This window comes from Kribbella sp. NPDC050820, assembly GCF_040653975.1.
Lineage (GTDB): Bacteria > Actinomycetota > Actinomycetes > Propionibacteriales > Kribbellaceae > Kribbella.
In genome coordinates, this window is sequence record NZ_JBFAHB010000075.1 from 1 (window position 1) to 45,925 (window position 45,925).

Here is a 45,925-nt window from a genome sequence, read left to right on the forward strand (position 1 = left end):
GGCACCCCGGGCCCGGCGCGACTTGTTTGTCCTTGCTAGCGCTTCTTGGCGTCCGACTGTTCCGGCTCGCGCAGGGACTCGAGCTCCGACTTGGTCTTGTCGTCGAGCTCGGGCTCGGTCTTGCCGTTGGGGGTCTCGACCGGGGTGGACTCGTCGAGCTCGCCGCCGCCGGCTGAGTCGCTGTGCCAGTGCGGCGGGGTCTTGGCGGAATGGCGCAGGCTGGCGACCGTGGTGATGGCGAGCGTGATGATGATGAAGCCCAGCGAGAACCAGATCGGGATCTCCGGAGCCCACTCGATGTGGTGACCACCGTTGATGAACGGCAGCTCGTTCACGTGCATCGCGTGCAGCACCAGCTTCACGCCGATGAAGGCGAGCACCACGGACAGCCCGATCGACAGGTACACCAGCCGCTTCAGCAGGTCGCCGAGCAGGAAGTACAGCTGCCGCAGACCCATCAGGGCGAACACGTTCGCGGTGAAGACCAGGAACGGCTCCTGGGTGAGGCCGTAGATCGCCGGGATCGAGTCCAGCGCGAACAGCAGGTCGGTGGTGCCGAGCGCGATGATCACGATCGCCATCGGGGTGACGAGCCGCTTGCCGTTCTGCACGACGGTCAGCTTGACGCCGTTGTATTCGTGGGTCGCGTTCAGCCGCTTCTTGGCGAACCGGATGACCGCGTTCTCCTTGTAGTCGTCATCGTCGTTCTCACCCTGCCGGGCCAGGTGGATCGCGGTGTAGACCAGGAACGCGCCGAACAGGTAGAAGACCCAGGAGAACTGGTTGATCGCGGCCGCGCCGACGGCGATGAAGATGCCGCGGAACACCAGCGCCAGGATGATGCCGATCAGCAGCGCGGTCTGCTGGTACTTCCTGGGCACGCCGAACCTGGACATGATGATCAGGAAGATGAAGAGGTTGTCGACGCTGAGGCTGTACTCGGTCAGCCAGCCGGCGAAGAACTCTCCCGCGTACTGACCACCCGAGAACACCCAGACCCCGAGGCCGAAGACGATCGCCAGACCGACGTAGAACGCGATCGCGGTCGCCGACTCCCGGGTGGTCGGTTCGTGCGGGCGCCGCCCGATGATGAACACATCGAACGCGAGCAGCGCGAGCAGCACACCGACGGTGATGTACCAAACGTAGTCAGCAACGTGCACAGGAAACCTCCGGAGCGCAGACGGAACAGGACTCCGAAGGTCTCTTCCGCCTGACTCGCTGGACGAGCCTGGCCGGCGGCACCGGGCGCGGGAAGCGAGTCCCTTGACCGTGATGACGATACCGCCGCGAAGGAATACTCCCCTTCTCCACCCCTATTCTGACCGGTCGATGTCCAAGTCACCAAATCCGGAGCGCCGTATCCAGTTGTCGGAATGATCACGGCCCGCAGTGGGAATATCCCGGTTCGGTCACCGGTTGTGAGCAACTGTCGCCCTCATCACACTCGGTCAGATTGTGTACGGCGTACTGTATACCCTGCGTACCGAGTCAGCGATGACCCGGTGTGACGGGCGTCACGGCCGCTTCGACTTCGGAAGTTTGGCCACGATCGTCTCGTACGACATGTCGATCAGCTCGAGGATCTCGTCGTCGGGCACGGCGCCGCCGAGCCGGACCGTGTTCCAGCTCGAGCGGCCGATGTACGCCATCTTCGCGACGTCCGCCGGATAGGTGTCGACCAGCTCGTCGGCCTCCTCCCGGTTGCTCCCGCACTTGATCCCGACCCCGTCACCGCCGAGGAACGCGAAGATCTTGTCGCCGACCTTCGCCACCACGTCCCCCTCCCACGGCTCGTCCTGCCACGCCCCCGCCTTCCCCAGGCAGTGCTCCAGTACGTCGTGACCGGTGAGTCTCGACATCCCACTCCCCTCTCGTCCCGCTACTCCCCTCTCGTACCACGACGAACCGTACGCTGCGGGACATGACTTCTGTTGTGGTTGCCGCCGTACAGGCCGGCTCGACGCTGTTCGACACGCCCGCGACACTGGTGACGGCGGAGCGATACGTGCGGGAGGCTGCGGCGGGTGGCGCGCGGGTGATCGTGCTGCCGGAGGCGTTTCTGGGCGGGTATCCGAAGGGGCTCGACTTCGGGATCACGGTTGGTGCGCGGTCGCCGGAGGGGAGGGACGTCTTTCGGCGGTATCGCGAGGCTGCGGTTGAGGTGCCGGGACCGGAGATCGCGCGGCTGGCGGAACTCGCGGCCGAGCTGGACGTCCACCTGGTCGCCGGGGTGATCGAGCGGGCCGGTGGAACGCTGTACTGCACGGCGGTCTTCCTCGATCCGCGGCGCGGGCTCGTCGCGACGCATCGCAAGCTGATGCCGACCGCGGCGGAGCGCTACCTCTGGGGACAGGGCGATGGGTCGACCATGCCGGCCGTGCACACCGAGGTCGGCGTACTGGGCGCGGCCATCTGCTGGGAGAACTACATGCCGCTGTTCCGGCAGTCGATGTACTCCAAGGGCGTCCAGCTGTGGTGTGCGCCGACGGTCGACGACCGCGACCAGTGGCAGGCGACCATGCGGCACATCGCGCTCGAGGGCCGGTGCTTCGTGATCAGCGCGAACCAGTACCTCACCCGGGCCGACCTGCCGGACGACGTACACCCGATCCAGGGCGACGCACCGGAGACCGTACTCATCGACGGCGGCAGCGTGATCGTGTCCCCCCTCGGCGAGATCCTCGCCGGCCCCCTCCGCGGCCGCCCCGGCGTCCTGCTCGCTGAGCTCGACCTCAGCGACCTGGACCGCGCCAACTTCGACTTCGACCCCAACGGCCACTACGCCCGCCCTGACCTCTTCACCCTAGCCGTCAACGAATCCCCCCAACCCACCGTCATCCGCCACCCCTAACCCCACCCCCACACAACACCCCAAGCTCCCGGTCGCACGCGACACCACAACCCACCGCCGTACGCCACCCCAGACCCCACCGCCGCCCAACACATGAGAACCCACCGCCACACAGAACCCCACAGCCCACCGCCGTACGCCCCCGAGCCGGCGTCATACGGCACCCCAGACCCGACCGCCGTACGGCGCTCCAGGCCGACCGCCGTACGACCACCCCAGAGCCACCACCGCAGGACCACCCAGCACCCACCGCCGCACGCCACCCCACAGCCCACCGCCGTACGACCACCCCACGCCCCGACCGCCCGTACGACCGCCCGGACCCCAACGTCGTACGCCTCACCTGAATCGGTGCTCGACGTCAGGCGTGTCGTTGAAGAATGCGTTTTGCGTTCTGCCTGATCCAGCTGTCGGGGTGCTCCGCGGCGATCCGATCGAAGACCTCCGCGTCGGCTGACGCCCACGACTTCGCAGCGACCCGCATCGCGCCAATCAACCTGAAGTCGGACCACGATACGAGGTCGTCCTGAACGAGCTTGCGGCTGAAGGCGCCGACCCTCGGATCTTTGAGCTTGGCCAGCGAGTCGAACCAGTAGGCACGGAGGTCTTCGCCATCGTCCGGGTCCTGTGGACCGAAGGCTGGGTCGCTACACATCTCCAGCACGAAGTCGAGGTCCGCCGGCTGCACGCCGTAGCGGTACGCCTGACTCACGCGACGCACGAGGTCGCGCTGTGCATACCCGCGATCGCCATTTCGCCAGTCGGCGGCCGCCGCTGTGGCGATCTGCGTCAGCATCCCGTGCACTCGCCGCAGGTGGTACGACGCCCGCAGCGCGTCCACCAGAACTTCGAGAACAGCCGGGCCAGGCGAGGAGTCGATGATCCGCTGACACCCGGCGAGGATCGTCTCGTCAGGCGCGAGCACCCAGTCATGTCCAAGGTGCTCACGCTCCTCGAGCTCGAGGTGAAGTTCCGTCACCACATAGGACTCGGCCGCCTCCCACTGCGGACCATAGTCGAGGTTCGCCAGGAACTCGTCGGTCTCCCGTGACCACGACACCCGACTGGCCCGGCTACTTGGCGCCGGCGGCGGTCATTTGGCGGAGTTCTTTCTTCAGTTCGGAGATTTCGTCGCGGTAGCGGGCTGCTACCTCGAACTGGAGCTCGGCGGCGGCGTTGTGCATCTGGTCGGTCAGCTGCTGGATCAGGTCGGCCAGGTCCGACGACGGGAGGCCGCCGGCCAGTTCCTTCGCCTTCTCGCCCGCCTTCGCCTTGCCGCCACCCGGGACCGGCGCCTTGCCGCGCGACTGCGTCCGGCCGGAGCCAAGCAGCTCGGCGGTGTCCGCGTCCTCGCGGGCCAGCATGTCGGTGATATCGGCGATCTTCTTCCGCAGCGGCTGCGGGTCGATCCCGGCTTCCTTGTTGTAAGCCATCTGCTTGGCGCGGCGCCGGTTCGTCTCGTCGATCGCCTGCTCCATCGACGGAGTGATCTTGTCGGCGTACATGAACACCTGGCCGGACACGTTACGCGCCGCACGGCCGATGGTCTGGATCAGCGACCGGCCGGATCGCAGGAAGCCCTCCTTGTCGGCGTCCAGGATCGCGACCAGCGACACCTCCGGCAGGTCGAGGCCCTCCCGGAGCAGGTTGATGCCGACGAGTACGTCGTACTCCCCCATGCGGAGCTCGCGGAGCAGCTCGACGCGGCGGAGCGTGTCGACCTCGGAGTGCAGGTACCTGGTCCGGATGCCCATCTCGAGCAGGTAGTCGGTCAGGTCCTCGGACATCTTCTTGGTCAGCGTGGTGACCAGGACCCGCTCGTTCCGCTCGACCCGGATCCGGATCTCGTGGATCAGGTCGTCGATCTGGCCCTTGGTCGGCTTCACGATCACCTCGGGGTCGACCAGGCCGGTCGGCCGGATGATCTGCTCGACGAACCCGTCGGACTTGTCCTGCTCGTACTGCCCAGGGGTGGCGGACAGGTAGACGGTCTGGCCGATCCGCTCCAGGAACTCCTCCCAGCGCAGCGGCCGGTTGTCCATCGCCGACGGCAGCCGGAACCCGTGCTCGACCAGCGTCCGCTTCCGGGACATGTCGCCCTCGTACATCCCGCCGATCTGAGGGACGGTCACGTGCGACTCGTCGATGACGAGCAGGAAGTCCTCCGGGAAGTAGTCCAGCAGGCAGTGCGGCGCCGTACCCGGCTCGCGGCCGTCGGTGTGGCGGGAGTAGTTCTCGATGCCCGAGCAGGTGCCGATCTGGCGCATCATCTCGATGTCGTACGTCGTCCGCATCCGCAGCCGCTGAGCCTCCAGCAACTGTCCGCCGCGCTCGAGCTCCGCCAGCCGGTCGGCCAGCTCCGCCTCGATCGAGGTGATCGCGCGCTCCATTCGCTCCGGCGCGGTCACGTAGTGCGTCGCGGCGCCGATGTAGACCTCGTCCTCTTCGCTCAGCACCTCGCCGGTCAGCGGGTGCAGCGTCATCACGCGCTCGATCTCGTCACCGAAGAACTCCACCCGGACGGCGAGCTCCTGGTACACCGGGAACACCTCGAGCGTGTCGCCGCGGACCCGGAACGTGCCGCGGGTGCCGGCCAGGTCGTTGCGTGCGTACTGCACGCCGACGAGCTTGCGCAGGAGCCCGTCGCGGTCCATCTCGGTGCCGACCTTCACGTGGATCATCCGGTTCAGGTACTCGTCGGCGGAGCCCAGGCCGTAGATACAGGAGACGGTCGCGACCACGACCACGTCGCGGCGGGTGAGCAGCGACCAGGTCGCCGAGTGCCGCAGTCGCTCGACCTCCTCGTTGATCGAGGAGTCCTTCTCGATGTAGGTGTCCGTCTGCGGGACGTACGCCTCCGGCTGGTAGTAGTCGTAGTAGGAGACGAAGTACTCGACGGCGTTGGCCGGGAAGAAGTGCCGAAGCTCGTTCGCGAACTGGGCGGCGAGGGTCTTGTTCGGCTGCAGGATCAGCATCGGCCGCTGGATCCGCTCGGCCAGCCAGGCGATGGTGGCCGTCTTGCCGGTGCCGGTGGCGCCCAGCAGGACGACGTCCTGCTCGCCGGAGTTGATCCGGCGCTCGAGGTCCGCGATCGCGGTCGGCTGGTCGCCCGCCGGCTCGAAATCCGACACGACCTTGAGCGGCGCGACCATCCGCTGGAGATCCGAGACCTGTCTCATGCCCCCCACCGTACGGCGCGCCGCCGACAGTTTCTAAGAACCCCAGGTCAGGCGCCGGTCAGAAGCTCTTGACCAGGGTGTTGTTCATGTAGATGAGTTCGTTGACCCGGCGCTTGTAGACAGTGGCCTCGAGGCCGGCGTCGGTGGCGGTGACGCGGTCGAACTTGTCCTGGTAGGCGGTGACGAAGCCCTTGAAGGGGATCAGTTTGCCGCTCGACGTCGGCACGTAGGCGGAGTACGACAGCGCGTAGCACGCCTTGATCGCCTCGTTGGCGGGCTTGCAGACGACCCCCGCGCCGATCCGGACGTTCTTCATGTTGTTCGACTCGATGTCGACCAGGTGCTCGGCGAACCCCTTGGCGTCGTACAGCTCTGTCTGCCGGACCCAGTAGTACCCGTCGATCAGGCCGCGCCGGTTGAACTGCTGCAGGATGTAGTTCTTTCCACTCTTCGACTTGTCCCAGTCCGGCAGCCAGCCCTTGGCCGGGGTGAACCACACGCCCCAACCGACCTGCACGCCCTTGTCGTTCGGACCGGGCGTGTCGACCGGCTTGGTCGGCGTCGGGGGCGTGTACATGGTGCCGACCGGGTTCGGCGTCTGCTCCGCGACCGGCGTCTCGTCGTCCCCGCCGGTCACCAGCAGGACCACGCCGACCGCGACCAGGACGACGGCCAGCACCGCGCCGCCGATGATGATCAGCTGCGACCGGTTCGACTTCCGCTGCTGCGGCCGCTGCGGCCCGGTCCCCCACCCGCCGGCCGGAGGTCCACCGGGACCGCCGGCGTTGGGGGCCTGGCCCCAGCCGCCGGCCGAGGGGGCGGGTGGCGGTCCCGGGGGCGGCCCGTACTGCTGACTCATAGATCGTCCTCGCGGTGTGTCATCGATGTGGTCATCAGAGGCTGTCGAGCACCGACTTCTTCATGGTTTCGGCGTCTGCCTCGGCCTTCTGGGCGAAGTCGACCCTGGTGCGGAAGTCCAGGGCGGTGGCCACGTTGTCCTTGCGCCGGTACACCTCGACGTAGCCCTGCACCTTGACGTCCGCGCCGGTCTTGTCCTTGGCGGTGGAGGTGTAGCTCATCGCGACGCACTCCTCCAAGACGTCCTTCGGGCACGGCAGGTTCCGGGTGTTCCCGAGCTGGGCGATCTCGTTCTCGGTCTCGCCCTCGACGATCGCCAGCAGGTACGCCTGCGCCGTCACGTTCTGCTTCTGCCGGACCCAGAAGAACGCCCGCGGCTCGCCGTTCGGCGCGTACGTGACGAGCTCCTTGCCCTGCGTCTCCTTCGCCAGCAGGCTCCAGCCCTCCACCGGTACGACGGACACGCCGAAGCCGACCTGGAGCGCATTGGCCGGCGGCGCGTACGACGTCACCGGCGTGCTGACCGTCGGAGCCGGCGTCGGCGGCTGCTCGGCGGTGTCGTCACCACCACCGGACAGCAGCACCAGCGCAACCGCGACCAGCACGACGACGATCAGTCCAGCGCCGATCGGGAGCAGCAGCGGCGGGATCCGCGTGCCCTTCTTCTCTGGCGGCGGCCGGCGCAGCGAGGGCGGTCCGACCTTCTCGCCCCACGCGGAGCTGGTCTCCGTGGCCGGGCCGGGCCCAGGCCCCGACGCATCCGTCCACGGACTGGGTGGCGGAGGTACTTCGAGGTCCCACGGCGAGGGCGGCAGCTCCGGCTCCGTCGCAGCTGCCGCCTCGTCCGTGTCGGGTCCCGGCTGGTTGACCCAGGGGTTGCCCCCGCCGGAACCCCTGTCGCGCTTGCCGTTCACTGGCTCTTGACCACCGACTGCAGCATCTTGGTGGTGTCGGCCTCGGCGGTCGCGACCTTGTCCTTGCGCGCGTACACCCGGATCAGGGTGATCACGCCGTCCTCGCGCTCGACGACGCCGACGAACCCGACCACCTGCAGGCTGCCGTTCTGGGTGGTCGACACCGCCGAGTAGCTCTGCGTGGTGACGACCTTGACCGGGGTCTTGTCGTTCTCGCCCGGCTTGGTCTCCCGCGGCGAGTTCGTCTTGACGTTCGACAGGCCCTTGGTCTCGGCCTTCAGCAACTGCGGCAGCACCGTCGCCGTGGTCTCACCCTCGGCCTTGATCACGTTCACCATGAAGTACGCCTCGCCCTGCTTGAGCAGGTAGACGCCCTTGAAGTTGTCCAGGCTCTTGCGGATGTAGCCCGGCTGCGGCTTCACGTAGACGCCCTCGCCGACCTCGAGGCCCTCGTCGGTGTTGGTCGGCTCGGGCGATGGCGACGGGTTCTCGGTGTTGGTGGTGGTCGGCTCCGGGTTCGGGGCCGCCTCCTCCTTGTCGCCGCCGCCGAAGATCAGCGCCAGGACGACACCGATCACCGCGACGACGGCGAGTGCGCCGCCGGCCAGGTACAGGATCTTGTTGCCACCACCCTTGCCACGCGGAGGCTGACCGCCGTACTGACCCCATTGCTGCTGTTGCTGGCCGTACCCCTGCTGCTGCGGGTAGCCCTGCTGGCCCGGGTACTGCTGTTGCTGCCCCGGGTACTGCTGTTGCTGCCCCGGGTACTGCTGCTGGCCGGGGTACTGCGGACCACCAGGCTGCCCACCGGGCTGCTGCCCCGGCTGCTGGCCCTGGTACGGCGGCTGACCCGGCTGACCGTAGCCCGGCGGAGCCTGCTGCGGCCGCCCGTACCCAGGCTGCTGCTGACCGGGCTGCTGGTGCCCAGGCTGCTGCCCCGGCTGACCGTAACCAGGCTGCTGACCCGGCTGACCGTAGCCAGGCTGCGGCTGCCCGGGCTGTCCGTAGCCCGGCTGCCCGCCATACGGCTGCTGCCCCTGGCCGCCCTGCCCGTAGGGCGGTTGCTGGTTGCTCATGCCTGCGTCTCCCCGGTCGTCGCCTCGTACCCACCTGCTGCAGCCGGCGCTGCCACTCCGCGGGCGGACTTCGGCACGGATCGCACCGAGTTGCCACAGGCGGAGCAGAAGTCGGAGTGCGGCAGCAGCGGCATCTCACAGCGCGAGCAGAACGCCAGGTCGCCCGACGCGTGGTTGGAACCACCGCGCGCGGCCGCCTCCAGCGCCGCCTCGAGCAGGCCCTTGTGCAGCACCGAGCGAACCCGGATGATCAGCGCGCCGAGCAGCAGCAGGCCCCAGAGCACGCCGAGGATCGAGCCGACCGTCGAGCCGTGGCCGCCGACGAACCCGAGCAGGTAGACCCCGCCCTGGAACAGCGCGTTGACCAGGATCGCCTGGATGACTCCGGCCACCCAGCGCGGCGTGAACCCGTCGTACCCCTCGCCCAGGCCGGAGAACTCGGCGGCGGCGAGGCCGGTCGCGGACCCGTAGATCAGCGGCTTGATGAACCCGTGCAGCACCACGATCGAGATCCAGGTGCCGGCGCTGCTGCCCGGCCCGGCGAACCCGCCGCTGATCCAGCCCCAGTGCAGCACCAGGGTCTCGAAGCAGGCGAACCCGACACCGGCCACCACGCCGAACGTGAAGCCGTCCATCAGGTCGTCGTACCGCGGCCGCGAGGCCAGGTAGAGCGGGCCGACCTGCCGGATGAGCTCCGACACGACCGGCACCAGCAGGAGCAGGATCAGCAGGTCCCGCGCGGCCGGGCCGGCCTCGGTGCCGCCGATCGTGTCGATCGACAGCACGAGCTTGTCCGACCACAGCCACGTGAAGACCGCGGCCAGCACACCGGTCAACACGAACGCGGCCGCGACGACCGGGATCGGCTCGTCCTCCCAGAGGTTCACGTCGTACAGGTAGAGGATGTAGACGATCGGGATGGAGAAGGCGGCCACCATGATCGCGACCGGCAGCGCACCGAGCGCGGCCGTGATCACGGTCAGCAGCAGCGCGATGCCCAGCGCGACCTTGTAGGTGTAGGGCTGTTTGCCCGAGCCCTGCGGCATGATCGTGGAGACCAGCCGGAACGACGCCACCGGCTCATCCGGCCTGGCGGCGTACGCCTTCTTCCGCTCGGCGTCCCCGGAGCGCACGTCGTTGCCACAGTGGTGGCAGAAGTGCGACACCTCGGGGACGTCTGAGTTGCAGCGCGGACAGACCACGCCATCCTCCCAACCTCGGACGTCCGCACCGGCGCGGGGCGCGCCGGCGGTGCTCGCGGCCCAGTCACCTGGGCCGGACCGGGACAGATTCTCGTACAGGCCGGCCAGGATTCATCATTTACCGCGCAGGGGTCACGGTTTCGTGTCCGGACCGTGCCCTGAATCAGTTCGCGCGGCTCTGTAACTCTTCCCACACCTCGCCGACCCGCCGGTCCAGGTCCTCGAGAGTGCCTGAGTTGTCAACGACGACGTCGGCCACGGCCAGCCGCTGCTCCCGCGAAGCCTGGCTGGCGATCCGCTGCTTCGCTTCCGCTTCAGTCATCCCGCGCTGCGCGGTGAGCCGCTCGACCTGCACCTCGACCGGCACGTCGACGATCAGCAGTACGTCGAACTTGCCGGCCTGACCGGTCTCGACCAGCAGCGGGATGTCGTGCACCACCACGGCACCAGCCGGCGCGGCCGCCTCGATCTCGGCCGCCCGGGATCGGACCCGCGGGTGGATGATCGCCTCCAGCTTCCGCCGGGCCGCCTCGTCGCCGAACACGATCCGCCCCACCGCCGGCCGGTCCAGCTCAGCTTCCGGAGTGAGTACGCCGTCGCCGAACACCTCGACCACCTCGGTCAGCCCGTCGGTGCCCTTGGCGACCACCTCGCGCGCCAGTACGTCGGAGTCGATCACCACCGCCCCACGCGCCGCCAACCGCGCCGACACCGCACTCTTCCCGGACCCGATCCCACCGGTCAGTCCCACTCTCAGCACAGGCAACACCCTATCGACGTGCGAGACCCCCGCACCCAGTACGGGGGTGCGGGGGTCTCGGGCCTTGCGATGACCTGGTCAGCCTGTCGTCAGGCTCAGCCCTGGCCGGTCAGCTTCTCGCGGAGCGCCTGCAGCGCCTCGTCGGAAGCGAGCGCACCCTCGACGGGAGCGTCGTCCTTCGGAGCCGCAGCGGAGGAGTACGTCGACGCCTCGCCGGCCTCGACGTCGGCCGTCTTGGCCTCCTCGATCTGCTTCTTGTGGGCCTCCCAGCGCGCGTGGGCCTCGGCGTACTGCCGCTCCCACTCCTCACGCTGCTTGTCGAAGCCCTCGAGCCACTCGCCGGTCTCCGGGTCGAAGCCCTCGGGGTAGACGTAGTTGCCCTGCTCGTCGTACGTCGCCGTCATGCCGTACAGCGTCGGGTCGAAGTCGTCCGAGACCGGGTCGACACCCTCGTTGGCCTGCTTGAGCGACAGCGAGATCCGGCGCCGCTCCAGGTCGATGTCGATGATCTTGACCATGACGTCGTCGTTGACCTGGACGACCTGCTCCGGGATCTCGACGTGCCGCTCGGCCAGCTCGGAGATGTGCACCAGACCCTCGATGCCCTCCTCCACGCGGACGAACGCACCGAACGGAACCAGCTTGGTGACCTTGCCGGGCACGATCTGGCCCATCTGGTGGGTCCGGGCGAACTGCTGCCACGGGTCTTCCTGGGTCGCCTTCAGCGACAGCGAGACGCGCTCGCGGTCCATGTCGACGTCCAGCACCTCGACGGTGACCTCCTGGCCGACCTCGACGACCTCGGTCGGGTGGTCGATGTGCTTCCAGGACAGCTCCGACACGTGCACCAGGCCGTCGACGCCGCCGAGGTCCACGAACGCGCCGAAGTTGACGATCGAGGACACGACACCCTTGCGGATCTGGCCCTTCTGCAGCTGGGTGAGGAAGTTCATCCGCACCTCGGACTGCGTCTGCTCCAGCCACGCCCGGCGGGACAGGACCACGTTGTTGCGGTTCTTGTCCAGCTCGATGATCTTGGCCTCGATCTCCTGGCCGACGTACGGCTGGAGGTCGCGGACCCGGCGCATCTCGACGAGCGACGCCGGCAGGAAGCCGCGCAGGCCGATGTCCAGGATGAGACCACCCTTGACGACCTCGATGACGGTTCCGGTGACGACGCCGTCCTCTTCCTTGATCTTCTCGATCGTGCCCCAGGCCTTCTCGTACTGGGCGCGCTTCTTGGAGAGGATCAGACGGCCTTCCTTGTCCTCCTTCTGGAGAACGAGGGCCTCGACGTGGTCGCCGACGTTGACGACCTCGTTCGGGTCGACGTCGTGCTTGATCGACAGCTCGCGGGAGGGGATGACGCCTTCGGTCTTGTAACCGATGTCGAGCAGGACCTCGTCCCGGTCGACCTTGACGATGGTGCCCTCGACGATGTCGCCGTCGTTGAAGTACTTGATGGTCTGATCGATCGCCGCGAGGAAGTCTTCCTCCGACCCGATGTCATTGACCGCTACCTGCGGGGTGTTGCGCACTGCGGGGTCGAGAGGTGCCTCGATGCTGGCCGTCATGTGGTGGGTTGCTCCGTGGACTGGTGGTGTCGTGCGGTTGCGTCATGAACCGTTGGATCGCACCAAACCGCTGGATTGCCTGAAGAGCACAGATTCACCACCGAGCTGCTGCGAGCACGAGCCTGCTCCGTCCGAGGTCGCGCGGGCCCATAGCGCACATCACAGAATACCGGTCTTGACGAAGGCAGCACAACCTGGGGCACCCGGTCCTACCGGCCGCCCGCCGAGGTGTCCCGACGTGCCACTCATCTCAATGTACGTCGTCCAGGGCGGGTCGTCCTCCGGCGAGCGTACCCGTGTCCGCCATCCGAGCAACCAGCTCGTGCGCAGCCGCTGCGATCTCGTGCTCCGTCGACCGCCCGGCGAGCTCCAGCAGCGCCCACAGATCTGCCGCCCGGCCGAGGTCCACCAGCGGCTCACCCAGATCCAGCCCACTCCCCCGGACCACGCTCAGCACGGCCCCCGCCAGCACCGGGTCCTGACAGAACCGGAAAAGGTTTCCCAGATCCGTGTACGGCGACCCGGCGTGCGCGAACTCCCAGTCGATCAGCCCGGTGATCCGCGTGGTCGCCGGGTCGACCAGCAGGTTCTTCGGGTTGAAGTCACTGTGCACCAGACACACTCGATCGACCCCGTCGGCCAGCACGTCACCGGCGTACTCGAGGACCTTCCGGAAGCCGGCGACCTGCTCCTGGCTGAACCCAAGATCGAAGCTCTCGAAGTACGCGTCCAGGTCGCCGGACCCGAACGGCTCCACGGCCAGCTCGCCGCCGCGGAACATCCCGAAGGTCAGAAACGGCATCCCGCTCAGCCGGACCAGCAGCTCGCCCAGTTGCTCGCCGACCCGCGCCCGGTCCTCGGCGTCCGCCGTCTCGAGGAAGAGCTGCAGGTTGACCCCCGGCAGCCGCTCGGTCAGCACGTACGGCGGATCCTCCGGCGACCCCTCCCGCTTCGCGTCCAGAATCCGCGGCACGGGCAGCAGCCCCCGCACGAGCTGAAGCAGCGCCGCGTCGACAGCCGCTCGCTCCGGGTCCTTCACGTACAGCTTCAGTACGGCGTCCTCCCCCGCCGCGCTGACCGCATACGTCTGGCCGCCATACCCACCCGTCAACGGCACCGCACTGGCCACGAACTCACTCATGCCAGAGATCCTGCCAAATACACTCGGCTGGACGCGTAACCTAGCCGGGTGGCCGAGCCGCGCAGAGTAGAGCTGACCGAGTCCCAGACCTCACGAGCCAGCCGCACCTACTGGGACTCCGCGGCGAAGGAGTATCTCGCGGAGCATGGCGAGTTCCTCGGCGACGACCGCTTCGTCTGGTGCCCGGAGGGTGTCGACGAGGAGCACGCCCGGCTGCTCGGCCCGGTGCGGAACAAGCGGATCCTCGAAGTCGGCTGCGGCGGCGCCCAGTGTTCGCGCTGGCTCGTCGGGCAGGGCGCCGACGTGGTCGCCTTCGACATCTCGCTCGAGCAACTCCGGATTGCCCGGCAACTCGATGCCCGGACCGGCACCGCCGTACGGACCGTCGCCGCGGACGCGATCGCACTGCCTTACAAGAACGAGACCTTCGACATCGTCTGCTCGGCCTTCGGAGCCCTGCCGTTCGTGGCCGACGCGACCACCGCGCTGCGCGAGATCGCCAGGACGCTCAAGCCCGGCGGGCTGCTGGTGTTCTCGGTGACCCACCCGTTCCGCTGGACCATGCCGGACGACCCGTCGCCGTCCGGCCTGCGCATCACCCACTCCTACTTCGACCGCACGCCGTACGTCGAGGTCGACGACGCCGGTACGCCGATCTACGCCGAGCACCACCGGACGACCGGCGACTGGATCCGCGCGCTGACGACCGCCGGCTTCGTCGTCGACGACCTGCTGGAGCCGGAGTGGCCCGCCGGCCACGACCTGGTCTGGGGTGGCTGGGGGCCCGACCGCGGCCCGTTAGTCCCCGGCACCGCCATCTGGTCCGCCCACCGGCTCTGAGCGCGGCCGCAGCTGGAAGAACGCGACTGCCGCGAGCAGCAGCAGTCCGAGGATCAGCGACACCAGCGGCACCCAGAAGCCGATCAGATTCAGCTGGAACGCCTTCGACTGGTAGCCGCCCTCGGAGACGCCGTTCTCGACTGCGCCCTCCACGTTCTTCGTCACGGTCGCGTCGTCGTACTCGATCGACACCTGGGTCGCGGTCAGCTTGTCCTCGCCGTTGTAGGCGATGGTGGCCTGCTGCTGCTCGCGGCCCTTGATGATCGCGCCGGTGATCGGCTCGACCCACAGCGTCCGGGTGTTCTTGTACGTGCGCTGCACCTCGACCGAGTCGCGGCCCGGCTCGTCGACCAGGTTGCCCGGCACCAGCAGCGGCTTCGCCAGCGCGACCTCCTGCTTGGGCACGTCCTGCTCGAAGACGTACACCTTCAGGCCCTTGAGCGTGTCCGTCTTCTTGTAGTGGATCGGGAACGCCTTGCGCAGCGTGCTGTCCCAGAACTGGTAGGTCGCCTTCTCGGTGCCGAACGGGAACTTCAGCACCAGCCCCTCGTGCCCCTTGAACAGCGGGCTGTTCGGGTCCGGCCGGAGCCGGTCGGCCTTCTCGATCGTGGTGGCGATGTACTCGCCGCTGTTGTCGTCACCCGACGGGTTCCAGCGCACCGCCTCACCGGTGTGCGCGTCCAGCACGACCCGCTCCTGCACGAAGCTCAGCGGCAGCTCCGCGGTCTTCGAGGCGTCGTCGGGGAACTGGTAGTCCTTGGAGTCGTCCGTCACCACGGCGGTGTCGAACACGACGACCTTGCGGTCCAGCGCCTTGCTGATCTTGTCGGCCGCGACCACGTCACCGCGGACGGTCCGGCGGGCCTCCAGCTCGACGCCCGACTTCTCCTTCAGCTCCGCGATGCTGAAGATGGTCGCGTCCGGCCCGGCCGACACGGTGTGCGCGACCTGGTCCGCCGGCGCCACCGCGAGCGCCGGATACGCGTAGAACCTGGCCAGCGCGGCCACGCCCACGAAGAACACCCCGAGCCCGATCAACGTCGCTCGACTACGAGTCCCCACTGCTTCCCCTCCCGGTCTGTCCGCGGGACGCTACCAGCGGGTAGCCAACTTGAACAGATGGTGCGCGAGGGAATTTCGAACTGTCATATAGTCGCGCCGCATGAGGGGGATCACCGGCCTGCCGACAGCGCCCGAGACATCGGTGCTCAAGGCCGTCGTCGTCGCGATCGCCGTCGTCCAGGCGGCGGTCCTCGGGCTGCTCGCGCGCCGGGGTTCGTGGCTGAGCGACGACCTCGAGTTCCTGGTCCAGGGCAGCCGCGGGTTCGCGCCGGCCGAGTTGCTCACGCCGGTCAACGACCACATCGCCCCCGGCCTGCGCTTCGTCTACGCGGTCTTCGCCGAGGTCGCGCCGCTCAACCACGACCTGACCGTCGCCTGGCGGGTGCTCATGCAGGCCGTCGCGATCTTCCTGATCGGCCGCCTGCTGCTCCGCATCCTCGGCCCGACCTGGTGGGTCGTCGCCGGCACCCTGATCTACGCGCTCACGCCACTGAGCATGCCGTCGTTCATGTCGCTGTCGAGCGGTGTGAACAACCTGTCCGCGCACGTCTTCGGCTTGCTGTTGCTGCACGCAACCATCGACTGGTACGACGGCCGCCGCCGGGCGCTCGTCTACGGCCCGCTGGCCCTGCTCATCTCCCTTGCCTGCTGGGAGAAATCCGCGCTGATCCTGCTCACGGTGGTCGCCATCGCGCTCTATCTCCGCGAGGAGCCGATCCGTGGCTGGCTCCGCCGTACCTGGCCGTTCGCAGCCGCGCTCACCGCAGCCGTGGTTGCCTTCGGCACCCTCTACCTCACCCACGGCAATCCGTCCCGTGGCCGGATCCCCGCCGGGCAGTTGCTGGAGCTCACCGCACGCGGCTTCAAGGTGCCGTTGTCCGCACTGGCCGGTGGGCCCTGGACGTGGGCCGAGAGCGGGCAGCCGTTCAGCTTCGCCGATCCGGGCGTCGGGGCGCTCGTGGTTGGCGGGCTGATGGCCGCCGTACTCCTGCTGGCTGCCTGGCGGCACGACCGGCGAGCGCTGCTGCTGTGGGCGGCCGTTCTCGGCTATGTGCTCGTCACTGTGGTGCTCGTGTCCTACGGGCGGTTCTCGGTCTTCGGGACTGTCTTCACGGTGCACTACCACTACTGGTCCGATCTCTCGATCCCGTTGACGCTGGCCGTCGTCCTGAGCGCCAAGGCACTGCGACTCCCCCGTCTCGTGCCGGTCCTGGCGTTGGGCGCGTTGCTGGTCGGAGTCGTGGTGTCCGATGCCGGCTTTGCCAGGACATGGGCGGCGAATCCGGCGAAGCCGTACTTTGCGAACGTCACCGCCGACCTCGACCGGGCCGGCCCGAACGTGAACCTGTGGGACACACCCATGCCGCATCCGATCGGCACCGCGCTCATGAAGGACAACCGGTTGTCGCAGGTGCTGCGGATGGCGCGGATCCCGTTCCGGTTGCAGCAGCCGGGCAGCGAGCCATTGCTGGTGGATGACACCGGGAAGCTTCGGCCTGCCCAGTTCGTGGTGTGGTCGCGCGCCGACCCGGCATCGCGCAGCAACCCGTTCTGCAACCTGCTGGTCCGCGGCACCGAACCGCTCACCATCCCGTTGACGCCGACGCAGAACGAGATCGCGACCGCGAGCTGGTTCGTCAAGGCGGCGTACTTCTCGAACCGGGAGAACGCCGTGACCGTCGAGCTGATCGACGCCACGGGCACCGTAGCGGCGCTGCCGGCCGCGCAGTGGACCGCGGGGGTCGGCAGCATGTACTTCGGTCCGTCGCGGCGGATCACCGCCACGGAGGTTCGGCTACGCTCCTCCGATCCCGCGACGAACCTGTGCGTGGAGAACCTCGAGATCGGACTGCCCAGATGAGACAGAGATTCCCGGCGCTGGACGGGCTGCGTGCGATCGGGGCGCTCGCGGTGCTGACGACGCACGTCGGGTTTCACAGCGGCGCCTCGCTGAACGGCCCGTTCGCCGGGCTGGTCGCGCGACTCGATGTCGGGGTCGCGATCTTCTTCGCGATCTCCGGGTTCCTGCTCTACCGGCCGCACGTGGTGGCGTGGTTCGAGGGCACGCTGCCGCCGCTGACCTTGCCGTACCTGCGCAACCGCGCACTCCGGATCCTGCCGGCGCTCTGGGTCGCCGTGCTGCTCGCTGCACTCGTCGTACCGCACAAGGACGGCGTGGCGTGGACGACGTACCTCCAGCACGCCACGCTCACCCAGATCTACTTCGACGGCATCGCGGCCGACGGGCTCACGCAGATGTGGAGCCTGGCGACCGAGGTCGCGTTCTACCTGCTGCTGCCGGTGCTGGCGAAGTTCCTGACCGGGTACGAGCGTCCCACTCGACGCAGTGTCCGCTGGCGACTCGCCGTACTGGGTGCGTTCACCCTGCTCGGTCCGGTGTGGATGGCCGGCGTCAACACGACCGACCACGCGCGTGCGGGCCTCTGGCTGCCCGGGTACGTCGGCTGGTTCGCAGTCGGCATGGGGTTCGCGCTGTGGCAGGTGGCCCGTAGCAGCGGGCGGCTGGGGCCGTCCGCACTGGACACGCTCACCAAGATCCCCGGCACGGTCTGGGGCGTCGCTGTCGCGCTACTGGTGATCGCAGCGTCCCCGATGGCCGGCCCGTACAACCTGTCGGCCCCGACACCCGGCCAAGCCTTCGTGAAGAGCATCCTCTACACAGGGATCGCGGCCTGCGTCCTGTTCCCGGCACTGAACCCGACAGCGCGGACTGCCCGGGTTCTGGGTGGCCGGGTCGGTCACATCGCCGGCGACATCTCGTACGGCGTCTTCGCGTACCACGTGATCGTGCTGAGCGTCGTGGAGCAGGTCAGCGACTACACCTTGTTCAGCGGGAAGTTCGCGCTGCTGTTCTTCCCGACGCTGGTGGTGTCGGCCGCCGTCGCGGCCGCGAGCTACTACGGGATGGAACGCCCGATCATGCGACTCGGCCGGCGGGACAAGGGCTACGACGTCTCACCGGTCGGCCGGGACAACAGCACCAGCGCACAGCCGACCAAGACCGACGCTTGGACGACTCCGGAAGTGATTCCCGCTCCCCCGTCCGGCCAGGGCTGAACCGCAGCGATCACCGTCCCGACCAGGACCACACCGGCAGCGACAACGATTACTCGCCGGCCGGACAGGAACCACGTGCAGGCTGCTGCGACGAGGACAGCCACCACGCCGATCCAGCCGGAGATGAACGCTCCTGCGACGAGCCCGACCGCGCCAGCCGCCCACGGCCCGATGTAGCGACCTTCACGCAGCCGGTGCCCGGAGTGCCGAGACCGGCGCCGGAAGAATGCCGCCATCGCGAGCACCGACAGCAGTGCGAGCAGTCCGACCAGCAGGCCGGCCCGGTAGGTGCGGTCGGGCATGAACCGTGCAGTGACGACCTGCTCGAGTCCCTCGGGCAACACCCAGCCCTGCTGCCAGCCGCCGACCCGGATCGGCGTGAGCTTGCGCCCACTGCCGTCGTACGCCACCCAGCCCTCGTTGTAGTTCTGCGCGATGGTCAGCACCGACGGCTCCTCGGCAGCCGGCACCTCGACGGTCAGCTCGGCCGGGTCGGCTCGCCACACGTCCACGGACTGCACGGTCGACTTCGACACGTTGCCGAAGCCCGCCCTGGACCAGGTTGTCTCGATCGGCACGAAGCCACCGCCGGCGAGCACGTCGACGTCGTGCCGTCCGGCCTGTAGTGAGACCGTGCTGTCCTTGCCGCACGTCGTGAAAGTCACCGGCCGCTGTTGCAGCACGTCCCGCACGGTCGCCTTCACCTGCGTGTCCGCAGGTACGCCGTCCACTCGCACACCAGGCCCGTAACCGCAGAACGCGCCGGTCTGGGCGTCGAGGTCGAGCTCCTTCCGCAGGTCGTCGGCGCCCAGCACCCGGACCTCTGCCACGCCCACCGGTGCGTTGTTCGCAAAGCCGGTCGCGGAGTCGAAGTCGACCAGCGGTCTGGTGCTGGTGAAGGTCAGCTGGATGGTCCGAGCGGTCCGAGCGGCGAACCGCAGATAGCCCTCCCCGTCGACCTTGGCCAGGGCCGACGGGCCGCCGTCCACCCGGATCATCACCTCGGAAGGCTGCGACGCGGTCAGGTAGGGATCGGTGAGGAACTGCAGACCGCTCAGCTTCCGTGCCACCGGCAACTTCAAGGTCAGCGACGGCCGAGCGTCCGAAGCGTCCGCGACCCAACCCGTGCCGAGGTCACGGTCCACTGCGGCACCTGGCCTCCCCTCCGGCGCCGTGACGGCACGCGACGAGGCAGAGGCCATGATGGCTCCTGGAACGGCCAGCAGGCCTTCCAGCGCCGCACCATCCTTGGGCAGTGCGGTCCCGCGCAGCTGGTACGACGCGCCCTTCGGCAGCTCCACGCTCCGCTGGATACCTGTCGGCTCCTCGGAGTCCTTGGCGACGCTCTGCCGGCACAGCGGGCGCGTGGCCACGTGCAGACAGGCGGACCGGCCGATCTGCTGGTTCCTGAACACCAGAGCGCTCGGCTGACGGCTCTCGGACGGCACCTCCAGCCGGCTGACCGGGAGCATCCCGGGCAGGCTCACCTCCGCGATGGAGACCCCGTTCGGGTTCTTGCCGTCTGTGATGCCGACACTGAGCCGCAGTCGCTGGGTCTTGCCTTGCGGCACCGGGATGTTCTGCGGTTCACGCGACCCGGTCACCACCGAAGTCAGCGAGCCCGCGTCGGTCTCCACCTGGAGTGTCCGGACCGGCTCGGTGGTCGGCGGTGCCAGCGAGAACTGGACCTTCAGCCCGTCCACCTCCCGCGGCGACGCGAACGTCAGCTCCAGCCACTCCCCACTGCTGCGCCCGAAGGTGCCGGAGATCCAGCGACTCGACGGATCCCCGTCGACGGCCGCGGCAGGTCCGTTGCCGGGCCCGGTGCGCAGCGTGGCGGTCGCGTCTGCCGCCGACGACGATGCCCGTACGTCGACCAAGCCGCCGGCCCACGTGCGCGTCGTACTCGGTGCTGCCGGGCTGACGTCGTACCCGAGGGTGCGGCGACCTTGGCGACCGGCCTCCGACGCGGTGAGGACAGGCGAGTAGTTCTCCGCCGGACGACCGACAGACACCTCGCGGCGCTGCATGCCGTCGGTCTGGATCAGCGGCAGTCCAGTCAGCTTCCCAGCCGCGTCGGACGTGGTCACGGCGTCGCGGTCGCCACCAAGCGCGGTCAGTGCGGTGGGCACGTCTTCGGCGGCGCCACGGACCTCCACGAGCTGCGACTGCGGGATCAGCCGGGCTGCACTCGTGTCGCCGACGTCGTAGATCTCCACAGCCGGATATGGCAGTCGGGTGTGTCCGTCCAGCGTCACGCCGGGCTGCTCGATGGTGCTGCCCGTCGCCGGGCCGAAGTGCGCCACCCGTTTGAGGCCGGACTCGTCCAGGCTCTCGTGGACGGCGACAGTCGGCGTCACCTGGGCGTCGTACCGGAGATCGTTGCGTACGACGACGTACCGAACCCCGGCACGGGTCAGTGCCTGCCGCAGGGTCTGGTCGCCGACGCCCGTGCCGAGTCGCCGCTCCACCTCGTCCAGCCACCGCGTCGCACCGGCAGACCCCAGCGGTACGGCGTCCCGCACGGCCATCGGTCGCTTCAGCAACGCCTGGAACGGCTCGTCCTTGGTCGACCCCCAGGTGAAGTCGGCAAACGACGCCGCCGGTACGACGAGGACGCTGCCGCTCGTCGTCTGGCTGTCGAGCCAGGTCGCGGCTTGACGCCAGTGTGCGGGGATCGCGTCGTACCCCTCGCGTCTGGGCAGCTGACCGAAGATCGCCGGCGCTGCGACCGACACGATCACGCATCCGACCAACACCGGCACGACCCGGCGGTGCAGTCCGCGAGCGGTCGCCCACACCGCCAGCTTGCTCATCGCGTGTGCGGCTGCGAGGGCCAGCGGCAGCCGGACGACGAGCTCGAACTTGTGCGTGTTGCGGAGTGCGGCGAGCGGTCCGTCGAGGAGATCGTGCAGCTGCGGCGCCAGTGGCGAGCCGGCGGCGCCGGCGTGGCCGAGTGTCACCAGCACGAGTCCGACGACGAACGAGAGCTTCAGGAAGCCGCGGTGCTTCAGCGACCCCATCGCCAGGCCGACGAGGCCCAGCAGCGCGATGATCGCGGTCGTGAGGATCAGCATCGGCTGGGTGACGTAGAGCCAGCCGGCCGGCCAGCTCGGTCCACCCGAGCCGGTCAGGAAGTTGAGCCACTGCGACGTACCGCGGAAGGACTCGAAGACGCTCGCCGTGTCGGTCGTCACGGCGGCGTCCTCGATCCAGTCCAGGAACGGCGGGCTGTACCGGCCGAGCAGCACGAGCGGAACGAGCCACCAGACCGACACGGCGGCCACACAGCCCAGCCAGCCGACCGCGACCTTCAACGTCGACCGATCCAGGCGCCGGGTGATCAACCAGAGCGCAGGCAGTACGAGCGTCGCACCTGTCGCGACCGCGTTCACTCCGCCGACCAGCGCGAACGCCACTGCGGACCAGCCGACCCGCCACCAGCCCGAGCGCGCCCGCGGTGTCACCAGCGGCAGCAGCACCCATGGCGCCATCGCCATCGGCCACACCTCGATCGAGGTGATCGAGACTTCGCCGAGCATGCGCGGGCTCAGTGCGTACAGCAGCGCGGCGGCGAAGCGAGTCCAGGGCACGCCGTACTCGAAGGCGTTGCAGAGCTTCCACACGCCGAGGAACGCGACGCAGAGAACGACGGACCACCACAGTCGCTGCGTCACCCAGTCGGGCACCGACAGCGAGTCCAGCAGCCAGTGGAACGGCCCCATCGGCAGCAGGTAGCCGTACGCCTGGTTCTGCAGCTGTCCGAAGGCGCCCTGCGGGTCCCACAGGTGCAGCGAGCGAGCCAGGAAGCCGCCAGGACCGGCGGTGAGGTCGAGCTTGGTGTCCGGGACGATCTTGCCGGGCGCCTGGTGGAAGCACAGGGCAATCAGAACCAGGCAGCCCAGGACGAGTCGCGCCCGCCAGACCACCTGCTCAGTGCTGCCTGCCTTCAGCCTCTTCATCGCCGCCGGAGCACCAGGACGAGGTTCCAGGTCACTACTTCACGCACTCCGGGCAGCTTCAGGACGCCGTACGCCCAGCGCGGGTGGTACCGCGGCACTGCGGCGACCAGGTCCGCTTCCCTGCAGGCGCGGGCCCAGCGCAGGCCGCCGGCGACGGTGATCGGGTAGAGCGACTCACCGAAGCGGTTCTTCGGCGGGTGGCCCTGGATCCGCTCGTAGCGACGGGCGGCTCGATGTCCGCCGAGGAAGTGCCACGGCGCGGTCTCGTGGCCGCCGTGCGGTCCCCACCAGCCGGTGTACGACAGGAAGACCGTGCCGCCCGGCTTGGTGACCCGGACCATCTCGTCGGCCATCAGCCACGGGTCGGGCACGTGCTCCAGCACGTTCGACGAGAAGCAGACGTCGACCGACCCGTCGGCGACCGGCAATGCCATACCGCTGCCGAGCACAGTGCCCGGCTCGGGCTCACCACGCCCGCTCAGCTCACCCAGGTCGGAGTCGACCGCGTAGTACGTCGCTCCAGCCTTCCGGAACGCGTCGGCGAAGTACCCGGGACCACCACCGACGTCCAGCATCAGCGAGTCGCGCAGGTCGACGTACTGGCTGAGCTGCCCGACGGAATCTGCGGCCAGCGTTCCGTAGAAGAGATCCGGATCCGTCTGCTCGACCCCGAACGCCCGGAACAGCCGGACGGCGCGACCGAGGTCGGCTGTCCACGCGCTGCTCGCTGTGGGGTTCGTCATCACTGGCACAGGCGGGACATTAACGGATCTCACGAGGTCTGGCGGACATCGTTACTCCTTGGTAACGTCCCGGCCCATTACCTCGGGGGAGGTTGACGGTGAGGGCAAAGGCCGGAGGGTGGGGCTATCAGAGTGCGTGCACAGAGCGTGCTGTTGCTGAACTGGCGGGACACGACCAACCCGGAGGGTGGGGGTTCCGAGAGGTACGTCGAGGAGGTGGCGAGAGGCCTTGCGGCATTGGGCTGGCGAGTGACCGTGCTGTGCGCGGCCTACCCGGGCAGTCCACGGGAGTCGCGACGCCACGATGTGCGGTACCTGTACCGCGGCACCAAGGTCACGGTGTACCTCCGGGGCATGCTGCACACCTGGCTGCGCCGCCCGGACCACGTGATCGACGTGCAGAACGGACTCCCATTCTTTACCCGTCTCGTACGTCGTACCGGCGTCGTCGTCCTCGTCCACCACGTCCACCAGGAGCAGTGGCAGGTCGTGTACCCGGGCTGGCGTGGTCGGCTGGGCTGGTGGCTCGAGTCGGTCGCCGCACCCCGCCTGTACGACGACTGCCGCTACGTCACCGTGTCGTCGGCCTCCCGCGACGAGCTGGCGGGCCTTGGCGTGCAGAGCATCGACGTGATCCACAACGGCACCGATCCGGCGCCACCACGGCAGCGACCCAAGGCCGCAGTACCGACGGTGGTGTGCGTCGGCCGGCTGGTGCCGCACAAGCAGGTCGAGCACGCCGTCGACGCCATCGCGGAAGCCCGCAAGGTGCTGCCCGATGCACGACTGGTCGTGGTCGGCTCGGGCTGGTGGGAGGACTCGCTGAAGGCGTACGTCGCCGAGCGCGGACTGCAGGACGCCGTCGAATTCCTCGGTCACGTCAGCGAGGACGACAAGCACGCGGCGTACGACGAGGCGTGGGTCCAGGCGCTGCCAAGCCTCAAGGAGGGCTGGGGCCTGGTGGTCGGCGAGGCCGCCGGGCACGGCGTGCCGACGGTGGCCTACCGGAGTGCGGGTGGTCCGACCGAGTCGGTGCACGACGGAGAGTCGGGTGTGCTGGTGGACGAGCCCAATGAGTTCACCGCGGCGATCATCGAGCTGCTGCAGAACGCGCAGCTCCGGCAGCGGCTGTCGGAGGGAGCGGCAGCCAGTGCGGGCAACTTCACCTGGAGTGCGACCGCACTGGCCTTCGATCGGCTGCTGACTACTTCGAGCCGTACCCCACGACCGGAACGTCAGCCTGCCCCTGCGTCTGTCCCGCCGGCGGCTGCGGGTCTTCCTGCACCGACTGCACGACCCCGACAACCGTGGTCGTAGCCACGGCCAGGCCCGCGAAGACGGCGATGGCCGCACCGATCAGTGATCCCATGAAGCGTGTCCCCTCCTCGATAAGTGAACCGAAGAGTAACAACCGCTCAGCGACTCCGCCAGACCATGGAGCGACGGTTCACCAGACCGGCCAGTGCGGCCGCCAGGGTGGCTCCGGCGATCGCCCAGGCGGCCAGTACGACGGCTGTGCGCCACGGCGGATCGTGTTGTGGGACGTGCGTTCCGGCCAGCTGGTAAACGCTCACGGTCATCGCCGAGTAGACCTCGGTCAGTCCGGGGATCGAATCGCGCGGCGGCGCCCCGCCGGCGTCCCGGTCGTAGACGAGCCAGCCGACGCCCTGCTGCAGGAGCGCCGGAGTCGGGTCGGTCCCGTCGCGCATCGCCGTACGGACTGCTGTCGCCACAGCGGCAGCGCGGGCGTCCTCACCGGCCAGGCGGTGGCCGGAGACGATGAGCTCGTCCGGGACGACCGCGGGTTGGTCGAAGTACCGGGGCATCGGGTCCAGCACCGGACGGCGGTCGTTCCAGAGCGGTGCCCGGTAGGACTCGAACGGCCACGGGATGAACGGTCCGTCCAGCGCCTGCTGCGCCCGCGCCCACTCCGCCGGGTAGTGCGACACCTTGAGCCCGCCCCCGCCGGCCAGCGCGGGCAGCGCCGCGATCGGCAGCAGTACGGCGGTCACTCCGACAACTCGGCTCAGTGGGACGCGCTGCAGCAAAGCATGAATCGCCACGCCGAAGCCGATCGACTCGAGCAACACCAGCGGACCGAGGTGGCGCTGGCCGTCGCGGAAGAGACCGGCACCAGGGACGTTGGCAACGACGTCTGCAAAGGCACCCGGCGCGACGACGCCGGCCATGCCCACCAGCAAGGAGACGACTGCAGCCACGACCAGTGCGCCGACAATGCGGTCCTGTCGCCACCAGAGCACGACGCCTGCGATCGACAGGAGCAGCATGATGAACGCGAAGATGACCGGCAGCAGGTCGCCTCTGTTGCCAGGGACAACGTCTGCGTTCCAGACGCCGCCCAGTGTGAGCAGCGTTGGCAGCGCTCCCCCGTAGCCCTCGTTGCGAGCCGCAAAGGCTGTCACCGAGGCAGGGTCGGCTGTGGCACTACCGCCGTGCGCCAGACCTGCCACCAGCCAGGGAGCGTTCAGCAAGACCGCCGCGCCGAGCGGCCAGACCACGCGACGCCCCGGCCACAGCAGGATGAGCCCGGCGACCAGCAAGCCGACGATGCCCCCAGATGCGGTCAGCGCGCAGCCGGCGGAGGCGAGGAGGAAGCCCGGCCACCCCTTCCCCTTCCGCAGTCGCAGTGCGGACCGCACGAGCCACGGCAAGGCGGCGTACCCGAGGAGGAGGGCCCAGGCGCCGAGGCGGAGGCGCTCGGCGACGAACGGGTTCCAGACGAAGAGGGTCACGGCCGCGGCACCGGGCAACGCGGCGCCGAGCCGGAGCTCCCGCCACAGCGCGGTCATGCCAAGCCCGGACAGGAGTGGAATCGCGACCAGCACGATCTTGTTCAGCACCTGCCCACCGACCACCTCGTCCAGTACGGCGACGAGCACGTCCGACGGGACCGCGCGGGGCATGGCCGTTGTGACACCGAACAGGTCTAGTCGTACCGTGAGGTCCGGTACGAACACCATGTCGTAGCCGACCACGTAGCCCGGAGCGAGTAGCGGAGCAGTGATCAACAGGGTGAGCAGGACAGGCCACAACCAGGACAGAACGCGCACGGCACGTTCTGACATGACCACCTCTCCCCTCTGTAGCTCTCTCACAAGGCAGTAGAGCATGAGCGCTGAGACCACCCCTGAGCAAGAGCCCAAGGCACCGCGACTCGCTTTCCTGCGCAGCGCGACGGTCGTCGCCGTCGGCATGGCCATCATGAACGTCGCGGCCTACGGTTTCACCCTGATTTGCGTCCACCGGCTGGTGCCGGAGCAGTTCGGTGCCATCACCGCACTGCTCGGACTGCTGCTGATCGGCAACGTCGCGTCACTCGGGCTGCAGGCCACCGGCGCCCGCCAGCTGGCCACACACACCGGGGCGGGTGCCGAGGCACTGGCCAACGCGATGCTGAAGGCAGGCCGGCGGGCCGCGCTCGGACTGACGATCGTCTGCCTGCTCGCGACGCCGCTGTTCGTCTGGCTGCTGCACATCGACTCCGTGGTCGCGATCATGCTGCTCGCTCCCACTCTCGGCTGTCTCACGCTGATGGGTTCGCAGCTCGGCGTACTCCAAGGCAGTCAACGCTGGACCGAGCTCGCGGGCGTCTACACGTCGGTCGGCGTCGGGCGGCTGCTGCTGGGTGGCGGTGCGCTCCTCGTCCACCCGTCCCTCGACGCAGCCATGATCGGTCTTGCGCTTGGGGCCGCCGTACCGGCTCTGCTGGGTGGCTTCCTGCTGCGTGGGTCCCATGGCGGTACGTCGGCGCTGGTCAAGGACGTACTGCGGGAGACGGTGCACGGCACGCACACGCTGCTCGCGTTCTTCGCCATCGCCAACGCGGACGTGCTGTTTGCCCGTGCACTGCTGGACGGCCGGCACAGCGGGTACTACGCGGCCGGTGTGATCGTGGCGAAGGCGTGCCTGTTCCTGCCGCAGTTCGTGATCGTCATCGTGTTCCCGTCACTCGCCAGCTCCCCCGGCGACACGGTCCGCCTGCGCCGGGCGATCCAAGCCGTTGCCGGGCTCGGTGTGTGCACGGTTGTCGGCGCGCTGCTGTTGCCGGACCTGGTCGTGACCGTGATCGGCGGCAAGGAGGACTACGCGTCACTCGGTCCGTACACCTGGCTGTTCGCGATCTCCGGCTCGGCGTACGCCGTACTGCAGCTGGTCGTCTACGCCGCGATCGCACAGCAGGAGAAGCGAGCCGCTCTGGTGATCTGGATCGGCCTGGTCGTGCTCGCGATCGGCGCCGGGATCGTCCTCGGCACCGACCTCGCCACCGGCATGGCCGGTGTGAAGGCGCTGGTCGCGATGACCAGCGCCTGCGCCGTACTGCTGTCGGTGGTGCTGGCGGCCGGACTGCACCGCCAGACCACCGACGGCAAATAGCTCACCAAAGGCTCACCATCACCAAAGGCTCGACTTGGCGAAGCGGCGGGCGAAGGTGTTCGCCAGCACCAGCAGCACCAGCCCGATCACCGATCGGAACAACCCGATCGCGGTCGCGTAGCTGAACTGCGGCACCGCCGAGGCCAGACCGATCTTGTACACGTAGGTGTCGATCACTTCGGCGGTGTCGAGGTTCAGGCTGTTCTGCATCAGCAGCACCTTCTCGAACCCGACCGACAGGATCGAGCCGATGTTCAGGATCAGCAGGATGACCGCGACCGGCACGATCGCCGGCAGGTCGATGTGCCACACCCGCCGCAACCGCGAGGCGCCGTCCACGATCGCCGCCTCGTGCAGCTCCGGCGGCACACTGGTCAGCGCGGCCAGGTAGATGATCGCCGAGAACCCCATCGTCTGCCAGGCGCCCGACCACACGTACAGGTGCCGGAACATCCCGGAGTCACCCATCAGGTCGACCGGCCCGATGCCGAACAGGCCGAGCAGCTGGTTGCTCACGCCGGTGTTCGGGTTCGTCAGTACGACGATCAGGCCGACGACCACCACCGTCGAGATGAAGTGCGGCGCGTAGGTGATCAGCTGCGCCGACCGGCTGAACCACTTCTTCCGGACCGTGTTCAGGCAGAGCGCGAGGATGATCGGCAACGGGAACGTCGCGACCAGCTCGTACACGTGCAGGAACACGGTGTTCTTGATCAGCTTCCAGAACTGGTACGACTCGATGAACCGGTCGAAGTACTTGAACCCGGCCCACGGGCTGCCCCAGATCCCGGACACCACGTTGTAGTCCTTGAACGCGATGATCACGCCGTACATCGGCCAGTAGGCGAAGATCGCCAGCCAGATCAGCGGCAGCGCCAGCATCGCGTACAGCTGCCAGTTCCGGCGCATCCGGATGCCGAGCCGGACCGAGGGTTTCGGCTCCTTGATCCGGCCGTGCCGGCGGCCGCCGGCAACCTGCCGCCGGGCCGGCGACTTGGCGGCGGGACGCGTTTCGGTCGTCGTCATCTCGTCACCCCTTCAGCGAGCCGATCATGGCCCCCTTGACGAAGTGCTTCTGCACGAAGGGGTAGACCAGCAACGGCGGAATCATGCCGATCACGATCAGCGAGTACTTCAGCTGCTGCTGCAACTCCTTCAGCTGCGCCAGCTTGCTGGTGTCGGGCATCTGGGCCGGGTCGACCTTGGTCTGGATCAGGATCTGCCGCAGCACCACCTGCAACGGGAACAGGTGCTCGTTGGTCAGGTAGATCAGCGCGTTGAAGAACGAGTTCCACTGCCCGACCGCGTAGAACAGCAGGTTCACCGCGATGATGGGCTTGCTCAGCGGCAGCACGACGCGCCAGAAGAACCCGAAGTCGCTGCAGCCGTCCACCTTGCCGGCCTCGACCAGCTCCTCCGGAATCGTCACCATGAAATAGGTCCTGGTGATGATCACGTTCCAGACCGCGAGCGCGGTCGGCAGGATCATCGCCCACCGGGTGTTCAGCAGGCCCAGCTGGTCCACCACCAGGTACGTCGGGATCATGCCGCCGCTGAACATCATCGTGAAAACGAACGCGGCCATGACGAACCCCTTGCCCGGCAGGCCTTTCCGGGACAGCGGGTACGCCGCCAGCAGTGTGAGGACCGTGGCCACGACGGCTCCGACCACCGCGTAGTACACGGAGTTGCCGAAGCTGCTGACGATCGCGTCGTAGTCGAAGATCGCCTTGTAGGCATCGAGGGTGAAGCCGACCGGCCACAGCCAGACCTCGCCGGCGGCCACCCGCTTGGTGTTGCTGACCGAGGCGCTGAGGACGTAGACGATCGGGTACAGCACGGCCAGGCAGAACAGGCCGAGCGCGGTGTAGATGCAGGCCAGGGCGATCTTGTCGCCCCGGGTGTCCTGGATCGGCGCCCCGACCGCCCTCCGCGTCTCGTCCGGCGGCAGCGTGGGGGTGGCGGTCATGAGTTGTAGGCCTCGTAGGCGGCCTGCTGCAGCTCGAGGTACGGCTTCACGCCGATCTTCTCGACCCGGTCCTTGTAGTCGTTCCACGCGGCGTCGTCGTTCGGGTCGAGCTGCCCGGTGAGGAACTTGGCGAACGACTGCTCGACCTCACCCTTCAGGTTGGTCTTCAGCTCCGCCTCCTGCGCGGCCTGGTCCTGGTCCAGGGTGACCGGCGGGAACTGCAGGTCCTGCGGCTGCTTGTACGGGAAGTAGCTCTGCTTGGTCTGCTCGTAGAGCGGCTTCTCGAAGGTGAGGTCCTTCGGGTCCACGCGCTCGCTCAGCCGGAAGTCCTGGGAGCGGTACATCGGGTTGTCCTGGCTCCAGCTGATGTTCTTCGAGGTGTTCCAGGTGGCGGCGTAGCCGTAGACGGCCTGCTTGCCGTTGATGCCCAGCTCACCCTTCTTCGCCCAGGCGAACTGCGGGCCGGCGTACCCGCGCAGGATCGCCTCGAGCTCCAACTGCGCGTCCGCCCACTGGACCAGGAGCTCCGGCTTGGCGCACTTCTTGGTGATCACCAGCTGGGACACCTCGACGCCGATGTTCAGGTAGTCCCAGGCCGCGTACCGGACCTTGTTCGGTCCCTCCAGCGGCGGGCACGCCTCGTACTCGCGCCACCGGGCGTTCGGGTCCTTCTGGTCGATGTCGACGAAGTTGCCCCAGTAGTTCACCCGGGCGCCCCCGATCAGCGGCTTGCCCGGGGCGTTGCCGTACCGCTGCAACTGGTCCTCGTCGGCGGTGAACACGTCGCGGTTGATCAGGCCCTCGCCGTACAGGGTGTTCATGTACTTCAGGCCCTCGCGCCACTCGTCCTTGTTGAAGGTCACGTCGACCTTGCCGTCGTTCAGGACCAGCCACGGGTCGCCCGGGTTGTAGAGGAACGCGTTCACGAAGTACGGATCGATCTTGGCGTCCTTGTAGCCGGCGAACGGGATGGTCCGGCCGTTGCCGGCCAGGTCCGCCTTCTTGAACGCGCGCATCACCTCGAGGAACTCGTCGGTGGTCTTCGGCATCGCCAGGCCGACCTGCTTGATCCACTGGGTGTTCAGGAACGACCGGCCGGCACTGGCCCGGCAGTGGTAGCAGTCGTTGAAGTTCGGGAACGAGTAGATCTTCTTGTCCGGCGCCTGCACCAGCTTGCGCGCGTCCGGGTAGTCCTTCATCGCCTGCTGCAGGTTCAGCGCGTACCCGTCGATGTACTGGTTGACGTCGGCGAACAGGCCCTGCGAGCCGTACAGGAACAGCTGCGAACGGCTGAAGTCGATGCCCATGAAGGCGTCCGGGATGTCGCCGGCCGCGATCATCGCGTTCACCTTGGTCATCACGTCGTCGTCGGTGCCGCCGACCTGGTTCCACTCGATGTGGATTCCTGTCTTCTGCTCCAGCCACTTGGTGAACGCGTTGGTCTTCCAGTCGCCGATGGTGACGTCCTGCTTGACGACGATCTTGAACGTGACCTTCTCGGTGGTGATCGGCTTGTGCTCACGGGCCACCGGGCCGACGTACCCGTCCGGGTACAGCACCCCCGCCAGTTTCGGGCCGAGCGTGACGCTGGGAGCGGCAGCCGGGCCGGTGGCAGCGCCGGCGGCGCCACTCGCGTTCCCCGAACTGCTGCAGCCACTGAGCAGACCTCCGCCGGCGGTCGCGGCAGTCAGGCCGAGAGCTCCGGCGATGAGTGATCGACGGCTGAGTCCGGTCGGCCCGGCAGCGTTCTTCGGCATGGGTCCTCCAAGGCGGTCTAGATGGCGGTCTAGGACGGAAGAGACGAAATATCCGATAGGATCTCGGATCTTTGGCGGGAGAATGGCACAGATCGGATGACTTCGGAAGAGTTCACTCTTTACTGACCGGGACCAGATCGGCACTGTCCGTGTCTTGCGTGGAAACCGCTTGCCCTTGCTGCCTGGTGGTCAACTTTCTTGCGGAAACTAAAGGGTTGTCGCGGCTTCTCTAGGATTCACACCATGGCGACCCCGAAGTTCATCCTCGAACTCCGCGAGAAGATCGGCCACGACCTGCTGTGGCTCACCGGCATCAGCGGAGTGGTCCTCGACGACGCCGGCCAGGTCCTGCTGGTACGGCGCGTGGACACCGGCCACTGGGCCTTGGTCGCCGGCATCCTCGAACCCGGTGAGCAGCCGGCGGTCGCGCTGGTCCGGGAGATCCAGGAAGAGACCGCGGTCACCGTCGAGGTGGAACGCCTGATCAGCGTGGAGTCGCTGCCGCCGTCCAGCTACCCGAACGGCGATCAGGTGCAGTTCCTCGACCTCTGCTTCCGTTGCCGCCCACTGCACGGCACCCCTCGCGTCAACGACGACGAGTCCCTCGAGGTCGCCTGGTTCCCGCTGTCGGACCTCCCGCCCCTGTCTCCCCACGAACAGCAGGCGATCGCCGGCGCCCTCTCCCCCGACCCAACCCCGACCTTCGTCCGCGGCTAACGCCGTAAGGCGAGTTGCAAGTCGCGCAACCACCGTTCGTTAATGGCAGGTTCGCGGCCCAGGCGCTCCGCCAGCTGACGTCGGACCTCTGGGGTGCGTGCCTTCTCGACCAGCCGGACAGCCTGTGCCAGCGCGAACCTGGTCCGGTCGTCCCGGCGCGGATCCGTCACCCCGGGATCGGACCAGGCCTGCCGACGGAACGACGCCGCCGTCTTCGGCTGGTAGTCGCCGAAGTACGACCACAGCCGGCCGTCGATCGACACGTTCCGGATCGCCGACGGCGGCAGTTCCGCGGCGAACTCGGCGTGCTGCTGCCAGCGCCAGATGTTCGGACTGGTCTTCCTGCGGGCCGTGATCCCGATGAACCGCAGCTGCCGCCGGATCACGTCCCACTGGGCCCGGTCGTCGTCGATCCACCGGCGCAGCACGTCGTACAGGTTCTCGAAGGTGGAGCCCTCGTAGACCAGGTCGACGAAGACAGTCGGGCGGCCGCGCATGAGCTCGGCCGGTGCGAGGCCGTCGGCGGCCAGGTTGGTCCGGAGCTGCCGCAGCTCCGCGCCGGTGAGGTCCTGGCCTGCACCCCGGAACAGCGACAGCGGCAGCGGGTGCAGCCGGGAGCTCCAGGCGGTGTCCGCGAGGGCGCCGCTGAGCAGGTCGAAGAGGCTGTCGACGGACCGGCCCACGAAGTACAGATCGCCGTCGCCGCACTGCGCCAGCACTCGCGCGGCGCACTCGACCAGGTCGTCGAGGAAGAACAGGTCCGGCTCCTCGACACCGTCCAGCAGAGAGCCGAGCTGGTCCGGCCGCACCAGGTCCCACCGGAACGGCCGGTTCGGCTCCACCATCAGCTCAGTGAGCGGCCTCGTGCCAGGTGCGGCCGACGCCGACCGACACGTCGAGGGGGACGGCCATGTCGACGGCGTGGCCCATGTCGCGGCGGACCAGCTCCTCGAGCGGCTCGCGCTCGCCCGGGGCGATCTCGAAGACGAGCTCGTCGTGCACCTGGAGCAGCATCCGCGACTTCAGGCCGGACTCGCGCAGCGACGCGTCGACCTTCAGCATCGCCATCTTGATCACGTCCGCGGCCGAACCCTGGATCGGCGCGTTCAGCGCCATCCGCTCGGCCATCTCCCGGCGCTGCCGGTTGTCGCTGGTCAGGTCCGGCAGGTAGCGGCGGCGGCCCAGGATGGTCTCGGTGTACCCGCTCTTGCCCGCGTCGATCACGATCGACCGCAGGTAGTCCCGGACGCCACCGAAGCCCTCGAAGTACTCGTCCATCAGCCCGCGGGCCTCGTCCACGCCGATCTTCAGCTGCTGGCTCAGCCCGAACGCCGACAGACCGTACGCCAGGCCGTAGTTCATCGCCTTGATCTTGGCCCGCTGCTCCTGCGTGACCTCCGACGGCTCCACCGAGAACACCCGCGACGCGGTCACCGAGTGGAAGTCCATGCCCGAGTTGAACGCGGAGATCAGCCCGTCGTCGGCGGACACGTGCGCCATGATCCGCATCTCGATCTGGCTGTAGTCGGCCGACATCAGCGACTCGTTGCCCTCGCCCACGATGAACGCCTGCCGGATCCGGCGGCCTTCCTCGGTCCGGATCGGGATGTTCTGCAGGTTCGGATCGGTCGAGCTGAGCCGCCCGGTCGCCGCGATGGTCTGGTTGAACGTGGTGTGGATCCGGCCGTCCTTCGGGCTGATCGTCTTCAGCAGCCCCTCGACCGTCTGCCGCAGCCGGGTCGCGTCCCGGTGCGCCAGCAGGTACGCCAGGAACGGGTGCTCGGTCTTCTCGAACAGCGCCTGCAGCGAGTCCGCGTCGGTGGTGTACCCGGTCTTGGTGCGCTTCGTCTTCGGCATCTGCAGCTCGTCGAACAGCACCACCTGCAGCTGCTTCGGCGACCCGAGGTTGATCTCCTTGCCGATCACCTCGTACGCCGAGGTCGCGGCCTCCCGGACCCCGGTGGCGAACCGTGCCTCGAGCTCCTCCAGGTACGGCCGGTCGACGGCGATTCCGTCCCGCTCCATGCCGGCGATGACGTCGATCAGCGGCAGCTCGACGTCGGCCAGCAGCGACGTCCCCGCCTGCTTCTCCAGCTCCGCGTCCAGCGTGTCGGCCAGGTCGGCGATCGCCCGGGCGCGCAGCATCGTGTGGTCTGCGGCCGGGCCGCCCTCGACGTCGTCGAAGCTGAGCTGGCCGTTGTCGGCCTCCTCGTTGCGCAGCTCCCGCTTGAGGTAGCGGACGGTCAGGTCGGCCAGGTCGTACGACCGCTGGTCGGGGCGGGCCAGGTACGCGCTGAGCTGGGTGTCCGAGCTCAGCCCGGCCAGCGTCCAGCCGCGCTCCAGGAAGCCGAGCAGCGGGCCCTTCGCGTCGTGCAACGCCTTCGGCTGCTTCGGGTCGGCGAGCCAGGCCTGCCAGGCCGCGTCGTCGTCCGGCGTCAGGGTCGTCGGGTCGAACCAGGCGGCCGCGCCCGAGGTGTTGGCCAGCGCCAGGCCGGTGATCTCACCGGTGCCACGACCCCAGCTGCCCTGGACCGCGACGCCGACCCGCTCGCCGCCGCTCACGTGCTCCTTGAGCCAGCCGGCCACCTCGCCGGGCTTCAGCTGGACGCCTTCCAGCTCGAATCCGTGGTCGACGGTCGCGTCGACCTCCTCGTGCTCGGCGACCAGCCGCTCGCGCAGCACCCGGAACTCCAGGCTGTCGAACAGCGTGTGCACCTTCTCCCGGTCCCACGGCGTGCGGACCAGGTCGTCCACGGTGACGTCCAGGGTCAGGTCGCGGACCAGCTCGTTGATCTGCCGGTTCCGGATCACGTCGGCCAGGTGCTCGCGCAGCGACTCACCGGCCTTGCCCTTGATCTCGTTCACCCGGTCGACCACGTCGTTCAGCGAGCCGAACTGGTTCAGCCACTTGGCCGCCGTCTTCGGGCCGACGCCGGGCACCCCCGGCAGGTTGTCACTCGACTCCCCCACCAGCGCCGCGAGATCCGGGTACAGCCGCGGGGTCACGCCGTACTTCTCCTCGACCGCGGCCGGGTCCATCCGGGCGATCTCGGACACGCCGCGCTTCGGGTACAGCACCGTGACGTCCTCGCTGACCAGCTGGAACGCGTCCCGGTCGCCGCTGCTGATCAGCACCTCGAAACCCTGCTCGGACGCCTGCGTGGCGAGCGTCGCGATGATGTCGTCGGCCTCCCAGCCGTCGATCTCGGTGGTCGGGATCCGGAGCGCCTCCAGCACCTCCTTGACCAGCGAGACCTGCCCCTTGAACTCGTCCGGCGACTTCGACCGGCCGGCCTTGTACTCCGCGTACTGCTCGGAGCGGAAGGTCTTGCGGGACACGTCGAACGCGACGCAGACATGGGTGGGCTGCTCGTCGCGGAGCATGTTGATCAGCATCGAGGTGAACCCGTACACCGCGTTGGTGTGCTGCCCGGTGGTGGTGGAGAAGTTCTCCACCGGGAGCGCGTAGAACGCCCGGTACGCCAGCGAGTGCCCGTCCAGCAGCAGGATCCGCGGCCGGCCGGCACCTGGCTGCGCGGAGTCCTTGGTCATCGTCGAGGTGTTCGTTTCTGGAGCCACAACCCGACTCTAGTGGTTCCCTCCGACAGTTCCGTCACAGCCGCGTAGTCTGCTTCCGTGACTGATCAAATGAACCTCGGACCGGGCATGGGCATGGAGGGCACTCTCCTCCAGCTCATGGGCATCGTGGTCAAGGAGGCGGCCCCGGAGCGGATCGTCGCCACCATGCCGGTCAAGGGCAACACCCAGCCGTACGGCCTGCTGCACGGCGGCGCGTCCTGCGTGCTGGCCGAGAGCCTCGGCTCGATCGGCTCGGCATTGCACGCGGCGGCCTACGACAAGGTCGCGGTGGGGGTAGACATCAATGCCACCCACCACCGCGCGGTCCGCGACGGCGTGGTCACCGGCGTCGCCACCCCGATCTACCTCGGCCGTACGACGACGTCGTACGAGGTGGTCATCACCGACGAGCGGGACAAGCGGGTGTGCACCGCGCGGATCACGTGCCAGCTGATTCCGGCGCCGCCGGGTAGCTGACGTCGGCAGGGTCGACCGGCAGCGGCCGCGCCAGCTGGGCGCGGCGGGCGATCACGGAGCGTCGTGACGACAGCAGGGCCAGCAGATTCGGCGCGTGCTCCGCGGCCAACCGGCGGCGCACGGTGTGCGTGGTCGCGAACCGCAGCACGCCGGCCTGTCCGAGCCCCAGCCGGGCCAGGAACCGATTCGCCTCCCGGGCGATCGCGGGAGCCACAGCGGCCAGGTGGGCGCAGTTCTCGTGCTCGGCCCAGGCGGCCGCCTCCGCGATCAGCGCCTTGCCCAGGCCATGCCGGCGGGCGTCGTCGCTGACATGCAGGTACTCCACCGTGACGGTGTAGTCGTCGTGCAGGGGGCTGATCGCCGTACGGCGCAGGTAGGCCATCCCGTGCACGGCGCCGTCCAGCTCGCCGACCAGCAGCCGGCCGAACGGGTTGTCGAGATGTTTGCCGACAGCAACCTCGACCGCAGCCGGCGCCGGCGGCGCGGGCAGCCGCAGCGGATGGCCGGAACCGGTGGTCATCTCACGCCACAACGCAACCAAGGCGTCGGCGTCACCGCGTTGGGCGTCCCTCACCTCGATGGCTGCTGCCACAGCGACCTCCTGGTCTGGTCCACCCCCGAGGTGAACGGGACGGCGGATACGCTCGTCCTCGCGCAACAGTAGGCCCTCGGGGGTCACTTGCAAAGCTGCCTCCCGGGGCTGATCGGAGACCAGGTTTGTTCATCGGAATCGGTACTGTCGTGAACGTCGCGACAGTGCTCGTCGGATCGGTACTCGGCGTGCTCATCGGCCATCGCCTGAGTCACCGGACTCGCGACCTCGTGACGGACGCGCTCGGCCTGGTCACGCTGCTGATCGCGATCACCTCGGCACTCACGGTCGGCGACCAGGTGCTCAGCGACGCGGTCGGTGACAGCGCTCCGGTGCTGATCGTGCTCGGCGCGATGCTGATCGGCGGGATCGCCGGCTCGCTGCTGCGGATCGAGGAGCGGCTGGAGGAGTTCGGCGCCTGGATGCAGCGCCGGTTCGATCGCGGCGAAGGCGAGAGCACCTTCGTCGAAGGCTTCGTGACCGCGTCGATGGTGTTCTGTGTCGGGCCGCTGACGTTCCTGGGCGCGTTGTCCGACGGGCTCGGCCGAGGCGCGGACCAGTTGTTCCTCAAGGCGGTGCTGGACGGCTTCGCCGCAATCGCCTTCGCTGCGTCCTTCGGCTGGGGCGTGATGGCCTCGGCGCTCGTCGTACTGGTCGTGCAGGGCCTGATGACTGCGGTCGGCGCGGTGCTGGGCGACGTGCTGCCCGACGCGCATGTGACCGCGCTCGGCGCGACCGGTGGCGTGATGCTGATCGGTGTCGCGCTGCGGTTGCTGAAGCTGAAGCAGATCGCGGTGGCGGACCTGTTGCCTGCCCTGATCGTCGCGCCGCTGCTGGTGCAGCTGCTCGTCGTGATCCGCAACTGAGACGAGAGCCCCGGTCCTAGCGGACCGGGGCTCTCAGCAACTACTGGTTGATCAGTCCTCGCCGAGGTAGGCCTTGCGGACGTCCTCGTTGACCAGCAGGTCGCGTCCGGTGCCGGACAGGACGATCTTGCCGACCTCGAGCACGTAGCCGTAGTCGGCCCGCTTCAGCGCTGCCTGCGCGTTCTGCTCCACCAGCAGGATCGTCGTGCCCTGCCGCTGGAGCTCGGTCACCGTCGACATGATCCGCTGCATCATGATCGGCGACAGACCCATCGACGGCTCGTCCAGCATCAGCAGCTTCGGCCGGCTCATCATCGCCCGGCCCATCGCCAGCATCTGCTGCTCACCGCCGGAGAACGTCCCGGCCGGCTGCTTGCGCCGCTCCCCCAGGATCGGGAACAGCTCGTACGCCGCGTTCAGGTCGGCACGGATGCCGGCCTGGTCCCGGCGGGCGAACGCGCCGAGCGTCAGGTTCTCCTCGACCGACAGCCTTGGAAAGATCCGCCGGCCCTCCGGCGAGTGTGCCAGCCCGCGCGCGACGATGTCGTGCGCGGCGACGGTGTCGATCCGCTCGCCCTGGAACAGGATCTCGCCGGACACCGGCCGGAGCAGACCCGAGATCGTCCGCAGCGTAGTGGTCTTGCCGGCGCCGTTGGTGCCGATCAGCGACACCACCTGCCCCTGCTCCACGCTGAAGCTGATCTTCTTCACCGCAACGATCTTGCCGTAGGCAACTTCCAGGTCGCGGACCTCGAGCATCGCGGTCACGGGGCCTCCTCCTCGCCGTCGACGGCATCCTGCAGACGCTGCGCTTCCTGCTCGTCGTCTTCCTCGCCGGTGCCGATGTAGGCCTCGATCACGCGCGGGTCCGACTGCACCTCGGCCGGCGAGCCCTCGATCAGCGCCTCGCCGCGGACCAGGCAGAGCACCCGGTCGCAGAGGTTGAAGATGAACCGCATGTCGTGCTCGATCACCACGACCGACAGGCCGGAGTCCCGGATCTTGAAGATCAGGTCACTGGCCTGCTTGGTCTCCAGCGGGTTCATACCGGCCGTCGGCTCGTCCAGCAGGATGAGCTTCGGGTCGGTGGCCAGCGCCCGCGCGATCTCGAGCCGGCGCTGGTCGCCGTACGGCATGTTCCGGGCCAGGTGCTCGGTGGACTTGCCGAGGCCGACGAAGTCGAGCAGCTCCTGGGCCCGGGCCCGGGTGGCCACCTCCTCGCGACGGAACTTCGGCCCGCGCAGCACCGAGGTGAGCGCGCCCGAGCTGGTCCGGCAGTAGCGCCCGACCATCACGTTCTCCAGCGCGGTCATGTTGGCGAACAGCCGGATGTTCTGGAACGTCCGCGCCATTCCGGCCCGGACCACGGCGCGTGGCTTCGGCGGCAGCGGGGTCAGCGGCGCGAGCTCCTGGACCGCCACCGCCTCGTCCGCCTCCTGCACCTGGCGCTTGGCCGCCTCCGGCTTGCGCGGCGTGCCGGCGAACCGGACCACCCCGGAGGTGGGCTTGTAAAGGCCGGTCAGGCAGTTGAAGAACGTCGTCTTGCCGGCCCCGTTCGGGCCGATCAGGCCGACGATCTCACCTTCCCGCACGGTCAGGTTCACGTCGTTTACCGCCAGCAGACCACCGAACCGCATGGTCACGCCGGAGGCCTCCAGCACCGGCTGGCCGACCGGCCGGCCGGTCGTGGGCTGAGTCTCGGTGACGGTCATTTCGCCTCCTCCACGGCCAGATACTCTTCCTCGACCGCGACGGCCAACTGCTCGTCCTCCTCGTGGAACTCCAGCTGCCGGCGTCTGCTCGCCACCAGGCCCTCCGGCCGGAACCGCATCATCAGCACCAGCAGCAGGCCGAACAGCAGCAGCCGGTACTCCGAGAAGAAACGCAGCTTCTCCGGCAGCAGCTTCAGGATCGTTGCTCCCAGCAAGACACCGGCGATGGTGCCCATACCGCCCAGCACGACGGCCGCGAGCAGGAACGCCGACTCGAGGAAGATGAACTGGTCGGGGCTGACGGCAACGTCCTGGTGTGCCTTGATGGTGCCGGCCAGACCGGCCAGGAAGGCCCCGATCACGAAGGCCAGCACCTTCAGGCCGAAGACGTTCACGCCCATCGCCTCGGCGGCCTTCTCGTCCTCCCGGATCGCGACCCAGCCCCGGCCGATCCGGCTGTCGTTCAGCCGGGCGAAGACCAGGATGACGAACGCGATCAAAAGCAGCAGCAGGAAGTAGTAGTTCGAGAAGCGACCCAGCTCCAGCCCGGCGATCGTGTGCTCGTCGCCGAAGTTGAAGTTGCCGATCTGCAGGTCCGGGATGCCGGGGATACCGTTCGGGCCATTGGTCAGCAGCGGACCGTTGATGCCGTCCAGGTTGAACATCGCCAGCCGGAAGATCTCACCGAAGCCCAAGGTCACGATGGCCAGGTAGTCACCGGAGACGCGGAGTGTCGGTGACCCGATGATCAGGCCGAGCGTCGCCGCCACACTGGCGCCGATCAGCATCACCACCACGAACGGCGGGTGCCAGTCGATCGTCGAGAACGCGGAGTTCGACAACATCGCGGCCACGTAGGCGCCGGAACCGAGGAAGGCGATGTAGCCGAGGTCCAGCAGGCCGGCCAGACCGACCACGATGTTCAGGCCCATCGCGGTGGCCGCGAAGATCAGCACCTGGCACGCGATCGACATGTTCGCGTCCGACCCGCGCTGGGTGAAGGGGAACAAGAACGCGACCACGAAGGCCGCCAGCGTCAGCACTTTCCTGTGCCGCTGGGCGACGTGGCCGAACCAGGTCATCACGCCGGTCCGGAACAGCGCCAGGATCACCGTGCCGATGAAGAGCAGGCAGAGGATGAACGACCACGCGTCCGTGAGGCCCAGCGCGTACGCCGCACCGAACAGGATCGCCGCCATCATCACGGAGATGGCGAGGATCTCCGCCCAGCCCGGCAGCCTCGCCTTGCTCAAGTCGTGAAGCTGCCGCAACGGGAGCATCCGCGAGCTGACCAGGATCAGAACGGCACCGGCCAGGGAGACGTAGGCACCCGGGTTGACGTTGATCAGGCCGTCCGACTCCACCGTGATCGCCACGATGACGCCCACCATGTACAGCGTCAGGCCAAGGCCCAGGGCCCGCAGGCCGAGGGTCGCGTCCAACCAGGACCCCAGCGCCGTCAGCGGACCGCGCTCGGCGAGCAGCAGGATCAGCGCGAGCAAGGCCCCGATGATCGCGAGGACCTGCAGGCCGCCCGGATAGAAGTTGATCGACAGATCGTTGAGGATCGATCCGTCGTAACTCCACGACAGGAAGGAGCCCACGATCACCAGCACCACGCCGGCGACACCGGCCGGCCACGCGATCGGGTTCACCGGCTGCTGAGCCGTCGCCTCCGGCTCCGCCGGAGTGCTTGTCCGTACCTCGCTCACGCCCGATCCACCACCCTCGCTCCGAGCAGGCCCTGCGGCCTGAACACCAGTACCAGGATCAGGATGACGAACGCCCAGACATCCTTCCAGGAGCCGCCACCGAACTGACCTGGGATGTACTGGGTGGCCAAGGCCTCGACGACACCCAGCACCAGGCCACCGACGACGGCGCCGTACACGTTGCCGATACCACCGAGAACCGCGGCGGTGAACGCCTTCAGACCGGCCAGGAAGCCCATCCGGAAGTCGATGTTGTTGTTCTGGAAGCCCTGTGAGATCCCGGCGATCGCGGCCAGCACGGCACCTAGGGCGAAAGCCACCACGATGATCCGGTCGACGTTGATACCCATCAAGCGGGCGGTGTCCGGGTCCTGCGACACGGCCTGCATACCACGGCCCAGCCGGGTCCGGTTGATGAAGACCCAGAGCAGCACCGCGCACACCGCCAGCGCCGCGACAGTGAAGATCGCGGACCGCTGGATGGTCACCCCGCCGACCTCCAGCGCGGGGCCGGTCACCACGTCGATCTGCGGGAACGGGATGCGCTGCTTGGCGCTCGGCCAGGTAATGCTGGTGATGACCTGCTTGTAGAACACCCAGAACAACTCTGCGAACACGACCGCCCCGGCGGCCGCTTCCGCGACCGTCAGGAGCTTGACTTCGCTCTGTGCCCGCCCCCGCGCGACGAGACCGGCCAACCAGCCGACCGCCGTACCGACGGCAGTGCCGAGGACGACGACACCGACGGCCAGGACCGCACTCAGGTCCGGCTCGATCAGCCGGGCCACAACCCACAGCGCGACGGCGCCGAACGCGGCGCCGATCAGCGGAGCACGGTCGTACCACTTGGTCGTGTGGTGGTTCAGATCAGCCTTCGTCAGCACCGAGCCGACGTAGTACCCGACTCCGACCGCGATGACGGCGAACGCCACCACGGTCCAGCCCGGCCGCTCGTAGAAGAGCCGGACGAACTCCTGCAAGAACACCGAGATGCCGATCGCGGTGATCAGTGGTGCGAGTCGTGGCGCGTTCCGCAGGGGACGGTACGCGACACGTTCCATCGCCACGGCGGTGCCGACCGACGCGAAGATGGCGCCGATGATCATGATCGGCAGGATCCACACCGAGGTCTGACCGTCGAAGAACAACAAGTAGGTGGTCAGTGCGCCGAACGCACCGATCATGAAGACCTCGCCATGGGCGAAGTTGATGAGCTGCACGATGCCGTAGACGACGGTGTACCCGACGGCGATCAGGGCGTACAGCGATCCCAGCGTCAGCCCGTTGACGAGCTGCTGGAAGAACTGGTCCACGTCGACCTCCCAACTGCCTCAGTTCCGAACATGCCGCGGGGGTGGGAGGATCCGCTCCCACCCCCGAGGCATGAGGTCGACTCGATTACTTGGTCTCGAAGTCCTTGGTCTCGACGGTGGCCCACTTGCCGCCGTCAACCTTGTAGACGGTGAGCACCTTCGAGGTGGTGTCGCCGTACTGGTCGAAGGCGACCTTGCCGGTCACGCCGTCGAAGGAGACCTTGCCCAGCGCCTCGACCGTCTTCTGCCGCGCGGACTCGACGTCGGACGCGTCCTTCAGCGACTCCTTGAGCGCGTTGATGATCGCGTTCGCCGCGTCGTAGGAGTAGCCGCCGTACGCCGCGTACGGGTCCTTGAACCCGGCCGCGTTGTAGTCCTCGACGAACTTCTTCGCCGACTCCAGCTGGTCGATCGGCGCACCGACCGAGGTGGCCAGGTCGCCGTTGCTCGTCGCGCCGCCCAGGCTGATGAACTTCGGGTCGTAGATGCCGTCGCCGCCCATCAGCGGAACGTTCAGGCCGGCTGCCTTCATCTGCTGCGAGAGCGGACCCGCGTTCGGGTACTCACCGCCGTAGTAGACAGCCTGCGGCGCGGACGGCTTGACCGCCGAGATGACGGCCTGGTAGTTCGAGTCGTCCGGGTTGATGGTCTGGGCCGCGACGACCTGACCACCCAGCTTCTTGAACTCCTCGGTGAAGGTGCCGACCAGGCCCTGGCCGTACGCCTTCTTGTCGTGGATCGTGGCGACCTTGGTGATCTTCGCCGTCTCGTACAGGTAGCGAGCGGCGAACGGGCCCTGGACCGCGTCGGTGGTGCAGGTCCGGAAGTAGGTCGGGTACGGCCGCTTCGGGTCGGTCTGCCAGTTCGCGCCCTGGGTCAGACCCGGGCCGGTGTTGGCCGGCGAGACCTGCACGATGTTCTTCGGCGCGAGGACCGGCTGGACCTGCTGGCTGACGCTGGTGTTCAGCGTGCCGACGACGCCGATCACGTCAGCGTCCGACGACAGCGCGGTGGCCGCGTTCTTGCCGACGTCCGGCTTCGCCTCGTCGTCCTTCGCGTCGACCTCGAGCTTCCACCCGGGAATCGCGTTGGAGTCATTGGCCTGCTTCACCGCCAGCTCGACGGAGTGCTGGATACCCAGACCCAGCGCCGACAGGTCTCCCGACAAAGGCGCGATCACGCCGATCTTGGCGGTCTTCGTCGCTTCGCCGGAGCCCCCGCCACCGTCGTCGCCACTGCGTGAACCGCAGGCAGTCAGGGCCAACGACGCAACGATCAGCGACGCGCCGACCCGTACTACGGAACGCTGTTGCACTGTTCCTCCCATGTCTGGATAGTCCGAGCAGATCCCCGGACTCCCGCGAATGCCGCGAGCACCCGCAGGTTAGACCTCCCATGGCTCCTGAGGCGATGTCACGCAGCGTGTGTTGTGAGGTCGTTACAGCGGTAAGTACCGTGAGTGCCGGTGATTGCTGTACGCCCGCTGGACGCCCGACGCGGAGAGTGACTCAGTCGCTACCGCCTGCCTCGTCAACGACCAACTCCGCGACCTGACGCATGGAAACTCTTTTGTCCATGGCGGTTTTCTGGATCCACCGGAACGAGTCCGGCTCGCTCAATCCGAACTTCGTCTGCAGGATCGACTTGGCCCGGTCCACCAGCTTGCGGGTCTCCAGCCGCTCGGCCAGGTCGGCGACCTCACGCTCCAGCTCGGCGAGCTCGACGTACCGGGATGCGGCGATCTCGATCGCGGGCAGCAGATCGGCCTTGGAGAACGGTTTCACCAGGTACGCCATGGCACCGGCGTCGCGGGCCCGCTCGACCAGCTCGCGCTGCGAGAACGCGGTCAGCATCAGCACCGGCGCGATCCGCTCGCCGGCGATCTTCTCCGCCGCGCTCAGCCCGTCCAGCTTCGGCATCTTGACGTCGAGGATGACCAGGTCGGGCCGATGCTCGGTGGCCAGCCGGATCGCCTCTTCCCCGTCGCCTGCCTGCCCGACGACGTCGTACCCCTCCTCGGCCAGCATCTCGGCCAGATCCATCCGGATCAAAGCCTCGTCCTCAGCGATCACCACACGCTTAGCAGTCACGCCCACACCTTATCGATCCCGCACTCAGGCCTTCGGACCGACAAAGCTGTCGAGCATCTCCACCGCCGCTTTCCGGCTCACCGCGATCGCATTCCGCCTCGGCTGCCGCCAGGGAATTCCAAGCATGTCGAGCGTCTGGGTGAGGATGTTCCGGATGTCGCCGGACTCGTTCGTGAAACATGTAGCGCGCATAGTAATAGCGCCTTCCGTCCGGCTTGCTCGCCCAGTTGACGAACCGGCAGCCGTCGGAGTGGAACAGCCCGCGCAGCAGCTTTCGGGATACCTGGCAACAATCTCCGACTGCCACGCCAGCAGTTCGATCTTGCGCCGATGCTTCATCCCCGGCCCGTGCTGAGGGAACAGACACGGCCAATGCTTCCACCGTGCCTCGATCCGGACCGCCGCCGACCCGCCCCGCAGACACGGACTCGCAGTCGGCTTCACCCGCCGGATCGTCTCCGCGATCTCCTGGTTGAGCTGCGGGTACTTCTGGTCGTTGGCGATCTGCAACGTGAAGACATCCCGACGCGCCCGCGCGATACACCCGTCGCCGAGGTACCACCCGAGCAGCAGCGCGTACGCCGCCTCGTCCAGCTCAGCCCCGTCGCACCGAGGACACGGTGTGCCGGCGAACCCGCTCCCCCGGGGAAGCCCGCGCCGCTGATACAGCCGGCGCCACCGCCGGATCGTGGTAATCGCGACGCCGTGGATCTCAGCGTTCGCCCGATCGCCGACGCCCTCGTCCGACATCCGAAGCGCGGAGTCCACCGTTTCCTGCGACCTGAAGTGGGGCATGCCACATGGTCACGCCAGGCACCGACAAATTTGTGCCGGGTGTGGGATTCGAACCCACACGCCCTTGCGAGCAACGGATTTTGAGTCCGTCGTGTCTGCCATTCCACCAACCCGGCAAGGTTGCAGGAGAACTGTATCCGCTCCCGAGCCACTTCCGCTCATCGGCCCGCCGAACACTCTCCGTAGCCACGCGCCCTCCGGGGATGACTGCCATGTCTCAGCCGGTGCCCGAACGGGAAGCAGACGTCTGCGCGTCGATCGACGAAGATGACGGGCGGAGGAGACGCAGGAAAGGAGCGGGAGATGTTCAGTGGGGCGCACGTGATCATCTACAGCGCGGATGCGGAGGCTGATCGGGGGTTTCTGCGGGATGTGCTCGGGTTTCCGTACGTCGATGCCGGGGACGGGTGGTTGATCTTTCGGTTGCCGCCGGCGGAGGTTGCTGTGCATCCGACCGATGGTGAGGGGCGGCATGAGTTCTATTTGATGTGTGAGGACATCGAGGCGCTGCTCGCCAGGCTGGAGGTGGCCCCCGAGGTCACCGAGGCGGGGTGGGGGCGGCTGGCGATGATTCCGTTGCCGAGCGGGGCGAATCTCCCCGTGTACCAACCGCTCCACCCGGTCGCCTTCGACCTATCCAACTGAAAGCGGGCGGGAACCAGACCCCCCCCGACCATCCAGGATCACAGCCTACCAGGTTTCCGGGGT

38 protein-coding genes, 1 tRNA gene and 2 pseudogenes are annotated in these 45,925 nt (G+C 68.0%); 10 read left to right on the top strand and 31 right to left on the bottom strand.

Going from position 1 to position 45,925, the window contains the following annotated elements; translation table 11 throughout:
• Positions 1–35 precede the first annotated feature (35 nt).
• Entirely contained in the window at positions 36–1,163 is a 1,128-nt protein-coding gene (locus AB0H36_RS39380) for a TerC family protein (RefSeq protein WP_360535615.1), read from the bottom strand.
• Between the two features lie 354 nt (positions 1,164–1,517).
• Complete coding sequence (locus AB0H36_RS39385) at positions 1,518–1,862, bottom strand: MmcQ/YjbR family DNA-binding protein (protein ID WP_360535617.1); 345 nt, start codon at positions 1,860–1,862, stop codon at positions 1,518–1,520.
• A 62-nt stretch (positions 1,863–1,924) separates the two neighbouring features.
• On the opposite strand from AB0H36_RS39385, the gene AB0H36_RS39390 reads away from it, so the two are divergent.
• Entirely contained in the window at positions 1,925–2,854 is a 930-nt protein-coding gene (locus AB0H36_RS39390; protein WP_360535619.1) for a carbon-nitrogen hydrolase family protein, read from the top strand.
• Positions 2,855–3,215: 361 nt separating this feature from the next.
• Here the strand turns inward: AB0H36_RS39390 and AB0H36_RS39395 are convergent, their stop codons facing one another.
• The 9 genes from AB0H36_RS39395 to AB0H36_RS39435 all read right to left on the bottom strand — a co-directional run bounded on the left by AB0H36_RS39395 (position 3,216) and on the right by AB0H36_RS39435 (position 13,558).
• Entirely contained in the window at positions 3,216–3,914 is a 699-nt protein-coding gene (locus AB0H36_RS39395) for a hypothetical protein (RefSeq protein WP_360535621.1), read from the bottom strand.
• Between the two features lie 13 nt (positions 3,915–3,927).
• Positions 3,928–6,033, bottom strand: coding sequence for an excinuclease ABC subunit UvrB (gene uvrB, locus AB0H36_RS39400; RefSeq protein WP_360535623.1), 2,106 nt, complete (start codon positions 6,031–6,033; stop codon positions 3,928–3,930).
• Positions 6,034–6,091: 58 nt separating this feature from the next.
• The gene (locus AB0H36_RS39405; protein ID WP_360535626.1) at positions 6,092–6,892 is read right to left on the bottom strand and encodes a hypothetical protein; all 801 of its coding nucleotides are present in this window, start codon (positions 6,890–6,892) and stop codon (positions 6,092–6,094) included.
• Positions 6,893–6,926: 34 nt separating this feature from the next.
• Positions 6,927–7,805 carry a hypothetical protein gene (locus AB0H36_RS39410; protein WP_360535628.1) on the bottom strand — a complete coding sequence of 293 codons (879 nt, stop codon included), beginning with the start codon at positions 7,803–7,805 and terminating at the stop codon, positions 6,927–6,929.
• Positions 7,802–8,881: a hypothetical protein gene (locus tag AB0H36_RS39415; protein WP_360535630.1), complete on the bottom strand. Its 1,080-nt coding sequence runs from the start codon at positions 8,879–8,881 to the stop codon at positions 7,802–7,804. The genes AB0H36_RS39410 and AB0H36_RS39415 overlap by 4 nt, the downstream gene beginning before the upstream one ends.
• Positions 8,878–10,083 (bottom strand): zinc ribbon domain-containing protein, encoded by a 1,206-nt coding sequence (locus AB0H36_RS39420; protein WP_360535632.1) that lies wholly within the window; start codon positions 10,081–10,083, stop codon positions 8,878–8,880. Before AB0H36_RS39420 ends, AB0H36_RS39415 begins: the two co-directional genes overlap by 4 nt.
• Positions 10,084–10,246: 163 nt before the next feature.
• A complete protein-coding gene (coaE, locus tag AB0H36_RS39425; protein WP_360535634.1) occupies positions 10,247–10,843 on the bottom strand; it encodes a dephospho-CoA kinase in 597 nt (198 codons plus the stop codon).
• 95 nt (positions 10,844–10,938) lie between these two features.
• Positions 10,939–12,417: a 30S ribosomal protein S1 gene (gene rpsA / locus AB0H36_RS39430; RefSeq protein WP_360535636.1), complete on the bottom strand. Its 1,479-nt coding sequence runs from the start codon at positions 12,415–12,417 to the stop codon at positions 10,939–10,941.
• A 250-nt stretch (positions 12,418–12,667) separates the two neighbouring features.
• The gene (locus AB0H36_RS39435; protein ID WP_360535638.1) at positions 12,668–13,558 is read right to left on the bottom strand and encodes a phosphotransferase; all 891 of its coding nucleotides are present in this window, start codon (positions 13,556–13,558) and stop codon (positions 12,668–12,670) included.
• A gap of 48 nt (positions 13,559–13,606) precedes the next feature.
• On the opposite strand from AB0H36_RS39435, the gene AB0H36_RS39440 reads away from it, so the two are divergent.
• A complete protein-coding gene (locus tag AB0H36_RS39440; RefSeq protein ID WP_360535640.1) occupies positions 13,607–14,398 on the top strand; it encodes a class I SAM-dependent methyltransferase in 792 nt (263 codons plus the stop codon).
• Here AB0H36_RS39440 and AB0H36_RS39445 read toward each other — a convergent pair.
• Positions 14,357–15,460, bottom strand: a complete 1,104-nt coding sequence (locus AB0H36_RS39445) for a DUF3068 domain-containing protein (protein ID WP_360535642.1) — start codon at positions 15,458–15,460, stop codon at positions 14,357–14,359. The genes AB0H36_RS39440 and AB0H36_RS39445 overlap by 42 nt on opposite strands.
• A gap of 100 nt (positions 15,461–15,560) precedes the next feature.
• Here AB0H36_RS39445 and AB0H36_RS39450 point away from each other — a divergent pair, with 100 nt between their 5' ends.
• Positions 15,561–17,321, top strand: a complete 1,761-nt coding sequence (locus tag AB0H36_RS39450; RefSeq protein ID WP_360535644.1) for a hypothetical protein — start codon at positions 15,561–15,563, stop codon at positions 17,319–17,321.
• Positions 17,318–18,538, top strand: coding sequence for an acyltransferase (locus AB0H36_RS39455; protein ID WP_360535646.1), 1,221 nt, complete (start codon positions 17,318–17,320; stop codon positions 18,536–18,538). The genes AB0H36_RS39450 and AB0H36_RS39455 overlap by 4 nt, the downstream gene beginning before the upstream one ends.
• Here AB0H36_RS39455 and AB0H36_RS39460 read toward each other — a convergent pair.
• Positions 18,427–22,500 carry an alpha-(1->3)-arabinofuranosyltransferase gene (locus AB0H36_RS39460; protein ID WP_360535648.1) on the bottom strand — a complete coding sequence of 1,358 codons (4,074 nt, stop codon included), beginning with the start codon at positions 22,498–22,500 and terminating at the stop codon, positions 18,427–18,429. The genes AB0H36_RS39455 and AB0H36_RS39460 overlap by 112 nt on opposite strands.
• Positions 22,497–23,243: a class I SAM-dependent methyltransferase gene (locus AB0H36_RS39465; RefSeq protein WP_360535681.1), complete on the bottom strand. Its 747-nt coding sequence runs from the start codon at positions 23,241–23,243 to the stop codon at positions 22,497–22,499. Before AB0H36_RS39465 ends, AB0H36_RS39460 begins: the two co-directional genes overlap by 4 nt.
• 132 nt (positions 23,244–23,375) lie before the next feature.
• Here AB0H36_RS39465 and AB0H36_RS39470 point away from each other — a divergent pair, with 132 nt between their 5' ends.
• Positions 23,376–24,560, top strand: coding sequence for a glycosyltransferase family 4 protein (locus AB0H36_RS39470; protein WP_360535649.1), 1,185 nt, complete (start codon positions 23,376–23,378; stop codon positions 24,558–24,560).
• On the opposite strand, the pseudogene AB0H36_RS39475 reads toward AB0H36_RS39470, so the two are convergent.
• Positions 24,514–24,612 (bottom strand): annotated as a pseudogene (locus tag AB0H36_RS39475) (DUF2613 family protein); the annotation flags it as partial. The gene AB0H36_RS39470 and the pseudogene AB0H36_RS39475 sit on opposite strands and share 47 nt — an antisense overlap.
• Before the next feature lie 46 nt (positions 24,613–24,658).
• Positions 24,659–26,329: a hypothetical protein gene (locus AB0H36_RS39480; RefSeq protein ID WP_360535651.1), complete on the bottom strand. Its 1,671-nt coding sequence runs from the start codon at positions 26,327–26,329 to the stop codon at positions 24,659–24,661.
• A 43-nt stretch (positions 26,330–26,372) separates the two neighbouring features.
• Here AB0H36_RS39480 and AB0H36_RS39485 point away from each other — a divergent pair, with 43 nt between their 5' ends.
• Complete coding sequence (locus AB0H36_RS39485) at positions 26,373–27,638, top strand: polysaccharide biosynthesis protein (RefSeq protein WP_360535653.1); 1,266 nt, start codon at positions 26,373–26,375, stop codon at positions 27,636–27,638.
• Positions 27,639–27,656: 18 nt separating this feature from the next.
• Here AB0H36_RS39485 and AB0H36_RS39490 read toward each other — a convergent pair whose 3' ends face one another.
• The 3 genes from AB0H36_RS39490 to AB0H36_RS39500 are packed head-to-tail and all read right to left on the bottom strand — an operon-like array spanning position 27,657 to position 31,364.
• Complete coding sequence (locus AB0H36_RS39490; RefSeq protein ID WP_360535655.1) at positions 27,657–28,664, bottom strand: ABC transporter permease subunit; 1,008 nt, start codon at positions 28,662–28,664, stop codon at positions 27,657–27,659.
• Positions 28,665–28,668: 4 nt separating this feature from the next.
• A complete protein-coding gene (locus tag AB0H36_RS39495) occupies positions 28,669–29,607 on the bottom strand; it encodes a carbohydrate ABC transporter permease (RefSeq protein WP_360535657.1) in 939 nt (312 codons plus the stop codon).
• On the bottom strand, positions 29,604–31,364 hold the full coding sequence (locus AB0H36_RS39500; RefSeq protein WP_360535659.1) for an extracellular solute-binding protein: 1,761 nt from the start codon (positions 31,362–31,364) through the stop codon (positions 29,604–29,606). The genes AB0H36_RS39495 and AB0H36_RS39500 overlap by 4 nt, the downstream gene beginning before the upstream one ends.
• A 243-nt stretch (positions 31,365–31,607) precedes the next feature.
• On the opposite strand from AB0H36_RS39500, the gene AB0H36_RS39505 reads away from it, so the two are divergent.
• A complete protein-coding gene (locus AB0H36_RS39505) occupies positions 31,608–32,081 on the top strand; it encodes an NUDIX domain-containing protein (RefSeq protein WP_360535661.1) in 474 nt (157 codons plus the stop codon).
• Here the strand turns inward: AB0H36_RS39505 and AB0H36_RS39510 are convergent.
• Both AB0H36_RS39510 and polA read right to left on the bottom strand, forming a co-directional pair.
• Positions 32,078–32,926 carry a hypothetical protein gene (locus AB0H36_RS39510; RefSeq protein WP_360535663.1) on the bottom strand — a complete coding sequence of 283 codons (849 nt, stop codon included), beginning with the start codon at positions 32,924–32,926 and terminating at the stop codon, positions 32,078–32,080. The genes AB0H36_RS39505 and AB0H36_RS39510 overlap by 4 nt on opposite strands.
• Before the next feature lie 4 nt (positions 32,927–32,930).
• A complete protein-coding gene (gene polA, locus AB0H36_RS39515) occupies positions 32,931–35,633 on the bottom strand; it encodes a DNA polymerase I (protein ID WP_360535683.1) in 2,703 nt (900 codons plus the stop codon).
• Between the two features lie 96 nt (positions 35,634–35,729).
• On the opposite strand from polA, the gene AB0H36_RS39520 reads away from it, so the two are divergent.
• On the top strand, positions 35,730–36,137 hold the full coding sequence (locus tag AB0H36_RS39520; protein ID WP_360535685.1) for a hotdog fold thioesterase: 408 nt from the start codon (positions 35,730–35,732) through the stop codon (positions 36,135–36,137).
• Here the strand turns inward: AB0H36_RS39520 and AB0H36_RS39525 are convergent.
• Entirely contained in the window at positions 36,100–36,729 is a 630-nt protein-coding gene (locus tag AB0H36_RS39525; RefSeq protein ID WP_360535665.1) for a GNAT family N-acetyltransferase, read from the bottom strand. The genes AB0H36_RS39520 and AB0H36_RS39525 overlap by 38 nt on opposite strands.
• 149 nt (positions 36,730–36,878) lie before the next feature.
• Between AB0H36_RS39525 and AB0H36_RS39530 the strand changes: the two genes are divergently transcribed.
• Positions 36,879–37,595 (top strand): DUF554 domain-containing protein, encoded by a 717-nt coding sequence (locus AB0H36_RS39530; protein WP_360535667.1) that lies wholly within the window; start codon positions 36,879–36,881, stop codon positions 37,593–37,595.
• Positions 37,596–37,646: 51 nt separating this feature from the next.
• Here the strand turns inward: AB0H36_RS39530 and AB0H36_RS39535 are convergent, their stop codons facing one another.
• From AB0H36_RS39535 to AB0H36_RS39575, 9 genes and pseudogenes are all read right to left on the bottom strand, one after another.
• Positions 37,647–38,363: an ABC transporter ATP-binding protein gene (locus AB0H36_RS39535; protein WP_360535669.1), complete on the bottom strand. Its 717-nt coding sequence runs from the start codon at positions 38,361–38,363 to the stop codon at positions 37,647–37,649.
• Positions 38,360–39,307 carry an ABC transporter ATP-binding protein gene (locus AB0H36_RS39540; protein WP_360535671.1) on the bottom strand — a complete coding sequence of 316 codons (948 nt, stop codon included), beginning with the start codon at positions 39,305–39,307 and terminating at the stop codon, positions 38,360–38,362. Before AB0H36_RS39540 ends, AB0H36_RS39535 begins: the two co-directional genes overlap by 4 nt.
• Positions 39,304–41,019 (bottom strand): branched-chain amino acid ABC transporter permease, encoded by a 1,716-nt coding sequence (locus AB0H36_RS39545; RefSeq protein ID WP_360535673.1) that lies wholly within the window; start codon positions 41,017–41,019, stop codon positions 39,304–39,306. Before AB0H36_RS39545 ends, AB0H36_RS39540 begins: the two co-directional genes overlap by 4 nt.
• On the bottom strand, positions 41,016–41,954 hold the full coding sequence (locus AB0H36_RS39550; RefSeq protein WP_360535687.1) for a branched-chain amino acid ABC transporter permease: 939 nt from the start codon (positions 41,952–41,954) through the stop codon (positions 41,016–41,018). Before AB0H36_RS39550 ends, AB0H36_RS39545 begins: the two co-directional genes overlap by 4 nt.
• Positions 41,955–41,972: 18 nt before the next feature.
• Positions 41,973–42,332 (bottom strand): annotated as a pseudogene (locus AB0H36_RS39555) (branched-chain amino acid ABC transporter permease); the annotation flags it as partial.
• An 85-nt stretch (positions 42,333–42,417) separates the two neighbouring features.
• Entirely contained in the window at positions 42,418–43,647 is a 1,230-nt protein-coding gene (locus AB0H36_RS39560) for a branched-chain amino acid ABC transporter substrate-binding protein (protein WP_360535675.1), read from the bottom strand.
• A 193-nt stretch (positions 43,648–43,840) separates the two neighbouring features.
• A complete protein-coding gene (locus AB0H36_RS39565; protein ID WP_131351947.1) occupies positions 43,841–44,422 on the bottom strand; it encodes a response regulator in 582 nt (193 codons plus the stop codon).
• A gap of 24 nt (positions 44,423–44,446) precedes the next feature.
• On the bottom strand, positions 44,447–45,217 hold the full coding sequence (locus AB0H36_RS39570; RefSeq protein WP_360535677.1) for a transcriptional regulator: 771 nt from the start codon (positions 45,215–45,217) through the stop codon (positions 44,447–44,449).
• Positions 45,218–45,250: 33 nt separating this feature from the next.
• Positions 45,251–45,333: transfer RNA gene (locus tag AB0H36_RS39575), tRNA-Leu, on the bottom strand.
• A 187-nt stretch (positions 45,334–45,520) separates the two neighbouring features.
• Between AB0H36_RS39575 and AB0H36_RS39580 the strand changes: the two genes are divergently transcribed.
• Entirely contained in the window at positions 45,521–45,862 is a 342-nt protein-coding gene (locus AB0H36_RS39580) for an extradiol dioxygenase (RefSeq protein WP_360535679.1), read from the top strand.
• Positions 45,863–45,925: the final 63 nt, after the last annotated feature.

Bases quoted from the DNA above. Each gene is read 5' to 3' on its own strand.
- AB0H36_RS39500 (WP_360535659.1), bottom strand. From the start codon at position 31,364: ATGCCGAAGAACGCTGCCGGGCCGACCGGACTCAGCCGTCGATCACTC.
- rpsA (WP_360535636.1), bottom strand. From the start codon at position 12,417: ATGACGGCCAGCATCGAGGCACCTCTCGACCCCGCAGTGCGCAACACC.
- AB0H36_RS39390 (WP_360535619.1), top strand. From the start codon at position 1,925: ATGACTTCTGTTGTGGTTGCCGCCGTACAGGCCGGCTCGACGCTGTTC.
- AB0H36_RS39520 (WP_360535685.1), top strand. From the start codon at position 35,730: ATGAACCTCGGACCGGGCATGGGCATGGAGGGCACTCTCCTCCAGCTC.
- AB0H36_RS39385 (WP_360535617.1), bottom strand. From the start codon at position 1,862: ATGTCGAGACTCACCGGTCACGACGTACTGGAGCACTGCCTGGGGAAG.
- AB0H36_RS39540 (WP_360535671.1), bottom strand. From the start codon at position 39,307: ATGACCGTCACCGAGACTCAGCCCACGACCGGCCGGCCGGTCGGCCAG.
- uvrB (WP_360535623.1), bottom strand. From the start codon at position 6,033: ATGAGACAGGTCTCGGATCTCCAGCGGATGGTCGCGCCGCTCAAGGTC.
- AB0H36_RS39480 (WP_360535651.1), bottom strand. From the start codon at position 26,329: ATGTCAGAACGTGCCGTGCGCGTTCTGTCCTGGTTGTGGCCTGTCCTG.
- AB0H36_RS39465 (WP_360535681.1), bottom strand. From the start codon at position 23,243: ATGACGAACCCCACAGCGAGCAGCGCGTGGACAGCCGACCTCGGTCGC.
- AB0H36_RS39495 (WP_360535657.1), bottom strand. From the start codon at position 29,607: ATGACCGCCACCCCCACGCTGCCGCCGGACGAGACGCGGAGGGCGGTC.
- AB0H36_RS39490 (WP_360535655.1), bottom strand. From the start codon at position 28,664: ATGACGACGACCGAAACGCGTCCCGCCGCCAAGTCGCCGGCCCGGCGG.
- AB0H36_RS39570 (WP_360535677.1), bottom strand. From the start codon at position 45,217: ATGCCCCACTTCAGGTCGCAGGAAACGGTGGACTCCGCGCTTCGGATG.
- AB0H36_RS39435 (WP_360535638.1), bottom strand. From the start codon at position 13,558: ATGAGTGAGTTCGTGGCCAGTGCGGTGCCGTTGACGGGTGGGTATGGC.
- AB0H36_RS39460 (WP_360535648.1), bottom strand. From the start codon at position 22,500: ATGAAGAGGCTGAAGGCAGGCAGCACTGAGCAGGTGGTCTGGCGGGCG.
- AB0H36_RS39485 (WP_360535653.1), top strand. From the start codon at position 26,373: ATGAGCGCTGAGACCACCCCTGAGCAAGAGCCCAAGGCACCGCGACTC.
- AB0H36_RS39415 (WP_360535630.1), bottom strand. From the start codon at position 8,881: ATGAGCAACCAGCAACCGCCCTACGGGCAGGGCGGCCAGGGGCAGCAG.
- AB0H36_RS39455 (WP_360535646.1), top strand. From the start codon at position 17,318: ATGAGACAGAGATTCCCGGCGCTGGACGGGCTGCGTGCGATCGGGGCG.
- AB0H36_RS39405 (WP_360535626.1), bottom strand. From the start codon at position 6,892: ATGAGTCAGCAGTACGGGCCGCCCCCGGGACCGCCACCCGCCCCCTCG.
- AB0H36_RS39510 (WP_360535663.1), bottom strand. From the start codon at position 32,926: ATGGTGGAGCCGAACCGGCCGTTCCGGTGGGACCTGGTGCGGCCGGAC.
- polA (WP_360535683.1), bottom strand. From the start codon at position 35,633: ATGACCAAGGACTCCGCGCAGCCAGGTGCCGGCCGGCCGCGGATCCTG.
- AB0H36_RS39450 (WP_360535644.1), top strand. From the start codon at position 15,561: ATGAGGGGGATCACCGGCCTGCCGACAGCGCCCGAGACATCGGTGCTC.
- AB0H36_RS39580 (WP_360535679.1), top strand. From the start codon at position 45,521: ATGTTCAGTGGGGCGCACGTGATCATCTACAGCGCGGATGCGGAGGCT.
- AB0H36_RS39505 (WP_360535661.1), top strand. From the start codon at position 31,608: ATGGCGACCCCGAAGTTCATCCTCGAACTCCGCGAGAAGATCGGCCAC.